The organism is Pedobacter hiemivivus, from assembly GCF_004331685.1.
Classification (GTDB): Bacteria; Bacteroidota; Bacteroidia; order Sphingobacteriales; family Sphingobacteriaceae; genus Pedobacter; species Pedobacter hiemivivus.
Genome location: NZ_SJSM01000008.1, coordinates 1 through 57,671 on the forward strand (window position 1 = coordinate 1; position 57,671 = coordinate 57,671).

Annotated in this window: 35 protein-coding genes and 1 tRNA gene (1 of these 36 running past the window's edge); 27 read left to right on the plus strand and 9 right to left on the minus strand. The window is 40.5% G+C overall.

Features of this window, described 5'->3' with window-relative positions; genetic code table 11:
• The 8 genes from EZ444_RS27415 to EZ444_RS14030 form a co-directional block, all read left to right on the plus strand.
• The coding region (locus EZ444_RS27415) for an integrase core domain-containing protein (RefSeq protein WP_394365954.1) at positions 1–249 on the plus strand (249 nt) is incomplete at its 5' end.
• 227 nt (positions 250–476) lie between these two features.
• Positions 477–1,046, plus strand: a complete 570-nt coding sequence (locus tag EZ444_RS14000) for an RNA polymerase sigma factor (protein ID WP_131609804.1) — start codon at positions 477–479, stop codon at positions 1,044–1,046.
• Positions 1,047–1,155: 109 nt separating this feature from the next.
• The gene (locus tag EZ444_RS14005; RefSeq protein WP_165503615.1) at positions 1,156–2,289 is read left to right on the plus strand and encodes a FecR family protein; all 1,134 of its coding nucleotides are present in this window, start codon (positions 1,156–1,158) and stop codon (positions 2,287–2,289) included.
• A 193-nt stretch (positions 2,290–2,482) separates the two neighbouring features.
• Positions 2,483–5,809 (plus strand): SusC/RagA family TonB-linked outer membrane protein, encoded by a 3,327-nt coding sequence (locus EZ444_RS14010; RefSeq protein WP_165503616.1) that lies wholly within the window; start codon positions 2,483–2,485, stop codon positions 5,807–5,809.
• An 11-nt stretch (positions 5,810–5,820) separates the two neighbouring features.
• Positions 5,821–7,680 (plus strand): RagB/SusD family nutrient uptake outer membrane protein, encoded by a 1,860-nt coding sequence (locus tag EZ444_RS14015; protein WP_225874735.1) that lies wholly within the window; start codon positions 5,821–5,823, stop codon positions 7,678–7,680.
• A gap of 41 nt (positions 7,681–7,721) precedes the next feature.
• Positions 7,722–8,252: a hypothetical protein gene (locus tag EZ444_RS14020; protein ID WP_131609808.1), complete on the plus strand. Its 531-nt coding sequence runs from the start codon at positions 7,722–7,724 to the stop codon at positions 8,250–8,252.
• A gap of 6 nt (positions 8,253–8,258) precedes the next feature.
• Positions 8,259–9,383, plus strand: coding sequence for a SusE domain-containing protein (locus tag EZ444_RS14025; protein ID WP_131609809.1), 1,125 nt, complete (start codon positions 8,259–8,261; stop codon positions 9,381–9,383).
• A 7-nt stretch (positions 9,384–9,390) separates the two neighbouring features.
• A complete protein-coding gene (locus EZ444_RS14030) occupies positions 9,391–10,542 on the plus strand; it encodes a glycoside hydrolase family 76 protein (protein ID WP_131609810.1) in 1,152 nt (383 codons plus the stop codon).
• 72 nt (positions 10,543–10,614) lie between these two features.
• Here the strand turns inward: EZ444_RS14030 and EZ444_RS14035 are convergent, their stop codons facing one another.
• Together EZ444_RS14035 and EZ444_RS14040 are read right to left on the minus strand one after the other, a co-directional pair.
• The gene (locus tag EZ444_RS14035) at positions 10,615–11,628 is read right to left on the minus strand and encodes a LacI family DNA-binding transcriptional regulator (RefSeq protein ID WP_131609811.1); all 1,014 of its coding nucleotides are present in this window, start codon (positions 11,626–11,628) and stop codon (positions 10,615–10,617) included.
• A gap of 8 nt (positions 11,629–11,636) precedes the next feature.
• Complete coding sequence (locus EZ444_RS14040; RefSeq protein ID WP_131609812.1) at positions 11,637–12,869, minus strand: sugar MFS transporter; 1,233 nt, start codon at positions 12,867–12,869, stop codon at positions 11,637–11,639.
• A 176-nt stretch (positions 12,870–13,045) separates the two neighbouring features.
• On the opposite strand from EZ444_RS14040, the gene EZ444_RS14045 reads away from it, so the two are divergent.
• The 9 genes from EZ444_RS14045 to EZ444_RS14085 all read left to right on the plus strand — a co-directional run bounded on the left by EZ444_RS14045 (position 13,046) and on the right by EZ444_RS14085 (position 27,314).
• Positions 13,046–13,618 carry an RNA polymerase sigma-70 factor gene (locus tag EZ444_RS14045; RefSeq protein ID WP_131609813.1) on the plus strand — a complete coding sequence of 191 codons (573 nt, stop codon included), beginning with the start codon at positions 13,046–13,048 and terminating at the stop codon, positions 13,616–13,618.
• Between the two features lie 104 nt (positions 13,619–13,722).
• Positions 13,723–14,862, plus strand: a complete 1,140-nt coding sequence (locus EZ444_RS14050; protein WP_131609814.1) for a FecR family protein — start codon at positions 13,723–13,725, stop codon at positions 14,860–14,862.
• Between the two features lie 132 nt (positions 14,863–14,994).
• Positions 14,995–18,396 carry a TonB-dependent receptor gene (locus tag EZ444_RS14055; RefSeq protein WP_131609815.1) on the plus strand — a complete coding sequence of 1,134 codons (3,402 nt, stop codon included), beginning with the start codon at positions 14,995–14,997 and terminating at the stop codon, positions 18,394–18,396.
• Between the two features lie 12 nt (positions 18,397–18,408).
• Positions 18,409–20,100: a RagB/SusD family nutrient uptake outer membrane protein gene (locus EZ444_RS14060; protein WP_131609816.1), complete on the plus strand. Its 1,692-nt coding sequence runs from the start codon at positions 18,409–18,411 to the stop codon at positions 20,098–20,100.
• Between the two features lie 16 nt (positions 20,101–20,116).
• Positions 20,117–21,715, plus strand: a complete 1,599-nt coding sequence (locus EZ444_RS14065; protein WP_165503617.1) for a glycoside hydrolase family 28 protein — start codon at positions 20,117–20,119, stop codon at positions 21,713–21,715.
• A gap of 16 nt (positions 21,716–21,731) precedes the next feature.
• The gene (locus EZ444_RS14070; RefSeq protein WP_131609818.1) at positions 21,732–23,672 is read left to right on the plus strand and encodes a glycoside hydrolase family 97 protein; all 1,941 of its coding nucleotides are present in this window, start codon (positions 21,732–21,734) and stop codon (positions 23,670–23,672) included.
• Between the two features lie 20 nt (positions 23,673–23,692).
• On the plus strand, positions 23,693–24,802 hold the full coding sequence (locus EZ444_RS14075) for a glycoside hydrolase family 88/105 protein (RefSeq protein ID WP_131609819.1): 1,110 nt from the start codon (positions 23,693–23,695) through the stop codon (positions 24,800–24,802).
• A 14-nt stretch (positions 24,803–24,816) separates the two neighbouring features.
• The gene (locus EZ444_RS14080; protein WP_131609820.1) at positions 24,817–26,232 is read left to right on the plus strand and encodes a glycoside hydrolase family 125 protein; all 1,416 of its coding nucleotides are present in this window, start codon (positions 24,817–24,819) and stop codon (positions 26,230–26,232) included.
• Positions 26,232–27,314 carry a glycoside hydrolase family 76 protein gene (locus EZ444_RS14085; protein ID WP_225874736.1) on the plus strand — a complete coding sequence of 361 codons (1,083 nt, stop codon included), beginning with the start codon at positions 26,232–26,234 and terminating at the stop codon, positions 27,312–27,314. Before EZ444_RS14080 ends, EZ444_RS14085 begins: the two co-directional genes overlap by 1 nt.
• On the opposite strand, the gene EZ444_RS14090 is transcribed toward EZ444_RS14085, so the two are convergent.
• From EZ444_RS14090 to EZ444_RS14120, 7 genes are read right to left on the minus strand one after another with little or no spacing between them, the layout of a single operon-like run.
• On the minus strand, positions 27,295–28,731 hold the full coding sequence (locus EZ444_RS14090) for a phytoene desaturase family protein (RefSeq protein ID WP_131609821.1): 1,437 nt from the start codon (positions 28,729–28,731) through the stop codon (positions 27,295–27,297). The two genes, EZ444_RS14085 and EZ444_RS14090, sit on opposite strands and share 20 nt — an antisense overlap.
• 6 nt (positions 28,732–28,737) lie before the next feature.
• Positions 28,738–30,171 (minus strand): MBL fold metallo-hydrolase, encoded by a 1,434-nt coding sequence (locus tag EZ444_RS14095; RefSeq protein WP_131609822.1) that lies wholly within the window; start codon positions 30,169–30,171, stop codon positions 28,738–28,740.
• Between the two features lie 17 nt (positions 30,172–30,188).
• The gene (locus EZ444_RS14100) at positions 30,189–30,938 is read right to left on the minus strand and encodes a hypothetical protein (RefSeq protein WP_131609937.1); all 750 of its coding nucleotides are present in this window, start codon (positions 30,936–30,938) and stop codon (positions 30,189–30,191) included.
• A gap of 19 nt (positions 30,939–30,957) precedes the next feature.
• Positions 30,958–32,430: a hypothetical protein gene (locus tag EZ444_RS14105; protein ID WP_131609823.1), complete on the minus strand. Its 1,473-nt coding sequence runs from the start codon at positions 32,428–32,430 to the stop codon at positions 30,958–30,960.
• 14 nt (positions 32,431–32,444) lie between these two features.
• Positions 32,445–33,779, minus strand: a complete 1,335-nt coding sequence (locus EZ444_RS14110; RefSeq protein WP_131609824.1) for a beta-carotene 15,15'-monooxygenase — start codon at positions 33,777–33,779, stop codon at positions 32,445–32,447.
• A 10-nt stretch (positions 33,780–33,789) separates the two neighbouring features.
• Positions 33,790–35,157, minus strand: a complete 1,368-nt coding sequence (locus EZ444_RS14115) for a RagB/SusD family nutrient uptake outer membrane protein (RefSeq protein ID WP_131609825.1) — start codon at positions 35,155–35,157, stop codon at positions 33,790–33,792.
• 19 nt (positions 35,158–35,176) lie between these two features.
• Positions 35,177–38,272, minus strand: a complete 3,096-nt coding sequence (locus EZ444_RS14120) for a SusC/RagA family TonB-linked outer membrane protein (protein WP_131609826.1) — start codon at positions 38,270–38,272, stop codon at positions 35,177–35,179.
• A 419-nt stretch (positions 38,273–38,691) separates the two neighbouring features.
• Here EZ444_RS14120 and EZ444_RS14125 point away from each other — a divergent pair.
• The 10 genes from EZ444_RS14125 to EZ444_RS14170 all read left to right on the plus strand — a co-directional run.
• Positions 38,692–38,764, plus strand: a tRNA-Phe gene (locus EZ444_RS14125).
• A gap of 250 nt (positions 38,765–39,014) precedes the next feature.
• Complete coding sequence (locus EZ444_RS14130) at positions 39,015–43,070, plus strand: hybrid sensor histidine kinase/response regulator transcription factor (protein ID WP_131609827.1); 4,056 nt, start codon at positions 39,015–39,017, stop codon at positions 43,068–43,070.
• A 93-nt stretch (positions 43,071–43,163) separates the two neighbouring features.
• Positions 43,164–46,226 (plus strand): chondroitinase family polysaccharide lyase, encoded by a 3,063-nt coding sequence (locus EZ444_RS14135; protein WP_131609828.1) that lies wholly within the window; start codon positions 43,164–43,166, stop codon positions 46,224–46,226.
• 1 nt (position 46,227) lies between these two features.
• Positions 46,228–47,652 (plus strand): sulfatase, encoded by a 1,425-nt coding sequence (locus EZ444_RS14140; RefSeq protein ID WP_131609829.1) that lies wholly within the window; start codon positions 46,228–46,230, stop codon positions 47,650–47,652.
• Positions 47,653–47,681: 29 nt separating this feature from the next.
• Positions 47,682–49,790 (plus strand): chondroitinase-AC, encoded by a 2,109-nt coding sequence (gene cslA / locus EZ444_RS14145; protein ID WP_131609830.1) that lies wholly within the window; start codon positions 47,682–47,684, stop codon positions 49,788–49,790.
• 162 nt (positions 49,791–49,952) lie between these two features.
• On the plus strand, positions 49,953–53,129 hold the full coding sequence (locus EZ444_RS14150; RefSeq protein WP_131609831.1) for a SusC/RagA family TonB-linked outer membrane protein: 3,177 nt from the start codon (positions 49,953–49,955) through the stop codon (positions 53,127–53,129).
• An 18-nt stretch (positions 53,130–53,147) separates the two neighbouring features.
• Positions 53,148–55,151: a RagB/SusD family nutrient uptake outer membrane protein gene (locus EZ444_RS14155; protein ID WP_131609832.1), complete on the plus strand. Its 2,004-nt coding sequence runs from the start codon at positions 53,148–53,150 to the stop codon at positions 55,149–55,151.
• Between the two features lie 55 nt (positions 55,152–55,206).
• Complete coding sequence (locus tag EZ444_RS14160; RefSeq protein WP_205945269.1) at positions 55,207–56,190, plus strand: DUF5017 domain-containing protein; 984 nt, start codon at positions 55,207–55,209, stop codon at positions 56,188–56,190.
• A 20-nt stretch (positions 56,191–56,210) separates the two neighbouring features.
• The gene (locus EZ444_RS14165; RefSeq protein ID WP_131609834.1) at positions 56,211–57,602 is read left to right on the plus strand and encodes an alpha-L-fucosidase; all 1,392 of its coding nucleotides are present in this window, start codon (positions 56,211–56,213) and stop codon (positions 57,600–57,602) included.
• Positions 57,602–57,671: the beginning of a glycosyl hydrolase family 95 catalytic domain-containing protein gene (locus tag EZ444_RS14170; protein WP_131609835.1), read on the plus strand. The gene runs 2,207 nt beyond the window's last position; 70 of the gene's 2,277 nt are visible here — the first part of the coding sequence; its start codon is at positions 57,602–57,604; its stop codon lies off the right edge, out of view. Before EZ444_RS14165 ends, EZ444_RS14170 begins: the two co-directional genes overlap by 1 nt.

The window sequence follows — 57,671 nt, forward strand, 5'->3', positions numbered from 1 at the left end:
GGGATCTTAAAAGCAGAGTTTGACCTGTATGGAGCCCAAACTGGCTTAAGGGAAACGACAAGAAAGATCAGGGACAATATACAAACCTATAATCAGATAAGGCCGCATGCCAGTTGTGATTATCTGACCCCGGAACAAGCGAATCTTAAACATGGTGAACTGAAAAAAAGATGGAAACCAAAAAAATATAAATCAGAGCAAAATTCAACTTGTATAACCGAATCAGGAATTACAAATTTGCATGTATAGTCAATTCAAAATTAATTCAACAACCTGTATAGCTATATACGGATAAGACACCTAGGGCTCTGGTAGGACCGTAGGTCCTTTTAAACTCCTTTCGGATTCCTTTCAAACTCCTTGTTGTGTACCAGCCTACTCGAAGGACTCTCGAAGGGTACTTTAGATCTGTTAAATCCCAAATCTGATTGGAGTTTTGTAAAATTTATAATATATTCGTTTAACCTAAACCAAATATGCCGGTATATCAATCTCTTACAGATGCTGAATTGTTCTCATTGCTATGCAATAGTGATCATAAAGCTTATACCGAGATTTATGACCGTTACAGTGGTTTATTATATGTTCATGCTTATAAAAGAATTAGAAATAGGGAAGAAGCACGGGATTTGATTCATGAATTATTCTCTGTTTTGTGGAGCAAGCGAGATCAAATTATTTTAAAAACAGAACTTTCCGCCTACTTATATAGAGCTGTCAGGAATCGTGTGATAGACCTGGTAAACCATAGTAAACTTCAAAGCAGCTACATCAGTTCCTTTGATGGCTTTTTAAATAACGGGACCAATATAACAGATCATGTTATCCGGCAAAAGGAGTTGAGTCTGCTGATTGAGAAAGAAATAGATTCGTTACCGGAAAAGATGAAACAAGTGTTTAACCTCAGCAGAAATGAGTATCGCAGTCACAAGGAAATCTCAGAAACGCTTGAAATTTCTGAACTTACAGTGCGTAAACAGATTAATAATGCTTTGAAAGTTTTAAGGCCTAAACTTAGTAAACTCCTAACTTTCTTTTTTTTATAGCAATATGCTAAATTGATTTAGTGTAGATGATTGGTTGATTTGAAAATATTTTCATTTTTATCTACTCCATACCCCAAGGTTATTCGTCAATATGTTAAATAAGACAAAAATGTCTTTTGCGTATATGCATAAACCAGATATAAAAGATTTATTAGAGCGGTATAAAAACGGCGATTGTACCAAAGAAGAACGTTCACTTGTAGAGAGCTGGTATTTGAACTGGGACACTTCATCGTTTGATCTTTCTGATCAGGAACTCCTGGCGGACCTGGCGCTGATAAAAAGCGAATTGCCAGGTAAAAAAGGGCGAATGTTTTTTTATTACCGAATTGTTGCAGCTGCGGTTGTATTGCTCACATTGGCTACAGCGTTTTATTTCTTTAATTATCCTCTTACATCAGATAAAAATCAGGTAGCATTGGCTAATTCAGACAAAGTAGTGCCAGGTAGCAATAAAGCAACATTGACTCTGGCTGATGGTTCAACTGTTACATTAGATGCTGCTACCCCCTTGGATGAAATTAATCAGTTTGGTGTTAAAATTAGTAAATCAGGCGAAGGTAGACTGGTATATATGGGTGATAAAAATGTTGAAGTTACGAATGCCTATAATACAATACGTACGCCTAAAGGTGGACAATACGAGGTCACGCTACCTGATGGAACCAAAGTCTGGTTAAATGCAGCATCTAAGCTTCGCTTTCCCGTTGCATTTGCGGCTAATGAACGAAATGTTGAGTTGAGTGGGGAAGCTTATTTTGAAGTGACAAAGGATAAAAAAAGACCATTTAGAGTAAAGTCTGCACAGCAGGAAATTACGGTTCTAGGCACCCATTTTAATGTAAATGCTTATAACGATGATGTTTTTGCCAAAACTACCTTGCTTGAGGGTAGCGTAAGGGTAAATAAAGGTTCATCACAAGCATTACTTACACCCGGGCAACAAGCAGTCAGTAATACCGGATCTGCGGTAATCAGTGTGCGTAAAGACGTTGATGTAAATGAATCTGTAGCCTGGAAAAACGGGCTTTTCATGTTTGAACAGGAGGACATTTTTTCTATCATGAACAAAATCTCAAGATGGTATGATATAGAAGTAGAATACCGGGGAGATCTGAAAGGAAAAAAATACAGTGGCAATATTTCAAAGTTTGAAGATGTAACTGAAGTTTTAAAAACGATGCAGTTTACCGGTACCATTCAGTTTAGAGTTGAAGGAAGGAGGATTGTTGTTATGCCTTAAACTCTACATACAATAGCAAAAAAGACCCGGGAGCGTTTGCACCGCCCCGGATCAGTTAAGGTTTGGAAAACCTTGGCAAGAGAACCAAACCGTTTCAAAAGTTTTAATTTCACTTACTAACCAAATGTACAAAATTTTTAACGACCTACCATGCTGGGCATCACCCCGCATGGGATCAATATTTCTACTCCGAATGAAATTTACGATCATCATATTGCTTACAACGATTATCCAGGTTAATGCGTCAACGTATGCGCAAACGATCAACCTGAAGGTTAAAAACGCCAATATAGAAAAGGTGTTTAAATCGCTTAGAGAACAGAGCAAGTATAATTTTTACTATGAAAATGACATGATCAGCAAGGCTAAGCCAATTACCTTATCCGCTGTGAACGAGCCGTTTTTAGCTGTCTTGGAAAAATGCTTTGCAAACCAGCCATTTACTTATTTAATTAACAACAATACGGTTGTGGTAAGGAAAAGAGCAGAACAAGCAACTCCAGTTCTGAAAAAGGCCGACATAACTGTTACGGGAAGGATAGTAGATGAAAATCATTCACCTGTACCCGGAGTTTCAGTTAAACTGAAAGGAACAACTAAAGTGGTTTCTACGGATAATAAAGGAGAGTTTAACATCAGTGTTCCTGGAGATGGTACACTTGTGTTTTCTTATGTCGGATATCAGTCTCAGGAAGTTCCGGTTAATAACAGGAAAAACATTCAAATAAATCTTGTTCCTGTTCAAAATGAACTCAATGATGTGGTAATCACAGCTTTTGGGGGGACGCAAAAAAAGATAGAAACGCTGGGTGCGCAGTCTAGTCTTAACGTAAAAGAGCTAAAACAACCCGTTGCTAATTTATCAACCGTATTGGCTGGAAGGGTTTCAGGATTAGTTGGAGTGCAGAGAAGTGCGGAACCTGGACTTGACAATGCTGATATCTTTATTAGAGGACTAAATACTACAAGTTCAAATAGTCCATTAATATTGGTGGACGGAGTAGAGCGGTCCTTTTCTAATCTTGATCCTAATGATATAGATGGCTTTACCATATTGAAAGATGCTTCTTCTACTTCAGTATACGGAGTGCGAGGTGCAAATGGAGTAATACTTGTCACCACTAAACAAGGAGTAGCGGGCAAAACCAGTATCAATTTTGATTACTATAAAGGCTACACAGAGTTCACACGTGTTCCAGAAACCGCCGACGGTGTTACCTATCTTCAAATGGCTAATGAAGCAAATGTAACAAGAGGAGGTGTGCCAGAATATAGTGCGGAGAAAATACGTAAAACATTAACGCAGGAAGATCCATTGTTACATCCTAATATCAATTGGATGGATCAACTATTCAATGATTTCGGAAACAATACCAAAGTCAATATGAATATCAGTGGTGGATCTGATAAGATGACTTATTTTGTGTCAGCTGGTGTTTACGATGAAAACGGGCTCTTCAAAACGGATGATTTAAAGAGCTATGATTCAAAAATCAGTTTTAATAGGTATAATTTTTCGTCCAGACTGAACATCAAAGCAACAAAAACCACTTCCCTGGATCTTGGGATTAAAGGCTTTATTTCTAATGGAAATTATCCAGGTACTGGTACACAGGATATTTTTAAGGCTGCTTTTAATGTGTATCCTACGTTATATCCAATGGGTTATTACCCTGATGGGAGTGAACCTTTCGTTTCTACAGGTTTCGGTTTAAATAGTCCGTATGGCCTGCTGACCAACCGTGGGTACGTTTCCACATATAACAATCAGATCTATTCAGATATCCGGGTAAACCAGGATTTAAGTTTTCTGGTAAAAGGATTGTCTGCAAGGGCTTTGTACGCTTTTGATGCACAGAACAATAACCGGATTGCGCGTACGAAATCTCCTTATACAAATTATGTCCGAAGTAGGGATCAGAATGGTAATCCCATTTATGACAATACCAATCCGACAATAGGGAATGATTTTCTGAACTTTTCAAAAGAAAATGGTGGGAACAGGCAGTTTTATCTGGAAGGTGCGCTGAATTATGACAATACTTTCGGTAAGCACCACGTTGGTGGTTTGTTATTGTACAACCAGACAGATAAGGTAATATCTTCGGCCACAACATTAATCCTTTCTTTGCCTTATCGCAATTTGGGGATGGTGGCGAGGGCAACCTATGCTTATGATGAACGGTACTTAGCCGAATTTAGTTTCGGATATAATGGGGCGGAGAATTTCTCTCCTGATAAACGTTTCGGCTTTTTCCCTGCCGGTGCAATAGGTTGGGTTTTATCTAACGAAAAATTTTTTGAAGGTGCGAAAGACATATTTCAGTTGTTAAAGATCAGGGCCTCTTATGGTGTGGTGGGAAACAGTAAGATTAATGTATTTAACTCTAGTGGTCTGGATGAAAAAGACCGCTTTCTTTTTGAAGGACAAGTGTCGGGAGGCGGAAGTTATGCTTTTGGAAGAGATCCTAATTCCATGGTGGTTAACGGCCTGGCTATTTCTAGGTACGCTGCGGATGTAACCTGGGAAACAGAGAAAGATATCAACCTTGGATTAGAGTTCAAAACTTTTAATAATGCGCTTTCCATGCAGATTGATTTATTCAACAGAAGAAGAGAAAATATTTTTATCAGAAGGGGCGCTTCAATACCATCTTTTATGGGAGTAGGTGGAGATCTTGTTGGAAATCTTGGAGAGAATAACAGTAAAGGGATAGATGTTACTGCCGAATATTCGAAAAATATTGGAGCAGTTGGATTGCAATTCAGGGGAACCTTTACCTATAATAAAAATGAAGTCATTGAAAATGACATGCCAGAACAGTTATATCCATGGTTGGAAAGGCGTGGCCACCCTATAGGACAACGGTTTGGCTATATTGCGGAAGGCTATTACACACAGGCAGAGATCAATAATCCTGAAGTGGCCAGAACAACAGGTACGGTACAGGCTGGAGATATCAAGTTTAAAGATTTAAACGGAGATAAAATAGTAGATGCCATGGACCAAACCGCGATCGGACAAACTGATCTTCCGAAAATTGTTTACGGATTTGGAACGAACATATCCTACAAAGGATTCTCTTTAGGTGCCTTTTTCCAGGGCGTAGGAGATGTAGACTTGTATTTGGCAAGCGAATTTATGCCTTTTAGAAATGGTAGCGGAAGAGGTAGTTTATATAGCAATATCACCGATCGGTGGACTGTGGAAAACCCTAATCAGAATGCCTTTTATCCCCGTCTTTCCTATAGTGACTTGAACCAGAACTATACAGCAGCTAGTAGTCATTGGCTCAGTAATGGAAAATTCCTAAGATTGAAAACGCTGGATTTCGGCTATACGTTTTCGAAAACGACATTCAGGAAACTGGGTGTCCAGAATCTGAGATTATATTTTCTTGGGTATAACCTGTTTACCATAAGTCCTTATAAGCTTTTTGATCCAGAGATGGGCAATGGTACTGGAACACGTTATCCCAATATCAAAACATACAGTTTAGGTTTAAATGTGTCATTTTAAATAAGATGAAGATGAAAATAAATGTTAAGGCTTTAAGTTGTTTTTTGCTGATCAGCTTCAGCACCTTAATTTCCTGCAAGAAAGACTTTTTAGGACAAATACCCGATGATAATTTAACGATTGATGATGTTTTTAAAAGACAGGTATACACGGAACGTTTTCTTGCGAATGTATATAGTTATATCAGAAGTGAGGTAGACAACAATACGGAAAACACACCTTGGGAGGGACTCTCGGATGAGATGGACGTAACTTATGATGATTATCCGACTTATGCTATGAATACTGGAAATTGGGATAGAAACAGAGGTAGTTATAACTATTGGGCACATTACTATCGCGGGATAAGAAATGCCTCCTTCTTTTTGCAAAACGCAATTCCAGGAAGAAGTGCGGATATGCCTGATCAGCTATTGAAAAAGTACAGGGCGGAGGCCAGGTTCTTAAGGGCGTACTTTTACTTTATGATGCTCAGACAATATGGGCCAGTAGTGATTTTACCTGAAGAACCATTGCCGATAGACGCGACAATTGATGAATTCAGCCTTCCAAGGAGCTCTTTCGACGAGTCTGTCGATTATATTGTAAGCCAGATCGATATGGCCCTTCCTGATTTGCAGGAGCCGGTGTCCGATATCAATAATATAAATGATTACTCGAGAATGAACAAAGGAATGGCCCTCGCTGTGAAGTCGAGATTGCTGTTGTACGCCGCTAGTCCTTTATACAATGGCAATACAGATTACGCCGCTTTTAAAAATCTTGACGGTAAACAATTGATAAGCCAGCAATATGATGCCACTAAATGGGCAAAAGCTGCTGCAGCTGCTAAAGCTTTAATTGATGGTTATCCTCGATACACTTTAAATAAAGTGTATACTAATGGAGTTTTAGATCCTTACGCATCGGTAAAAAATGTATTTCTTGAAATCTGGAATCCAGAGGTAATTATGGCCAAGAGTTCTGATATGTTCTCGGCTGATATCAGTGGCTCTCCACGTCTTGGCGCCGTAGCTAATTCTCCGGGAGTAGGCGGCTGGCATGCATGGGGGCCGACCCAATCTGCTGTTGATGCTTATTTTATGGCAAATGGACAATCGCCGATAACGGGTTATAACCCTGATGGAAGTCCGATTGTCAATCCATCTTCAGGCTATACCGAGACGGGGAACGCAGCTGCCGCGACAAAGTATTATGATGCAGGTGCTTCGAATATGTATGTAAACAGGGAGCCTCGTTTTTATGTGGCGATCACTTTTGATCAAAGTAAATGGCTTAATGGTGCGGGTGGTGCAAGTATAACGAATCCTATGACCATATCTATGCTAAATGGAGGTAATGGTGGAAGATATACCGGAAGGAACTGGTCTAGAACAGGCTATGTAACCAGGAAGCTGGTACATCCGGGGACTATTCTGACTACCAGTGGTGGTACTGTGCAGCGACTGGAAGTTAAAATACGTTTAGCCGAAATTTATCTGAACTACATTGAAGCGTTGAATGAATATGATCCCACTAATCCGGATATCTTAAAATACTTGAACATGATCCGTGAACGAGCCGGGATTCCGCAGTATGGTAATGGTGGACTACCTGTACCAACTGACATGCGTGCGGCTATTTGGAAGGAAAGAAGAGTAGAACTTGCCTTTGAGAACTTTAGGTTTTTTGATACCAGAAGATGGAAAATTGCGGAGCAAACAGATGGCGGTGCATTTTATGGGATGAATACGCTGGCTACAACCAGAACGGATTTCTTGAAAAGGACAGTTTTTGAAACCAGGGTTTTCCAGAAAAAAAACTATCTGTGGAACATTGTTCAGACCGAATTAAACGCAGACAAAAACCTGGTGGAAAATCCAGGATGGTAGCCATTTTTTTTATTAATTTTTACGATTAAATCAACGAAAACATGAGAACTTTAAATAATATCAAGATCTATAGTACGCTAATCATATTTGTATTTTTGTTTAGCAGTTTTAGGAGTACCGGATACCTTAGTCCTAACTTGATTAGCTTTGACGATCACTACCGTGGCGTGCCAAATGTTGAAGCAACGGTAGAATTGACAACGAGTGAATTGAGCGGTAACCTGATCTGGACGCCCAATGCTTTGACTGATTATAAATTATATATATGTGTTACAGCTATTAATGGTAGTTTTAGTGAGCGTTACACAGAATATCATGAAGTGTATTATAATGTAGGACAGTTTAATTTTAGTCTTTCACGGTTCTATGCTTCAGGAAACGGCACAATTAGAATCGCAATTACCCCCTACAAAGTAGAGCCAGATCTTCCGCCAACAGGCACACCAATAGATGCTGTATTTCATATAGATGGTATGTGTTCGATGGCAAGTTTCGGGACACTCTACTGGAATGCCTATAACTATTATCCCTTTTCCGGTCCTGTTTTGGAATATTTTACATATCCTAATTAATCTGAGATGAAGAACATAATTTTTTTTTCAGGCTGTCTGGTATTACTTTCGGTGTTTTCTGCATGTAAGAAGGAATTGGTAGATGTTGTAAATACAACCATTACCGCTCCCGCGCTGCAAGCGCCCTCAAACAATACCTTAATTAATTTAAGCCCTTTAAGTAATGCTGTAGTCACATTTGAATGGGATGCTGCAAAAACTGGCAATTATACTATGTCTTTTTATGAGGTGGAGTTTGACAAAGAAAACGGAGATTTTTCTAATCCGGTTTATAAGGCAATAACCAATAGGTTGGGGGTGGAAAATAAGTTACTTCTGACCCATAGAATTTTGAATCGCGTTGCACATCTGGCTGGAATAGCTGAACTGACTAAAGGTAAAGTTAAATGGAGGGTAAAGGCAAATACGGGTGTGGTATCCGCTGTTTCACAATCTGGAACATTGGAATTGAATAGACCGGAAGGAACAACTGACATTCCTACTGAACTCTATTTGACCGGAACTGCTACTGAGGGAGGTACAGATCTGAGTAAGGCTGTTAAGTTTAAGAAAATCAGTGATGGTGTGTTTGAAATTTATGCAGCTTTAAATGCAGGTACCTATACACTAGTCAATAAGGTGAGCGGCGAACCATTAAGTTTTGTTTTGCGAAATGGCTTAATCAGCTCTGGTAAATTGGAAAACAGTCCAGTATCGACGAAGATCATATACCGCATTAATCTGGACTTTAATACAGCATCGGCCACGCTGACCGAAATTGTATCTGTCGGACTTTGGTTCTCAGGATACAATGCAATAAAAGCCAATCTACAATACGATGCAGGCGGTATTTGGAAAACAACCTTTAATAATGCTTGGAAAGTAGAGTCATGGGGTAAGGATGAACGCTATAAATTCAGAGTAGTTGAGAAGGATGCTGCGGGTACCTTAACCACTAAAAACTGGGGAAGTTCAAAAAAAGATAACAATCGGCCTACGGCTACTGAGGCTGCAAGCTATTATTTTCTTACTGCGGTAGACAATACCCAATATGACTATTCCTATAAGTTTGCCGCAGAGTCAGTCAATACTGAAGTGCAATTTAAAATGTATTCATCAGGTGATTATACACATACTGTAATCTTTAAATAAAACAGAAATGCGAACAACAACTTCAATATATAAAATACTGGGTACACTTACGCTGGGATTATTCCTATTCAGTTGTACCAAAGAGAAGATGAGTATAACCCCTCCTGAGGTGATTGAGGAAGTAGTGGTAGATTGGTCAAAAGCTGCAGGCCAGGCGCAAACAGCGCTGGATGTTCAGTTTTACAATACCCAGGCTAATTACTACAATCAGAATAATAATGGCCATATCGGGTTCAATTACTGGTGGAATGCGCATGCTTTGGATGTTCTTATAGATGCCTACAACCGGACCAAAGATGCAAAGTACATTACTAAAATGGATAATTTGCTTGCCGGATGTTACGTTAAGAATGGCAATACCTATTGGAATACTTTTTATGACGATATGGAATGGTGGGCGCTGGCCTGCTTGCGCGCTTATGATGCTACGAAAGATGAAAAGTATAAAACCATGGCAAGGCAATATTGGACATGGATAAAAGTAGGCTGGAGTGAGGTTAAAAATGGCGGTATTGCATGGGCTTCGGGTTCTAAAGATTCTAAAAATGCCTGCTCCAATGCTCCTGCGGTAATTATTGCTGCAAAGCTATATCAACTTGATAAAAATCCAGATGACCTGGTATGGGCAAAGAAGATTTACACCTGGTTAAAGACATACGTTGTTGAGCCGAAAAGAGGATTAGTTTATGATGCTTGGGGAAATCCGAAAGAATCAGATATGTATACCTATAACCAGGGTACCTGGATCGGATCTGGTCTTGAATTATTTCAGATTACCAAGCAGACAACTTATCTGGATGATGCCTTGCGTACAGCAAATTACCTTATGAATGATGAGGTAAGGTTTTCTCCTTCTGGAGTTTTGAAAGGTGAAAATACCGGTGACGGTGGTCTGTTCAAAGGGATTTTTATTCGTAATATGGCACAGTTGGTATTACAGGGAGTTTTAGATGATTACACGAAAGGCTTGTATATTAAGTACCTCGAGAAAAATGGTAAAAGCTTGTATGCGAAAGCAACCCTGTCGCCAGAAAATATCTTTGGGGCAGATTGGGCAAGCAGACCTAGCAGTAAAATAAGCGACAGCTCCGTTCAGCTGAGTGGTTTAATGTTATTTGAAGCGCTGGATGAATTAAAACGTGCGAACTTGTTAAAGTAAGCGCTCATTTGTTGAAAAATCTTGAAATATTAAATATTCCCGCCATAAAAGCGGGAATATTTTTTTGAGTAATTACTTTACCTTAATGGAAGAATTACGTACAATCAGGTTGGTAGAAAGGGTTATCTTTTCTATAGGTTTTTCATCAGATTCCATCTTTTGTAACAGGATGTCGATGAGTTTAAGAGAAATGTCTTTTACAGGCTGCCCAATAGCGCTGATAGAAGGATTGTAAATCCTGAAGAAGTCCTGGTCGTCAAAAGCCACAACAGCAAGGTCATCAGGGATTTTCAATTTCAGCTGACTGATCGCTTCAAGCCCCTTAAACGCCAGGTAATTGGTTGAAAAGAAAATGGCGTCCAATTCCTTGTTCTTTTTTAAATAAGTACTTATCGCTTTGATGTTTTCTTCAGCAGACTGATTAAAAGGGATCTTTAGTATTTTCGGCTTTTTCCCATTTTTAATAAGGGTTTTTTCATACCCGTTAAGCCGTTCTACCATCTGGGTTTGATCGGAGGAAGTCGTCACCAAAGCAATGTTTTCAAAACCGGAATCAAATAGATGCTGTACTGCTTTTTTTGAAGCATTGAAATTGTCAACAACAACATAATCTGTTTCTAAATCAACAAAATACCGGTCAAAAAGGACTACTGGTATTTTGTTGTTGATCATTAATTGAATTTCATCTTCCAATCCCTTCGGCGGGGTAATGATATAGCCGTCTAAGTTTTGTTCGATGAAAAGTTTAATCAGTTCTTTGGTCTTTTCAGTATTATCGTCTGTACTGCAATAAATTATTTTATACCCTCTTTTGTAAGCGTCTTCTTCAATAATCCTGGCTACGGCAGAAAAAAACACATTGGAAATATCTTCTATGATTAATCCGATGATATTTGTTTTCCCTGTTCTCATACCTCGTGCAAACTGGTTTTGCTTATAACCCGTATCCTCAATAGTTTTGAGGATCTTTTCTTTAAGGTCCCTGCTGATCCGTTTTTCGTCTGCTCTGCCATTCAGCACAAAGGAAACCGTTGTGATTGATGTATTACATCGTTGCGCGATATCCTTGATAGAGAGTTTAGCCATATGGTGTACTAGTGTTTTACTTTATAAAATTTGTAAGCGAATAGAAAGATCACAATATAGCAGATTATTGGGGCATAATAGGCATTTTCAATTCCACATTTGTCGGCTACGGCTCCCATGATAAAAGGAAAAAATGCACCACCCACTACACCCATAGATAAAAATGAGGCTGCCTGCTGCGTACGTGCACCAAGGTTTTTAAGGCCCAGACTAAATATGGTGGGGAACATAATACTAAAAAAGAAATTGATCATCAGTAAAGCGATGAAGGATACCAGTCCAAAGCTTTGTGCTACGATGATACACATGATGATATTACCCAAGGCAAATGTTGCCAGTAATTTGTTAGGTGCAATAACCCGCATCAAAAATGTTCCAATAAAGCGTCCGGCAAGCATCATCCCCATAAATAACACCATGTAGTTTCCAGCCTCAGCATCGCTAAAGCCCATTTTTTCGTGGGCATAATTGATGAAAAACGCCCAGGTACCTGCTTGTGCCGCTACATTAAAAAACTGCGCCGCAACTGCCCATACAAAATGCTTATGATCAAAAAGTTTTTTATCTGGGGCAACGTCTACGTTTACAGCAGCTTCATCAGTTTCAGAGACCGCATGAGGATCTGTTGTAGGCGGAACTTTTACGAAAGAAAAAGATATAGCCACAAGTAAAATAACAAGGCCAATTACGGCATATAGAACTTTAACAGAAGTTAAGTCTGTACTGCCCGCCACGTTATTGCGTAATAAAAAGTAACTGCCGATTGCCGGGCCGAGCATTGCGCCAACGGCATTGAAAGACTGAGCAAAATTGATACGCTGATCACTGGTCCGCTGATCACCTAATGAAGCCACGAATGGATGTGCTACAGTTTCTAATGTAGATAAACCACAGCCCACAATAAACAAGGCTATGCCAAAAAAAGCGAAAGAAGAGACATTGGCTGCGGGGATAAATAGAAAGGCCCCGATGGCAAATAACGATAAGCCTAGAAGTACGCCTTTTTTATAACCAAAGCGTTTCATAAACAATCCAGCAGGGATTCCCATCACTGCATAGGCACCGAAAACGGCGAACTGCACGAAGGCCGATTGTGATTTGGAAAGACTCATGGTATGTTGAAAGTGTTTGTTTAGTACATCAGCCATGGTAATGGCGATGCCCCAGAACATAAAAAGGGAAGTGACAAATACGAGGGTGACCAGGAATTTTTTGTCTGTAAAGGCGGCTTTTTGTTGCATAGTTTAGTGTTTAATTTGGTTAGTAAAGGTTTAATGAAATAGGAAAATTGTTTCCAAACATAGTTATACTAAAATGATTTAGCAACAAGAGTTATTTTCTTTTATATTTGATTATGCTTTTATGGAGAATTTTAATTTTAAACAATTATTTATATTCGCTTACAAAATAATCAACTATGTCCACACCTTCTTTTAAAATGGATGATCATCGTGAAAACGAACTCATTGCCGCTTTAATATTGGGGAGTGAATCTGCTTTTACGGAGATTTATGAGCATTATTGGTTAAAATTATTGGCGCTGGCTTACAGTCATACCAAAAATAAGCAAGCTGCAGAGGGAATTGTTCAGGATGTTTTTATCAGTGTCTGGAACCGAAGAGGTACGCTTAAAATTCATTCGCTTTCTAATTATTTTGCTATAGCAGTTAAGTTTTCAGTCTTTAAATACAAGCAAAGAGAACAGCGCAGAAGAGAAATTGAACTGGAGAACTGTAAATCTGAGGAGCTGATTCAGGATGACAAAATGATTGAAGCACGTTTCCTGGAAGAATATTTTAAGGGTGTAGTAGATCAGCTGCCCGATAAATGCAGAATGGTTTTTAATTACAGTAGGGTAAAGGGATTAAGTAACCCTGAAATAGCCAAAGAGATGAATATCTCAGGAAAAACCGTCGAGGCTCATTTAACAAAAGCCATTAAGGTATTACGGGTTTCTATGAAAGACGCCGGGTTTTTATACTTCTTATAGGCAAAAGACTAAATCGTTAAAATTATATTTTAGTTTTTTTTTATTTCCACTAAGGGTATGGTATGCACTTATGGTACTTCTTATTATAAGCCCAAATATAAACCATGACGAACGACAGAATTAATGCGCTGATCGCAAAGTATTTTGATGGAACACTAACCGAAGCAGAGCGTGTAGAACTCAATCAGTCTTATGACCTTCAGTCTGATCAGGACATAGAGTGGATGGCTGACAGTTTAGGCGAGGCTGGACAGGTTAAACAAAGAATGCTTTCAAATATCGGGCAGGAGATCTTTTCGAAAAAAGTACGCAAAATAGACCGCAGTCACTACCGGTTTATATACGCCGCAGCAGTACTTTTATTGGTCGTTATGGCATGGTTATTTTTCAAACCTTTCTCAAAGCCGGTAATTGATACGAAGCAGGCGCAACTCACAAAAATTAAGCCGGGCAGTAACAAAGCCATACTAACACTTGGCACAGGGGGCCAAATTGTGCTTGACCATATCGCGCCCGGTAAGGTCGTTGAACTGGATGGCGTAAGGGTACTGAAAACCAAAGAAGGGCAAGTGGTTTTTACAGTTGTTGCAGGGGCAGGCGTAGCAGCTCAGCTAGGTAGCATTAGTACCCCTAAGGGCGGACAATATGAAGTCGTTTTACCCGATGGTACTAAAGTATGGCTAAACTCAGCTTCTTCTATCCAGTTTCCTACAGCATTTACCGGAACTGAAAGAAAGGTAAGCCTTGAAGGTGAAGCTTATTTTGAAGTGGCAAAAAACAAAGCTATGCCCTTTAAAGTAAAAACCAATTTACAGGAGATCGAAGTTCTGGGTACCCATTTTAACATTATGGCTTATGATAATGAAAATAGCATTAAAACAACCCTTGTAGAAGGATCTGTTAAGGTTTCCTCTAAAGGCGGACGTGCATTGTTAAAGCCAGGACAACAAGCCGAATTAAATAAAATCAATAACCATCTTTCGATACAAGAAGTCTATACCAGGGACGCAATTGCCTGGAAGAGCGGCATATTTATGTTTGCACATGAAGACATTCGTTCCATTTTAAATAAAATTTCGAGATGGTATGATGTAGAAGTTATTTACAAAAATACTGCCTCAGCCAATCGGTATAGCGGTAGCATTTCCAGGTTTGAGGATGTTACTGAAGTGCTAAAAACAATGGAAATGACAGGCACGGTTCATTTTGAGATCAAGGGAAGGAGGATATACGTTATGGATTAAACCATACCTGATCACAATGTGCTAAAAAAAAGACCCGAAGATTGAGCCCTCCGGATCTTTTACGGCTTTTGAAAGCCTTTAGCAAGATTATCAACTTATTCTTCAAACAAGTACTAAAAACTTACTAACCAAATGTATAAATTATTTCACACAACCGTATGGGGTGCTACTGGTCCCCTGCGTTTTAAATTTCTACTGACCATGAAATTTATCTGTCTGTTTTTGCTGGTGATCATATTCCAGGGGAAGGCTGCATCATTCGCGCAGCGTGTAACGTTGAATGTAAAAAATGCTTCGATGCAGAAGGTTTTTGAATCTTTAAATAAGCAAACCAATTACAACTTTTACTATAATGATGAGCTGATCAGGAAGGCGCAAAACATAAGCCTTTCGGTGACTGATGCTCCATTGATGGAGGTGCTAAAGCAATGCTTTGAAGGGCAGCCTTTTACTTACTCTGTTAATAAAAACATGATTGTATTGCGCGCTTATACTGCGGCAGAGCAATTGCAGCAACAAGAGATTGTTGTTTCTGGAAAGGTAACAGATGATAAAGGGGTAGGGATTCCAGGAGCAAGTATAAAAGTTAAAGGAACAAATCAGGCTGCCACTACAAATGCCGAAGGTGTTTTTTCGATCAAGACTAATGAAAATGCGGTATTGGTGATCTCTTACGTAGGTTTTATCAATCAGGAAGTGGCTGTGCAAGGCAGATCTACGATAAATATTTCGTTAAAACAGAGCGAACAGGAATTGGCGGAACTGGTTGTTGTTGGTTATGGTACCCGCAAAAAATCAGATTTAACCGGTTCCATATCCACTGTAGATGAAAAGAGGATTAAGGAAATTCCATCAGGAAATGTAGCCGCTGCATTACAAGGCAGCGCCCCAGGTTTGTCTGTTCTGAAATCTGGGGGTAACAGTCATCCCGGAGCACCTCCCTCTATCAGGATAAGGGGCGAAAGATCTTTAGGCGCTGGAAATGATCCTTTGATCATTTTGGACGGGATACCTTTTAATGGAAACCTGAACGACATCAGTCAGGATGACGTGGTTGGGGCAACCATCTTAAAAGATGCTTCCGCCACCGCAATTTACGGATCAAGGGGTGCCAATGGCGTGATCCTGATTAGTACAAGAAGAGGGAAAAATGGCAAACCCGTAATAAGCTATAGTGGTTATGCAGGTTTTAACAAGACTTTAGGTGATTATGATGTAATGGATGCAGAACAATTCTTGTCGTTCAGGAAATGGGCAAGGATCAATGGTTCAGCTCCCAACACTTATACCGGAATTAACGATCCCGCTTTAATATCAGATGAACCTACAAAAACAATTTTTTCGGATAAAACAGAATATAATTTATATAAGGCCGGCACCAATACAAACTGGCAGGACCTATTATACAAAACTGCATTGTTAACCAATCACCAGGTAGGTATTTCGGGAGGTACAGAGGTAACACAATATGATGTATCTATAGGCTATTATACCTCAGGTGGGATTTATCCGGGACAGGGAATGGATCGTTACAGTGTTAAACTGAGCATAGATCATAAACTTGGGAAATACATTAAGGTAGGACTCAGCTCTTTGAATAGCTATAATCTGACTAAAGGGATTAATTTTAACCCCGTGAGCCAGTTTTTACAGGCCAGTCCATTTTCTACTCCTTATCTCCCTGATGGCACCTTGTCTACCTTTTTGCCCGGAAGTAACATGAATGTATGGAACCCGCTTGCTGATTTTAAACCCGGCAATGTGTTAGACGATGTGAAGCGTTTAAATACTTTCACTACTGCCTATCTAGAGGCCGACCTTACACATGGTTTTAAATACAAGTTAAATACGGGTATAGAACTTAGCCCAGAAACACAGGGTAAATTTTATGGAAGTAATACGACCAAGCAGTTGGGAACCCCGAATTATGGTTACAATAGATCTGCTACTGGTTATAATTACACCATAGAGAATATTCTTACCTATGATAAAACAATTGCTGAAGATCATGCCCTGAATTTTACAGGCTTATTCAGTTTGCAGAAAACGCGTACTGAGGCGAACGATGTGAGCTATCGTGATGTACTGGCTGATTATATTCAGTATTACAATCCAAAGTATGCTTCTAGTGTAACCAGTAGTGGGGACTTTAACAAGGCTTCCATATTGTCTTACATGGGGCGTTTAAATTATACCTATAAAAATAAGTACCTTTTAACGGCAACGCTACGTGCCGATGGTTCTTCGCGACTTGCAGCCGGTAACAAATGGCATTCTTTTCCTTCAGCTGCTGTAGGATGGAACATTAAAAATGAGCAGTTCCTGGAAAACAATAAAACCATATCAGCATTTAAACTGCGTGGTAGCTACGGAAGGATAGGTAACCAGTCGATTGGCGCCTATGAAACTATTGGTGGTTTAACAGGTATCTATTATAACTATGGGGGGACCAATGTACAGGGGACTTATCCGAACCCAGATGCGCCCGCAAATATCACGCTTGGCTGGGAATATACCAGTACACTGAATTTCGGTCTGGATTATGGTCTTTTTAACAATAGGATCACGGGTTCAGTGGAGTATTATCAGCAGAAAACCAGCGATATCTTACTTTATCAGACTTTGCCAAGAACATCTGGCTACAGTAAGATCAGGAACAATATCGGAAATACCGAAAATAGTGGTATGGAGTTTAACCTGAGTACAATTAATTTCGAAGGAGCCGATCAAAACAGCTTTAAGTGGACTACAGATCTTAATGTGTTCTTTAATAGAAATAAAATCACAAAACTGGCTTCAGGAGTAACAAAGGACCTGGCCAATTCTTGGTTTGTAGGTTCGCCGAGTGGTGTGTATTTTGATTACAAGCGTGTAGGTTTATGGCAAAACTCACCTGAGGATATTGCACTGGCCATCAAGTATGGTATTGTGGCTAATCAGACTGCTTATCTTACCGGTCCAAACTCACTGGTGGGAACGGTAAAGGTGGCGGATATAAATGGGGATAATAAGATTACTGCTGACGATCGGGAGATTTTAGGTTCCAGACAACCAAAACTGGAAGGTGGGATGACGAACAGGTTCACTTATAAGAATTTCGATTTCTCTTTTGTCGCCTATTTCAAATACGGAGGGAAATTAAAATCAGGTATCCACGGTGGCTGGGCAAATACTTTTCAGGCTGGTTATAACAATCTGGATGTTGATTACTGGACGCCGGATAATCCTGTTAATTACTGGCCTAAACCTAATTCCACTTTGCAAAACCCAGTCTACAAATCAACGCTGGATCTATTTGATGCATCGTATTTAAAAATTAGGACAGTAACATTGGGCTATACCCTACCTGCGAAAGTATTGAAATCTGTTGGTGCCAGATCGGCAAGAATTTATACAACGGCATCTAATCCATTTACATTTTTCTCTCCTTATATGAGGGATGCGAAAGGACTGGATCCGGAAACCAATTCCGGAATAAACGAGATTACACCATCCCTGTGGTCAATGTTGTTTGGTCTTAATGTTTCATTTTAATAAAGATTAATCATGAAAAAGACAATATACACGCTATCAGTTCTGTTAATAGCCGTAATAATTCTTGCGGGCTGCAAAAAGGAACTGATCGAAGAAAATCATTCCAAATTAACCGAGGATTTTTTCTCCACTCCACAAGGAATTGAAAGTGGACTTAATGCTGCTTATGGCGGTTTGCGTACCTTGTATGGTCCTGAGCAAGGACTGGAAGCTTTTACCAACATCGGTACCGATGAATTTAGAATCGCCAATGGAAACCGAACCACCAATGTGGCCGATTATAACACTTCTTACAATTCAGGGAATGAGTTTTCTGCTAACACCTGGGACAATTGCTATAAATGGATCAATACCTGCAATGGGCTCGTTGATTTTGGCGCAAATTTAACTGGAGTTACGGAGACTGTAAAAAAGCAGAAAATTGCTGAAGCGAAGTTTTTACGCGCCTTTTACTACTTTACTTTGGTACAATTATTTGGTGATGTAACTTTAAATAAGAACTTTTCCAATAGTCCGCAAACAGCTGCTACCAGGGACAGTAAAGTTGATGTATACAATTTTATCATCTCAGATCTTAATACTTGTATTACAGATCTTTCACCTAGTCCACAGTTAAACGCTTTACAAAGCGGACGGGCTTCTGTTGCGGCGGCGAAACATCTATTGGCTAAGGTTTACTTAACTCGAGGATATTCGAACGCAGCGGTACCAACCGACTTTAAGGATGCGTTTGATATGGCAAAAGGACTGATCGATCAGAAAGCGGCCTTAGCTATAGGCTTAATGCCCGATTTTGCGGATGTGTTTAAACCTGGGAATGAGAATAAACAGGAAGTGTTGTTTAATGTTCAGTATTCCCGCGATCTGACTTTTGGTGGTGCCCATACCTGGAACCATTTGTATGTTGCTCCGTATGATGCTTACCTGGGCGAACGTAATCTAAATGACGGAAGATCTTTTGCCTGGTTCAGGGCAACGAAATGGGTATATGAGACTGCATTTGCAGATAAAATTAACGATAGCCGCTATTACAAGACATTTCAGTCGGTATGGAAAGCAACTAAAGCGCTCAATCAAACAGGCTCGGGAACGTATGCTGTAAAAGTAAATGGAACCACCTATAACGTGAACCTTCCTAAGGTTAATGTTGGGGATACCGCAATGGTATATCCAGGGTATAACATGACCATTGAAGAAATCAGGGCCAAGAAGTACTATGTGTTTACTCCTGAAAACTATACGAACAACAGGATATTCCCAACTATGACCAAATACTTGGATCCCAATCGTTTAGTGCCTAATGAAGATTCGCACCGACCGATCATCGTTTTCCGTTTAGCCGAAACTTATCTGATTGCTGCCGAAGCTGCATTTAAGCTGCAACAGCCAGATGTAGCGGTGGGTTATATAAACGATGTGCGCAGAAGAGCTGCCGCAGTGGGTAAACAAGCACAGATGGAAATTACCTCGGCGGTAGTGAATATTGATTTTATTCTTGACGAGCGGACAAGGGAGCTATGTGCCGAAAATACCCGGTGGTTTGACCTGGTAAGAACCGGTAAACTGGTAGAAAGGGTAAAGGCTTACGACGACTATGAAGCGAATAAAAATATCCAGAGTTTTCATGTGTTAAGGCCGATCCCGCTTTCTCAGATCAATGCAGTGACAACCGGAACGCCTTATCCTCAAAATGACAAGTGGTAGTAAAAAAGACAGGATTATGAATTTTAATATACTCAGGGGAATTTTTACGGTATTACTTACCCTGATGACCTCTTTTCAAATCTTCGCTATACCTCCGGGTACAGCGAAGATTTTCAGCTATCCCTTGCCTTCAATTTACAAAGCCTCCTCTTTTTTTGAGTTGCAGGTGAACGGAGTAACCATACCTGTTGTTGGTTACAACGATAAGTATGACTACGCCCAGCTTTCCATGAGTAAAGGAAAAGCAGAGTTTACGATTAGTCTAAAAAATGGAGATAAGGTATCTGCATACAACATTAGTCCTAAAAAATTATCCATCGCAGGTATACAAACCGGTAATACGCTTAAGTTTACACTTCATAATGACGAATATCTTATCGTTAAAATCAATCAGTTCAGGGAACTGGTTATTGCGGCGGATGGGGAGGAAACTGATAAACCATCTTCTTTTGGAAAAGGGATTTTTAACATTAGCACGCAGCCTTATGCTGCAGTTAGCTCGCATACAGAACTGGCAACTGGGGCTATTCAAAAGGCTATCGATGACGCTGCGGCTTATAAAGGCGGGAAAGGCATTGTTTATGTCCCGGCGGGGGTTTACCCGGTAAGAAACTTAAAACTGAAAAGTAATATGAGTCTTTATCTGGAAGGTGGGGCGGTGTTATTATTCAGCGGAGAGGAGAAGGACTTTAAGATCAGCGCCCGTAAGGCTTCACAAAACAGAAACCTTACCTGGTGGATTGCAACAGACAGTGGCGCACATGACATCAAGATCTATGGACGCGGAACACTGGATGGGAATGGAAAGTACTCAACGGAAAAAAACAACCTTGGAGCGCATATCCTGGCCATTATGCATACCGAAAAATTTGAACTTAATGGGCCGGTAATCAGGGAATCCGGAGCCTGGGCTATCATTCCCACCCGCTCTAAAAATCTGGTGTTTCAAAACTTTAAGCTATTCAACCGTTTTGATATGGGCGAGAATGACGGTATTGATGTCATAGAGTCACAAAATGTATTGGTAAAACATGCCATTGGCATTGCGCTCGATGATCCTTTCTCGACAAAGACCTGGACGCAGAATACAGATTTATGTCGCAATTGGCCTGGAAAACCTATGGTTCAGGACGGAGTACGATTTGAAGATTGTATTTCCTGGACTTACTGCTACGGTTACAAAATCGGGCAGGGAGTAATGCAGGACCAGCGGAATATTGTGTTTAAGGATTGCGTAGTTTATGATGCCGCAGTAGGCATCGGCATCCACCATAAATGGGGAACAGCAGCCGTAAGAAATGTATTGTTTGATGGGATAGACATAGAACGATTGTCCTATCAGAACGATGACCATCGCACCTGGGCCATCTTCTTTATGCAGAATGGCGATAAAAAAGGAAGCGGGCCAATCGATAATGTCCTTGTTAAAAATGTATTGGTTAGAGACGAGGGTAAATCGCCTGGTAAGATTAAAGGCGTAAGTGCTGCAATCCCGGTTTCAAATCTGAAGTTTAAAAATATTGTAATGCCGGGGACAGCAGGGGCCGCAAGTACTTTACAGCAAATAAAAATGACCGATACTAGCTATACCAACCAGATTCAAATCAAAAAATAAAACTCAACACACACACATGAAATTTATTAAAATACTTATTCTCGCACTACTGTTCTCGTATGCTACAGGCATACAGGCACAGCAAAAACATGTTCTTTATTCGCCAGACCATAAAATTGAAGTCACACTTTCTATAGCTGATAGTGTGTATTACACGGTAAAAGTAGATCAGAAAGAACTCATTTCAGCTTCTGCCATCTCCCTAGATGTGGAGGGCAAAAACAAATGGAAAGTTGCGAAAACCAGCAATGCTAAGCACAATGATGTATTACATCCGGTAGTTTGGCAAAAGAGCAAGGATGTAGCGGATGTTTATAACCAGTTGCGCCTTGATTTTAACAACGGACTTGCCCTGGAGTGGAAAGCCTTTGACAATGGGGTATCCTGGAGATGGCTGAGTAAACTCAAAGGAGATTTTTTAGTGAAATCTGAAACCGCAAAGTTTAATTTTAAAGGTTCCGGCAAGGCCTGGTATCCGCAGGAAGAGCAGTTCTTTTCACACAATGAACGTGAATATAAAAATTATAGCCTGAATCAGCTGGACGATAAGAAACTGGCCAGTTTGCCGGCTTTGTTCCAGGTAGGGGATGTAAAGCTACTGCTTACCGAATCAGACTTGTTTAACTATGCTGGGATGTGGTTAAGGGGAACAGGAAAAGGTGGTGTACGTGGTGTGTTCCCAGCTTATCCTAAAGTAAAAGCGATCACTAGCGATCGTGATGAACAGGTGAAGCAGCGGGAAGATTATCTGGCCAAAGCTAATGGCGAGCAGAACTTTCCCTGGAGAGTGATCATGGTGGCAAGAGAAGATAAAGACATTCTCGTAAATCAAATGCCTTATCTGTTAGGCAGACCTTCTACAGGTGATTTTAGCTGGGTAAAACCAGGTAAAGTACAGTGGGACTGGTGGCATTATAACAATGTTTATGAAGTAGATTTTAAAGCGGGAATCAATAATGATACCTATAAATATTATATCGACGTAGCTTCAAAATACGGAATTGAGTACGTTTTGCTAGATGAGGGCTGGTGCGATACTCGTGACCTGATGAAACAAGCGCCTGGTATCGATGTAGCTGAGCTTGCAGTATACGCAAAAAGTAAAAACGTAGACCTGTTGTTATGGTCTAGCTGGCTGGTGTTGGACAAACAACTGGATATGGCGCTTGACCAATTTCAGAAATGGGGCATCAAGGGGATCAAAGTAGATTTCATGCAGCGCGATGACCAGGAAATGGTAAACTATTATGAGAAAGTTGCAATCGCAGCCGCAAAGAGAAAACTGTTGGTCGACTTTCATGGTGCCTATAAGCCGACAGGCTGGCTGCGTACTTATCCTAACATCATGACTTCCGAAGGAGTGTTAGGCAATGAGATCAGCAAGTTTGCCGGATCTATAACGCCAAGTCATACGGCTACACTTCCTTTTACACGGATGGCAGCGGGGCCAATGGACTTTACTCCAGGTGGGATGCGTAATGTTCATAAAAAAGAATGGGCAGCCGCGCCCGCAGAACCAATGACCCTAGGTACCCGCTGCAACCAGATGGCCATGTATGTGATATACGAGAGTCCTTTACAGATGTTGTGCGACATTCCTACTCACTACCTTAAAGAGCCTCAGTCTATGGAATTCATCAAAGCGGTTCCAGCTGTATGGGCGAAAACAGTAGCGCTGAACGGAAAGGTAGGGGAATACGTGACGATGGCCAGGCAGGCGGCAAATGGCGACTGGTATTTAGGCGCTATGACCGACTGGACAGGAAGAGATTTTGAGCTGTCGCTTTCTTTTTTATCGGAAGGGGAGTATGAAATGCAGGTGTGGAAAGATGGAATCAATGCCGATAAAAATGCCAAAGATTTTAAAATGGAAACACTTAAAGTTAATCGGAATACGCCATTGCGGATCAAGTTGGCTTCGGGCGGGGGCTATGTGGCCAGATTAATTAAACGTTAATACATAAACAGTTTGATCAGATGAAAAGATATCTTATATTGTTTGCCATGCTCGGTTTTATAAGTGCAACGGCGCAAATAAAGGAATTCAAAAATTGGCCTAAGGGCAGCGATCCCAAAGAGATTGGGAACCTGCTGGCTTGGCATTTTCTTGAAACACCACATACCAATTTCGGCATGCCTGGCCCTCCCGGTTCTATTACTTATGCAGAGGTATGCACCTGGTACGGAGCTTTAAAATTTGCTGCAATAACTAAAAATCCAGACTTGCTGAACAAACTGGACTTAAGGTTCAGGCCTTTGTTGTATGAAAAGAAAAATCTGCAGCCGAAACCGGATCATGTGGATCCTAATATATTTGGGTCATTGCCGCTGGAACTGTTTATGCAGACTAAAAATCCGCTTTATCTGGATATGGGTAAGTGGTTTGCCGATCAGCAATGGACCATGCCTAAAAATGCAAAACCTGAATATCAAGCTTTACTAGATAAGGGACTAACCTGGCAAACCAGAATGTGGATTGATGATATGTATATGATCAACAATATTCAGGCTCAGGCATACAGGGCTACTGGCGATAGAAAGTACATAGACAGAGCCGCCGCTGAAATGGTGGTTTATCTGGATGCTATCCAGCGTCCTAATGGATTGTTTTTTCACGCGGCAGATGTACCCTTTTTCTGGGGAAGGGGAAATGGATGGATGGCTGCGGGAATGACCGAGCTGCTGATCTCCTTACCTGCGGACAATAAAGACCGCTCTAGAATTTTAAAAGCTTATCAAACCATGATGAGCAGTTTAAAACAGTATCAAACAAAAGAAGGAATGTGGCTGCAATTGGTGGATGATGCAGGTTCCTGGCCAGAAACGTCGGGCACAGGTATGTTTACATTCGCCATGATTACGGGAGTAAAAAAGGGATGGTTAGATGCAAAGGAATATGCCCCCGTAGCCCGAAAAGGATGGATCGCCCTCACAAAATACATAGAAGCGAATGGCGATGTGAGAGAAGTTTGCCAAGGTACCAATAAAGAAAACAGCAGGCAGTTTTACCTGGATAGAAAGAGAATTACCGGAGATATGCATGGGCAGGCACCCGTATTGTGGAGTGTTTTTGCCTTGCTTCAATAAAATTATAACCAAATATGAAAAGAAGAATTTTTTTACAGAATACCGGCCTTTTGGCCGCAGGGTTAATGGCTGATAAAGTGTCATTTGCCGCTGCACCTGAATTTCCAGTTGTTAGAATTGCTGAATCAAAAAGAAACTTTAAAAGTAAAGCTGTTGAAAGTGCGATAACAGAATTCCAGAAGAATGTAAAGAACAAGGAGCTAGGCTGGCTGTTTGAAAACTGTTTCCCAAATACCTTAGATACTACAGTAACCTATACTGAAACTAATGGCAGACCTGATACGTATGTGATTACGGGGGACATCGATGCCATGTGGCTTCGCGATAGTACGGCCCAGGTCACACCATACTTGCCATTGGTAAAAACAGATAAAAAACTTCATGATCTTATTGCCGGTGTAATCAATCACCAAGTGAAATGTATCCTTAAAGATCCTTACGCAAATGCCTTTTATGGAGATCCTAATAAGGTAGGAGAGTGGAAAACAGATCATACGGATATGAAGCCGGGGATACACGAACGTAAATGGGAAATAGACTCTTTATGTTACCCAATCCGCTTGAGTTATCATTACTGGAAGCTGACTGGTGATACCTCACCTTTTGATGCTACCTGGAAAGCTGCCATCGCTTTGATCGTGAAAACATTTAAGGAACAGCAAAGAAAGAATGGGCAAGGGCCTTATAGCTTCCAACGTGAAACTATGTTTGCTACAGATACTACCCCGCTAAGCGGTTACGGCTACCCTGTAAAACCAGTTGGTTTAATCTGCTCAGCATTCAGACCAAGTGATGATGCGACCATTTATAACTTTTTGATCCCTTCAAATTTCTTTGCGGTTGTAAGTTTAAAACAGGCTGCTGAAATTTTACAGGTGGTACAAAAGGATACAGCTCTGGCTGCTGAATGTAAGGCGCTGGCTGCAGAAGTAGATGCTGCTCTGCAAAAATATGCTGTGGTAACTCATCCTCAATTTGGTAAAGTATATGCTTTTGAAGTGAACGGATATGGTAGTTTTAACCTGATGGATGATGCAAATGTGCCGAGTTTACTGGCATTACCTTATCTGGGTGCCGTAAAACCTAATGATCCTATATATCTTAATACCCGTAAATTGATCCTTTCTGCCGAGAACCCATTTTACTTTCAGGGCAAGGCCGCAAAAGGGGTAGGTAGTCCACACACAGGTATAGACAAAATATGGCCGATTGCCCTCGTGATCCAGGGACTGACCAGTACGAATGATGCGGAGATTAAATCTTGTATTCAGATGCTGCAAAAAAGCCATGCAGGTACAGGCTTTATGCATGAGTCATTCGGTATGGACGATCCTTCTAAATTCAGTAGATCCTGGTTTGCTTGGGCGAATACTATCTTCGGCGAATTTTTATGGAAAACGTATAAGGAAAAACCTCATTTACTGGTATAATGACGAAAGTATTTTACAGCACTTGCTGCGGTTTTTTAATGATGATGTTCATTGGTTTAAACCTGCATGCTCAATCTATTCCTTACGGAGAACGGATCAAAACGTTGAACAGGAATATAGATCTTTATTTGAAAGACAACAAAACAGGTTTGTATTTTGAAACCACCGATAGTGTTCGGAAGGAAAATAAGTATTCCTGGTTATGGCCCTTGTGTGCCTTAATCCAGGCTGCGAATGAACAGGAAACACTGGAGCCGGGTAAAAAACATATGGCACCTGTTGTGAAGGCGATAGATCAGTATTACAATTCAAAACAGCCACCAGCTTATCAGGATTATGTGACCTCGGAGCGATTGAGCGGAAAGTTTTACGATGATAATCAATGGATTGCCATTGCCTATCTGGATGCTTATAAACGGACAAAAAATCCGAAATATCTTCAGGATTCCAAAATGATCTATCAATTTATGATGAAGGGCTTGGATACAGCAGCTGGTGGTGGTTTATACTGGAAAGAAGGAGACCCGACTACAAAGAATACCTGCTCAAATGGTCCCGGGATTTTAGTAGCGCTTGAATTGTATAAAGTAACTAAAGATCAACAATATCTAACCGCGGCGCTGGATATTTACAATTGGACATACCGCAAACTGGAATCTCCGGAGGGTTTGTTCTATGACGCGATAAAAATACCTTCTGGTAAGATTGATAAGGCCTTTTATACTTATAATGTAGGCACCATGTTACAGTCTAATGTACTGTTGTATTCCATTACCGCGGAGCAGCAATATCTTTTAAAAGCGCAGCGGTTAGCTGCTGCGAGTAGGGCTCATTTTTATAAAAATGAGCGTTTGCCAGGGCATTACTGGTTTAATGCGGTGATGTTAAGAGGATATCTTGCCTTATATGCTATAGATAAGAATAGCGCATGGATAGATTTTTTCATTAAGGATGCCGAGCGGGTTTGGCGGGATGAACGCGATGGAAAGGATATGCTTGGTAAACATAAATCATTGATCGATCAGGCGGCGATGATAGAAATTTACGCGAGGCTTGCGCTACTTAGGTCACCTCTATTTTAAATATATCTTTAAGTGCTGTTTTTGCTGCATGAAAGCCACACATACCATGTACACCAGGCCCGGGGGGAGTAGATGACGAGCAGATATAAATACTTTTAGAAGAAGTTCTATATGGAGATACCCGCAATGCAGGGCGGGTATACAATTGTGTAATGTCCATAATCCCACCATTAATGTCGCCACCGATATAGTTGGGATTATGGGCTTCCATTTGTCTGGTATTCATCGTGTTTTTGGCGAGTATAAGTGTTTTAAAACCGGGTGCAAATCGTTCTACCTGATTTTCTATGGCAGCAGTCATATCTTTCTCAGAGCCATTTGGTACATGGCAATAAGCCCAGGCGGTGTGTTTTCCCAGTGGCGCCCTTGTGTCATCAAAAACACTTGGCTGTGCAAATAATACAAAAGGTTTGTCGGGATGCCCGCCCACCGAAGTTCGTTGCTCGGAATCTGCGATTTCTGCATAGGTATTGCCCAGGTGTACAGTTGCCGCCTTGCTGCAGGCCGCTGCGGTAAAAGGTGCAGGTCCATTCAGTGCCCAGTCTACCTTAAAAACCCCCATACCTTGTTTGTATCTGCTCAATTGCCATTTGTAAAATGCAGATAATTCGTCCCCAGCTATTTGTAAAAGTTGTTTCGGTGTCAGGTCAAATAATACCACTTTATGGGAGGGCAGCTCTTTTACAGATTTTACCATTCGTCCTGTTTCTATTTTTCCGCCGAGATCACCAAAATAGGCAGCCAGGGCATTGGCGATAGACTGAGACCCACCTTTAGGGATTGGCCAGCCATACTTATGTCCCACGGCGGACAATACCAGGCCAATCGCTGCCGAAGTCCAGTTGCTTAGCGGTTGTATCGCATGTGCAGACATGCCAGCCCATAAACCTTTGGCTTCTTTTGTAATAAATTTTGCTGCAATTGCGTCTGCGGATCTTACTGCATTTAGTCCAAATTGTGCTAGCAAAAGGGGCTGAGCAGGAATGCCTAGTGGGCCCATGGTATCCGCTGCAATTTCTTTCCAGTTGTTTACCACTGGCCTGATCAGTTTTAAATAAGTATCCTTGTCCAGACCTAAAGCTGAGGCTGTTTCTTCCATTGATCCCGATAAAAAAGCAGCGCTGCCATCATCAAAAGGATGGGCAGCAGACAAGGGAGCCTGTATAAAGGTTAATCCGTATTTATCCAAAGGTAAATCTGCAAAAAAAGGCGATGCCATAGCCATTGGGTGAATGGCCGAACAGACGTCGTGTTTGAAGCCCGGAAGGGTTAGCTCCTGGGTTCTCATTCCACCGCCAATGGTTTCTTTTCCCTCTATCAATAATACGGAGAGACCAGCGCGCTGCATGGTAATGGCAGCGGCAAGACCATTAGGGCCAGAACCAACTACAATTGCATCATAATCCTTTTTAGTCATACCTTCTTATTTATAGGTTTGTATTTCTTCGCCCAAATCTAAAATTAATACCCCTTCCAGGTTATAACGCAACAGGCTGCTTGCTATTGCAGATCTGTATCCGGAAGCACAATGTACAACTACCGGTTTATTATTGGGTATTTCTTTCCATCTGTTTGATAATTCTGATAAAGGTATGTTTACAGATTCTTCAAATATTTTATGGGCTTTAAATTCTTTGGCTTCCCTAACATCTAAAATATAGTAATCATTTTTATGCTCATCAAACTTCTCTTTATCAACTATTGTTGGTGCTTGTTTCCTTTTATCGAATACGAAGCCTCCCTTTATGGAACCCTCGTATCCAATTTTAGCAGCCTTATAAATCAAAGCATTTAATTGCTGGCTGTTTTCAGCAACGAGGTAGAATTTTTGTGATGGTGGAATAATCGTTCCCAACCATGTTTCAAACTTTAAACCGTCGGGAATGTGAATGGCTTTTTCAAGGAATGAAGTTTTAAATAGGGTAGTAGATCTGCCATCGACAATTATCGCATCGGTTTCGGTCTCGAAGTTTTCAGGAAGCAACTGGATTCCTAGTAGACTACGCTGCAAATCAGCAGCGCCCTTTTTGTTTAACTCCACATCATAAGGGAAATATTTGGGTATAAAAGGCAAGTCTTTTAGTAAAAGTGCCACAAATTCGGATTCCGAGTAATTTTTGAAGGCATAGTTGTGCTGTCTTTCATAACCAATCGTACTGGAACTTACGTCTCTGATGTTGCTCCCACATAAAGAACCTGCTCCATGTGCAGGGTAAAGGACGACCTGGTCATCCAGTTTGGCAAATTTATGATGTACGGTATGGTACATGGCTTTTGCCAGGGCAATGCGCTCTGTCTCTTTACCTGCTTTATATTCCCGTAAATCTGGCCTGCCTACATCTCCAAATAATAACGCATCACCAGAAAAAACCAAAAGGTCTTTACCTTTGTCGACTAAAACGAGTGAAATACTATCTGGCGAATGTCCAGGAGTATCCAATACTTTTAGATAAAGATCCTGATTTAATGGAATGCGATCATTTGCATCCAAAGGATGATGTTTAAATGTAGCGCCTACCTTTCGACTAAGATATATTGGAACACCTTTGTTTCGTTGGATTTCTGCGTGCGAGCTTACAAAATCAGCATGAGGGTGTGTTTCTATTACGCCAACAATTTCTGCATGGTTCTTCTTCGCATATTCGTAAAATGGTGTTGCATCCCTTGCCGGGTCTATCAGCAGTATTTTGTTATCAAATAATATAGCATAAGAAAACTGTGCTAAACCCTTATCTGCAAATTGCTCTACGTGCCAGCCCGCAGGCTCAGAAGGACGATTTCCTAACAATTGCTGAGGTACAACAAAGCCTAAAGCTAAGGCTTTGGCACTCTTAAAAATGAAACTTCTTCTTTTCATGGTCAGTTCTAGTCAACTTATTGGATCACAAAACCTATTTTATCAACTCCCGCGTTTCCATCTTTGGGATTGAAAGCGTAAATCACCAATTCGTAACTGCCTGTTTCTTTAATTTTTAATTCTCCGGAAAATAGATTGTTTTCATGTAGCTTTTTCAAACTATACGTTCCTGTTTCTATTCCATCTTTTTTCAGAATTGCTTTTACTTCAAATTCATCCGAATTCCATACTCCACCTTTAGTAATTGCACATCCACACAACATGGTAAGGCTAATTTTAAATTCCAGGACATCCTGTTTTAAGGAGGATAGTTGTATAGCCTGGTGGCTGGTAGGACTTAATATGTCCAGTATTAATCCTGGTAAATCAATAATAATGCCTTCGCCAAGTATATCTTTTCCCGGAATTAGCCAGACCTGGGTACTGCCTTTTATGGCAGCACCCCTTCTGCTCAAAGGGGCAATCACCTCAATGTCTACAAGGGTTGGTTCATTAATGTCTATAATCGCTTCGTATTTAGCTGTTTTTTCATCCGTTAATCTTTGACCGCGAACTAAGGAGCTTTGCAGGATCAGTTTTGTGTCGCCAGAGCTACCTGTTGTTATACCATTTGCCAGTAACTGACCGGTCAAGTTATTTTTGATGAGGACAGATGCACCGCCTATTCCTGTACCAATAAATTTGGCGTCTTTAGCTTTTACCCTTACCGTCACCTTGGTAGGAGCAGCCATTAAACCATTTACAAGCAGGACAGCAATCGCTGTCATTGAAATTTTCTTAATCCTATTAATTGTTGACATAAGTGTATAAGTTATTTTTGGTGTACCATCCTTGACCTATAGGATAGTCTTTTTTGAATTTGTTTAGAACGATATGGACAGAATCCTTTTTGTTGATTAAACCAGCTATGATGATTTCGCCAGTCACCGGCCTTTTATAATCCCATTTAAGAATGCCAATACTATCACGTATGGCTGTTTCATAAAGCTTTTTTAAACCTACAGCGACATCTTTTTGTCCTTTGAACAGTTTTTTGCTGAATTCCTGGTTTTTATCTACCAGGTAAATCTGATGATTTGCTGAATCAATCTCGTAGTACAAGTAGCGCCATCCACCAGCCCTGCCAGTCAGCTCATATTTCCTCAGTATATCCTGAGGTTGAGGTACACCATTCGATATGTCAATTTTAAAAGCTTTGTGCACTTTGTAAGCTAGAGTGGAATAACGTTCAAAAATGGCGCTATGCCATCTTACGGAGTCTTGAGGAGTATAAGGGATGGTATCACCATTCAAAGCAAAAGAACTCACCTCATAATTTCCTTCTGCATTGGGTAGTCCGGGTATAACAGGTTCCTTTAACCGGGCACTGTTGTAATGCAGATCATATCTGTAATAACCGTATACAAATACAAAAAGAAAAATGAAAAGGTATTTTGAACCGTAAAATGCCAGTTTTTGCCCGGTGCTTTTTAATTTGGGATAATAATAGTTAGGCTTTACATTTTCCTTCTTGATAAAAAGTTTCCAGATGGCTGGGGCATAATAAACGAGTAAAAAGGCCGAAAGTAGTACGAAATATCCACTATATACATGCACCCCGCCATCGTAAGCAATGTTGGCATGTGCAATGTTGTATAGTACCCCCGCATTAAGAATGGCACCCAATGCTGTGGTTGCCCTAAAGAACATGAGTACGCCAGCTCCTATTTCCAGTAAGCCCAGAAATATCTGGTACCATAGCGATACGCCTACAGCCTGCCAGTACAATTTAAATTGCGCATAATCCCCTAGTTCGGTATTCAGATTGGTAATCGATGGAAAAGGCATTTGCATAGGGTAAAGTTTTAAATACCCGAAAGCGATAATGCCAATTGCAACGCGGTAGCGGGTAATTACCCTTAACCAGTAATACAGTACGTTGTAATTCGCAATTTTTTTGTTCCGTACCAGAATCGTCCATACCGCGGCACCTACTAGACCGATTAAAGCTGCAACGCCCCAGGTAGAGAATGAAGCAAGTCCCCATTTTCCGCTCTCAGACGCCACCTCGATAAAGCTGGGTCTGTATCCGGCTATTTTTGAAAGGATGTCGTACAAGGATTTTATTGGAAATAATTCTTTATACCAGCTTAATTTGACTGGAATAACCAATAAGGCGATAAAAATAAATGCGAATCTGAAACTTATTTTTTCAAAAGAGCTCCAGTTCGAAACCTCGTCCTGCACTATATTTTCTTCTGATTTTTTAATAGTACCCATATTTTTATGTGTTATTAGTAAATTTTAATTGGTTTACGGCGGCCTTCCTTCAGTAAATAAGTTTTTGCTACGCGTGTTAATACCACCGATAAAGAATCCCCGGTTTTATTGAAGCCTTTTAAGGTTATTTCCTGATCACCCTGTCTTGTTAAAGCGAAGGTATATCCATCCGTTACATCCGTTTTGTTCTCCAGAATGATTTGGTTGCTGTCTGCTGCTGTCTGATAGCTATAAAAATGACGGCCACCGTTACCCAGCTCTTCAAAATTCCGCTCTTTACTGGCCTGATAAGTTATTTCAGGTCTTAAGCTGTCTATCTTCACCGGTTTATTGTCTCGGATACTTATGGTGTTCCATTTTTCAAATACTACATTTTGCCATCGGTTTGGACTGGTTAAGGAGTAGGGGATGGTATCATTGTTTAAAACAAACTTGGATACATCGTAAATCCCCTCGGTGTTTGCTAGGCCCTTATTTTCAGGGTAAGGATATTTTGTGCTGGTCCAGGAGAAGTAAGTTGCCAGACCAAAAACAAAGAGAATAAGTAGAAAAGTCAGCTGTAAATACTTCCTGTATTTTTTAATAAGGGGATGATAATTAGGGACAAAATTATCCGCCAAACTTTGTACCTCTAAAAAAAACAGGTTGAATATTCTGCGTAAATCATAGGAAAGAATAAATAGGGCTATTAACAGCAAAAATGAGCTGTACACCTGATTTCCTATGCCATAAGCAAAATTTACAAGAACAATATTTAACAAGAGTGCAGTAGCCAGACCAGCGCCTATGGCTACTGTACGATGGTATATCAATAAGAGGCCAGCTGCAATTTCTAGTAGCCCCAAAGAGACCACATAATATGCCGATGAGACTGATGTGCTCAAAAAGTATACTTTCCAAGGTAAAAAATCACCATATGCCGTATGGAGGTCACTCAAAGTTGGCAAAGGTAGCTGGATGGGGAATAATTTAACAATGCCAGTAGCAATGATAGCCAGTGCTAAACGGTAACGTAGGAATACACGCAGCCAATAATAAAGCTGTGGATATGCCTTTTTGGAAGGCGATAATTTTTGCCATATCAATGTTGCGATCAGTGCTATTATTAAGGCAATGAGCCAATTGTAGTAGCCCGATAAATTAATGCCTGCAACAGGGTTTTCTGGGATAAATGAAGTTTGGAAAGTCGCTAGTTGGTAGAAACTTTGAAAACTCCATACTTTGGTGCCAATATGATGAAAGACCAGCTTATTGAAGGGGATAGAAAGAACAATAAAAAATACAAATGACAGCCGGAATAAAAATATTTCGGTCTTTGTCCAGGTGATGTTTTCTTTTAGCGAACTCATAAAAAATCTTTTAATTAGATGAATAACCAGGGTTCGGAGCTAGATTGGGATCTATTAAAGTCTGTGAGTAAGGAATAGGTAGCCTCAATTTATTGGCGTCTGCTATTCCTAGTACATCTTTTGCCCTGTTTGTTCTGATGAGGTCATACCAGCGATGGTTTTCCAGTGCAAATTCTAGTCTGTTTTCGTTTTCAATGGCTAAGAGTACCTGCTCTTTCGTACCAGTGGTCAGTATACCCACATTTGATCTTTTTCTGATTTCGTTTAAGTCATCCCGGGCACCATCCGGATTTTCCTGCTGTGCTCTTGCTTCGGCCCTGATCAGGTACAATTCTGCCAGTCTGATTAAAAATGCAGGGTCAGTTCCGTTGGTGCGGTAGTATAGATTTCCAAACCAGTTGTCGGCACCGTTAATTACCTGTTTTTCTACCAATGCTTTTCTGTCTCCACCAATGGCTGGGTCGCTTAATAATTCGGCTATTTTATCTGTAGGCCTTATCCATCCCACGCCACCTTTGGCCGAAGGCTGCCAATTATAGGCTTGTGTATTGGTTACGTTGATGTTGTAATAAAGCTCTAATACCGATTCAGAAGTGGCAGAGGCATTGTTGGCAAAGAAAGATTTGTAAGGGTTTAACAGGGTGTAATTTGTCTTGTCATCAATAATTTTGCCTGCATACTTCTCTGCTTCCGGCCAGTTGTTTTGATAAAGATAAAACCTGGCTTTTAGTGCCCAAACGGTTTTTTTTGTGGCCCTTATTCTATTGGTGGTTTCTGGCAGGAGATCCTCGGCTGCGATCAGGTCTTTCAATACCTGTGCATACGTTTCTGCAACGCTACTCCTTTGGATGCTTGGACGGTCATTGGGCGAAGTTGTTGGGGTAAGGATAAGCTGAACGCCACCCCAGGTTCTTGTCAAGTCAAAATAAGCTAGTGCCCTTATAAAATAGGCTTCACCTATCAATTGATTTTTGATGGCTGGAGTAAAAGTTGCAGTAGTAGCCAGCTGTGGGACTTTCGCAATCACATTGTTTGCCCTGTTTATGGTGTTATATATGGCTGTCCAGGAGGTGGCTAAAACAGCCAGATCGGATTTTACATTATGGTTGGTTAACTGGTTATTGACGGTTTGTGAGCCGGTATATCGGATATTATCTCCGGAGAAGAAACCCAGGATCTGGAAGCTATATCCATAATATCCATCGGATTGCAATTGGTTGTATATCCCCCTTACAGCTGTTTTGGCAGAGTTTTCATCTACTATAGTAACTTCGTCGGAAGTCGATTTTTTTGGTTCAACATCTAAAAATTTACCGCATGATACAAAGAGTAACGAAAGGGCGGTTAGTGATGTGAATAGAAATATGTTATTTTTCATGTTGCTAGTTGATCTGTTCTTACAATTTTACATTAAGCCCAAACTGAAATCCTTTGGGCTGCGGCGGCGTGCCAAAACCACCCAGTCCCTGAGCATTGGGATTTGACGTGATGCCCGATTCTGGATCTCCGGTATATTTGGTCCACAGGAATAGATTTGACCCCACAAAGTATACTCTTACGTCAGATAGCCCTAATTTTGAAAATGTTGATTTAGGTAAATTGTAACCTAAAGTGACTTGTTTCAATCTTAAAAAGGATGCATCTTCCAGATATCGGCTGCTCTGGTCAATGGTGTAATTACTGCCTACAGAGGTAAGTCGAGGGATGTCTGTAATGTCCCCTTTCTTCTGCCATCTGTTTAAGACATTGGTTGTCACACTGCCTGCTGATGCATTTCTTTCCTTAAAGTACCTTTGGAGATTTAAAGTGTAATTTCCATATTGGAAGCTAAAGGCTACGCCGAGATCAAAGTTTTTGTATTTGAAATTGTTGGTAAGGCCACCATAGAACTTTGGATATGCACTGTGTATTATTTTTCGGTCTTCAGCCGTTACATTTCCATTTGCGTCCTGACCTTCAAATACTGGTGCGCCTGTATTTGGATCTACATACAATTGATTGTAAAGCCAAAAAGAGTTCATTGAATAACCTTCTTTCAAAATCACCCAGTCCCTGGTGTATTGGGTAATCGGGCTTGGCAATTTTTCAATTTTGTTTTTATTACCAGAGATGTTGAAATCTGTGCTCCATGTAAAATGTCTGGTTCTGAGATTGGTCGAGTTTATTGTCAGTTCATAGCCTTTGTTGCTGATTTCGCCAACATTGGCCCAATAAACAGAAAAACCAGTAGATGATGGAATAGGCTGTTGCAGCAAGAGGTCAGAAGTATATTTATGGTATAGGTCCAAAGTTACCGCCAGTCGGTTATTAAAAAAGGAAGCGTCTAAACCTATATCGGTTTGCTTGGTTTTCTCCCAACGTAAATCGTCATTACCCAACTGCTCTGGTCCAATACCAGGTAAGGGCGAACCCACTAGATCGGCATAACTGCTACCGCCAGACCATAAGCCTCTGGAAGCAAAGTTGTCTATACCCGATTGATTCCCGGTTATCCCATAAGAAGCTCTTAGTTTTAAATCGCTAAGCCAGTCTACGTTTGTAAGGTAGCTTTCTTCTTTAAGCCTCCATCCCAAGGAGAATGCAGGGAAATACCCCCATTGATTATTGGTCCCAAATTTTGAAGATCCATCCGCACGTAAAGTCGCTTCAGCAAAATATTTACTTAAATAATTGTACCCTGCACGTCCGAAGAAGGAGGACAGATTATATCCCGTCCAGCCTTCAGATGCGGTACGAATAGATGCAGATGAGATTAACTTGTAATTGTCGTTGGCAAAACCGGTTCCAACTCCAGAATTTACAGAGAGGGTATTGCTTTGGAATGAGTTTCCGGCAAGGAGTGTCAGCTTATGGTTCCCCAATTGCTTTTGATAAGTTAAGGTTTGCTCATTTATCCAGGTATTATTTTGGGTAATATCTGAATTGGCTTGTCCACCTACTGCTTTTCCAATGCTTGTATTGGTGTTCCAATAGGCCGATTCCTTGTAATTGTTATAATCCAGGCTAAAACTGGTTTTAAACTTTAGGCCTTTAGCCAGTTCAGCTTCAGCAAAGACGCTTCCCACATAGCGTAAACTCTGTGTTTTTACATCGTAATTATCTATGAGCGTATAGGTGTTATCAACTCCAGTAGCGAAACCATCTTCACCATATTTAGGTGTGAAAGTGGCGGTTGAGACAGCAGAGTTCCATAGACTTACCTGTGGACCATCTCCTGTACGGGCCTGATTTCGGTCGCTTTTTGAAAAGCTATTGGTTAGCCCAATACTTACTTTTTCTGAAAGCTTCTGGTCGAAATTGAATTTTAAACTTGCTCTTGAAAACTTGATTACCTTAATTAATGCTTCTTGATCAGTGTATCCAGCTCCTATGTAATATCTGGAGGAGTTTGATCCACCCTGTACGGCCAAACTATAGTCTTGTACACGTCCTTTTCTCAGCAAGTCGCCCAGCCTATCGTATGTAGGCTGTTCCTCTGGTAATCCGCGGCCACCTTCTGATACCGGTCGGAAGGGTCTGTTTTGAACGGTTTGATTTAAGCTTGGGTTGTCAACTCCAGAATTGATCCACCATTCATTAGCGAGCAATGCAGCCTCAGGTCCAGTAGTAAGACTAGGTACAGTATTTTTATCTGCCTGCACCCATCCATTTGCTATATTGAAACTAACGGTAGATTTGTTGTTGTAATTTCCTTTTTTTGTGGTGATTAATACGACGCCATTGGCTCCTCTTGAACCATAAATAGCCGTTGCCGATGCATCCTTTAATACTTCTATAGATTCGATATCGGCAGGATTGATATCCGCAAGAGGAGAGGTAACCCTACCACCCAGATTGGTGGCCTGCAAGCTTGAATTATTCAAAAATACACCATCCACAATATATAATGGATCGCTACTTGAATTGATTGATGTGGTTCCCCTAACTCTTAAAAATATGCCTTCTCCGGGAACACCAGAATTGGTGATGACCTGTACCCCAGCGGCTTTCCCCTGTAGCTGTGCGTCAAAACTGGCAACTGGTTGTTGTATCACTTCGGAAGCTTTTATTTTCGCAACAGAACCGGTAATTTCCTTTTTATTCTGGGTGCCATATCCCACTATGAGAATTTCGCTTAATTGTTTTTGGTTCTGATTCAGTTTAATTGTGATGGGGGTATTGGTCACCACAACGCTGGATTTGTCATAGCCCAGGTAACTGACAATCAGGGTGACAGGAAGTTTTTGTCCGGTTACAAAGCTGAACTTACCATCCCGGTCTGTTTGGACGCTATGTGTTACGCCTTCTAGCTGCACTAAAGCCCCCGGTAAAGGGTCGCTGGTACGGGAATCTATAACTTGTCCACTTATGGTTGCGTTTACCAGTGGCTTGGTAGGTGTTTGGGCAATAGTAAGGAGAGGGGATAGAAGGACGAGCGATAGGGATGTTAACTTTAGTTTTTGGACCAAAGCAAGGCCATTAAAAAAGCGCCTAGCTTTTTCAAAATTTTGCATATTTTTACATTACTTAATTTGAGTGATAAAACAGGGCCAACGCCAAATTGATATCCTGTTTTTTAGAATTAGTTATTAGGGGAATACATTGTATTTCCCTTTTATATTACTGAGTGTAACATCGCATCATTGGAAACCTCCTTGTCATTTAACTGGTGTTATAAATAAAGTCTACTAAACTTGTCGACAATATTAAGGTATTTTATTTATCCCTCAAAATAAAAACTACTAAATAAGTATACTTTTTGTGGCAGTTGTCTTTTTGCTTAGAGAATAGTAGTGTTTTTGAAAATTAAATATGTGAGAAAGAGCGATTAATAATTATTTCTCCATTTAGCATAGGGTAGTAACAGAAAAGATATTACATTTGCAATCCCGACCGAGGGGAATATGATTACGAAATCATGTTTAAATAAGATGGTACGGTAGCTCAGTCGGTAGAGCAATGGACTGAAAATCCATGTGTCGCCGGTTCGATCCCGGCCCATACCACTGCAAGAAGCTTCAGAGAAATCTGGAGCTTTTCTGTTTTATATGGTTTTTTATACATCCTGCTTGACCCAAAATATACCTTCTGCGTAAAGGCATAGGCGCTCTTTGCTCCCCTTCAGGAGCCTAAGAGATGCCAGCCTTCGAGCAGAATGGTTTATTTTGTATCTTTAAAGCGGAAATGACTAAACCTACTAACCTTCATAAAATAGCCACGCGAGTATTACTAATCGTAATATTCAACTGCTTTTTCATGCGCTCATTTGCTCAGTTATCCTTTGATCATTTATCAGTTACCAACGGCCTGTCTCAAAGTACCGTTTTATCTATATGCAAAGACAGCAGGGGATACATGTGGTTTGGTACGCGCGACTGTCTGAATCGCTATGATGGTAGAGGTGTTAAAATTTACCATACAAATCCTGATGATCCATCAACCATCAGTTCGGAAGATTACATCTATGCTTTGTTAGAGGATAAAAAGCAAAACCTATGGATTGGAACCCAAAACGGACTAAATAGGTATATTCCCGAAAAGGACGCTTTTGAACGGATCCCTTATGATCTTAAAAATCCGAATAGCATCAGCGATAAGATTGTACTTTCCATATTTTCCGATAGCAAAGGGAAGATCTGGTTCGGTACTAATCTGGGCTTAAGTATGCTGGAAAGCTCTACTTCCAGAAAGTTTAAAAGGTTTTTTCAAAAAGACGGGCTGGCAGGGAATTCTATATATGCAGTTTTTGAAGACAGTAAAGGCAATATTTGGGTAGGGACTACAGAGGGCTTGACCAGGATGACTTTAAAGAATGGCAAGTATATCTTTACTACCTTTCGCAATAATGCCACTGATCTGAAAAGTATTAGTGGGAATTTTATTAGAACCATTGCTGAGGATAAGCAAGGGAGAATATGGATAGGGACAGAAGCAGATGGTTTGAATTTGTTTATGCCTGAAAGTGCTTCCTTTATGAGGTTTAAGTATAATCCTGCTGATCCACAGGGATTGAGTAATAACATTGTCCGTAAAATAACAGTAAGTAAAAAAGGTGATTTATGGGTGGCGACCATGAACGGCTTGAATATTTTAAATCCACATACCCTACGTTTTACCGATTTTAAGCATGATTCGGATAACCGTAAGAGCTTAAGTGATAATTCTATTAAGGATATTTATGAGGATAATCAGGGCTCAGTTTGGGTGGGTACTAATTTTGGTGGTGTAAATGTTACCCACAGTAATACCATTCCCTTTACGGTTTATAAACACGATAAATACAGAAACAGCATCAGCAGCGACATCATCAGCGTTATTGAGGGCGATGAAAAGGGAAATCTTTGGATTGGTACTGAAGGGCATGGCCTTAATTATTTCGACACTAAAACTGGCGAATTTAAAAAGTATGTGAACGATGCCCGTGATCCGGGAAGTCTGGGTAATAATACCATTAAGGCCATATATCGAGATCGCAAGAACAGAATCTGGATAGGCTTGTTTCAAGGGGGGCTTGAGCTTTTTAACCCAAACACAGGTAAGTTTATGCACTACCAACCTGATCCTTTGAATCCCAGAGCCCTAACTTTTGGCTATGTAAGCAGTATTGCCGAAGATGATCGGGGAAGACTGCTTGTTGGTACTTCATCGAAAGGATTAAATGTGTTTGATCCAGAGCAGGAAAACTTCTCTGTAATTAGTGATGTTCCTACCTCATCTGGGCTAAGGCTGAGCAGCAGTTACATTCGTTTTGCTTATACGGATTCGAAGAAAAATCTCTGGGTGGGTACGCCAAGGGGACTCAATTTGTTAAAGTATCAATCCGGACAATTTAAGTTTTTCTTCAAAGGTAGTAGCAAAGATAGTCTTAAATCAGGTCAGGTCAATTGTATAAGGGAAGATCAGCAAGGTAACATCTGGGTAGGCTCCTTACGTGGGGGCTTAAGTCTTTACCATCCTAAAACCAATTCCTTTACTACTTATACTAAAGTAAATGGTATGGCTAGTGACAATATCATCGATATTTTGGAGGATAATGAGGGGAACTTGTGGTTGAGTACAGATCGTGGCCTCACCAAGTTTGATAAGCAGCGGAAATTCTTTAAAAACTATAACATTACAGATGGATTACCTGCCAACGAGTTCAACGTTAATTCGGCTTATAAGGATAAAAGTGGAAAGCTCTACTTTGGTAGTTACAATGGCCTGGTAAGTTTTACTCCCCGCGACATTAAGGTGAATACCCATGTTCCAAAAATTGTATTTTCTGGTTTAAAGCTATTCAACAAACCGGTAGCTATTAATGGGCCTGATCATTTGTTGAAAGAGGACATCAGTTTCACCAAAGAGATTACGTTTTTAGCAGGACAAAATATTTTTACAATTGATTTTTTGGCTTTAAGCTATATACAGCCGGGCCGTAATAAATATGCGTATAAGCTAGAGGGCTTTGAAAAGGATTGGAACTATGTTAGTATTCCATCCGCAACCTATACCAACCTACCATCTGGCAAGTATCGTTTTTTAGTAAAAGCAAGTAACAATGATGGCCTTTGGAACGAAAATCCAGCCAGTCTGGAGATTCGCATCCTCCCCCCAATATGGCGCACCTGGTGGGCTTACCTGCTCTATTTTATGGCGGGCTCTGCATTGCTTTATTTCGTGTTGCGTTTTAGTCGTAGACAGCAAAGGCTGGAGTCGGAGTTGTATTATGAGCACTTGAACAATGAGCGGCAACAAGAGCTTTACCAGATGAAGCTTGATTTCTTTACCCGGATATCACATGAGATCCGTACGCCACTAACTCTGATCTTTGCGCCACTTGAAAAGCTGATTAACCTGACTAAGGAAAATAATACCGTTAACCAGCAGTTGATGGGGATTAAGAGGAATACTGACAGGCTGTTAAGGTTGATAAGCGAGTTGCTAGACTTTAGAAAGATAGAAACGGGAAATGCTAAGCTACAGGTTTCGGAACATGACCTGGTTGCTTTTTGCCGCAGTATCTATGATGCTTACGAGAGTTTGGCTGAAATTAAAAATATAGATTATAGCTTTAGCAGTACTGAACCTCAAATTCAGGTGTATTTTGATACTAGCCAGATGGAGAAAGTATTTTATAACATCCTTTCCAATGCCTTTAAATATACGCCTGATGGTGGCAAAATAAGCTTCTCTATCCATTTGGAAAATGAGCAGATAAAAGTGGTTATTGCAGATACGGGTATTGGTATCCCTGAAGAGGCGCAAGACAAGATATTTACTAATTTCTATCAGGTAAAATCGGGGGCGGTTACTGCTGAAGGTTGGGGAATAGGTTTGGCGTTGGTTAAAAATATAGTAGATCTGCATAAAGGCGAAATCTCGGTTGCTAGTGTGCCGGCTATCGCTGGAAAGGATGGGGAAACTAGTCTTACCGTTGCCCTTTTATTGGGTAAAGCTCATTTTACGGAGGAAGAAATGCTGAGCCCGGATAGGATGATGAAAGCTATAGGGGATGTTGCTATATCAACGATAGCAGAAGTCGATGAGGAAAGAGCATCTGTACCTGGAGAGAAAAAATATACCATTCTGGTTGTAGAGGATAATGATGAATTGAGAGGGTTTATTGTACAGTCGCTGCAAAATACTTACCACATTCTGGAAGGTGTGAATGGACTGGAAGGCTGGGAGATGGCTATAGCACATGTTCCCGATGTCATTATTAGTGATGTGACCATGCCCGAAATGGATGGTTTGGAACTTTGTGCCAGATTAAAAAAAGAAGAAAGAACCAATCATATCCCTGTAATTATGCTTACTGCTATGGCATCGCAGCTACATCTGGTTAATGGTTTGGAAGCAGGAGCTAATATTTACATTACTAAACCTTTCAGCATTCAGGTTTTGGAACTCAGTGTTCGTAACCTTTTACAGGGGCGCGAGGAACTTAAGCAGAAATACATGCGTCAGGTGATGCTAACCCCGAGGAGGCTTGAAACAGAGTCGCCGGAGGATAAGTTTTTAAATCGATTGATGTTGGTGATTGAGGAGAGTATGGAAGATCCTGATTTTAATGTGGGGAGCCTTGTTGAAGATATTGGAATGAGTCAGACTGTGCTGTACAAAAAGATCAAGGCCATTACTGGTTTATCCATTACAGATTTTATCAAATCACAACGATTAAAAAGAGCCGCGCAGTTATTGACAGAGGATAAACTGAATATTTCTGAAGTCGCTTACTCTGTTGGTTTCAATGATCGGAAGTACTTTAGTAAAGAGTTTCGTAAGCAATTTGGTGTAGCCCCATCAGACTATGTTCAAAAAACAGATTAGACCCCCCTTTTGAACTGATTTGTCGCCTTTTTTAGGCAGATTAAAATGAATATTTGAATCTTGTATGAACCAAATTTCAGAAAAAGACCAAATATGAACCGTTTGCTTTTCGTTTTTTTATTTGTCTGTTGGCAGTCTGCCGGCAGTTACGCACAGATACAAACAGACATTTGCGAAAATAGCGTACCCAATAATTGGAACGCCATTAATGGCAGGTTATCCATGAACGCCGACCACTTTAAATTGGGTAAACAAGCCCTAAAGTGGGACTGGACAACTGCCGGGAAAAGTATATTGAAAGTTCAGAGCGATGCTTTCAAAGCTGTTGCTGCAAATCCAAGAAGTACTTTCGTAGTATGGATCTATAATGACACACCTATAAATGATAAGCTGGTGTTTAAATTCGGTACTCAAGATAAAACGGTTTCTAGTTTCGATTTTAACCTTAATTTTAAAGGTTGGCGAACAGCTTGGGTAATGTACCATAGAGATATGGTAGGCAAGCCTCAGGCAGATATGGATATCCTCACTGTACATGCACCTACAACTGTAAAAAAGGGAAGCTTGTTTATTGATCAGCTGATGTATGATGTAACCATCAATCCGCGTTCACCAATGCGGGATGAGCAATTACCTTTTGTAAATCCAGAAGGAGATAAGGCCGCCAATGCGCACTGGAACTCTTTATATGCATTTAATAGAACACCACATTACTTGCCCTTGCAAGTGAAATTGGAGTCGACTGATCGAACCGATATGGCACAAATCACTCAACGTTATAAAGAACAGATTCTGTCTTCAGCAAAAACTGTTGGAAAAAACGCAGTGCAAGATGTTGAAAAAGCCTTTAGCTATTGGAACATAGGAAGAGATGGGGGCCGAATAACCGGTAGACCAGTTTATTCTACAAATGATATAGAGTTGGTGTCTTTGTCGCCAACTGAAAGTGTGAAAGAAACCAATCGCTTATCTGGCATAAAACGTTATACCGAACTGATGCTACTGGTCGCTCAGCTTTATCAAACCTCGCCAGATGCAGTAGATAAACAAAAGCTAGAAGGTATTTTTATAGATCTGCTTGATCATCTTGAAGATCAGGGCTGGGCTTACGGTAGTGGTATGGGTGCATTGCATCATCACGGTTATAACCTGTCGGATTATTATCCGGCCTGTTTGCTCATGAAAGATGTGATCAAAAAACACAATAAGTTAGACCGCACATTTAAAAGTATGGCTTGGTTTAGTGGTCTAGGACGTACTTTGCAGCTTCCTGATCAATTGCCATCGTCTAATATTGATGTTTTCAATACCCTGCTGGGGAGTATGCTCTCGTCTATTTTAATAATGGATGATGCTCCCGAAAAATTCAGGTATATGCATAGCTTTTCGAATTGGCTATCTAAAAATATAGAACCAGACCATACCATTGAGGGAGCTTTTAAGCCCGATGGGGCAGTTTTTCATCATGGTAATCTTTATCCAGCTTATGGTATTGGCGGTTATAGTGGTATTACCCCAATTATATACGCACTTAGTGGGACCTCGTTTAGCGTAAGGCAACAAGCACATGAAAGTTTACGGAATAGTTTACTGATGATGCACTATTATACCAATCCTTATAAGTGGCCGATTAGTGTGTCTGGCCGTCATCCGACAGGAAACTGGCGTATTCCAGATGTGCCTTATGCTTATATGGCTATGGCTGGGATGCCCGATGGTAGCTTAAAAACGGATACGCTTATGGCCTCGATATACCTGAAGCTAAACGGAAAGAAGCAAAATAAATGGGCTACTGCTTTTAAAAGTAGCCAGATCAAGCCGGTAGGCTATACCAGGGGTCACTGGAACCTTAATTATGGTTTGTTTGATATACATCGCCGTCAGGATTGGTTGCTTACGGTACGCGGTCACAATCGGTATTTTATTAGCCACGAGTCCTATCCCGGTGCAAATATGTATGGCCGTTATTTTGCCTATGGACAGTTGGAAGTTTTGTTTCCAGCAACCAAAGCTGATGATGGGAGCAATTTTAAAGATGAGGGTTGGGACTGGAACAACATTCCGGGGACAACAACCTTACATCTGCCCTTAGATAAGCTGCGTGCTAACATTATCAATGCTGATGACTATAGTGGAATAGAAGAAATGTTGATCTCGGATGAGCGTTTTGCAGGGGGTACAACATTTAAGAACCAAGGTATGTTTGCCATGAAACTGCATGGTCATGATAAATATGATATGGGGAGTTTTAGGGCCACCAAATCATGGTTTATGTTTGATAACCTGGTCATCAATTTGGGCTCGGGGATTCAAAATACCATAGCAGCCTATCCAACAGAAACGACGCTGTTCCAAAATTACCTGAAAGATTCGACAGATGTGCTCAACATAAATGGTACAGCAATAAATTCATTCCCCTACACAAAAAAGGGGGAAGCTGGAAAGCCTTTAACGATTGTTGACAACCGAAATATCGGCTATTATATTCCTGACGCGGGAGATATCGTGTTAACAAAAGCAACGCAGGTTTCACGTGATCAAAAAGATAGCCGTAAAACCATAGGCAACTTTGCTAAGTTAATTATTCAACATGGAAATGCGCCTGTAGATGCTGGATACCAGTATGCAATGTTGATAAAAACGAATAAGCAGGCATTAGAAAGCTTAGCTTTGTTGCAAGGAAGTACTAAACCTTTGTATAAAGTATTGCAAAAGGACAATGCGGCGCATATTGTATGGTATGCTCCACAACAGATTACTGCAGTCGCTGTTTTTGGAACTAATAACAAACTCTCGGATTCTTTACTGATGGGCAATAATAGGCCATGTTTGCTGATGTATCAGCAAAAGGGGGAACAATTGTCTATGTCAGTTACCGATCCTGATCTTGCTTTTTATGAAGGGCCGGATGATAGTCCCTTAACGGCAGATGGTAAAAGAAAAGAAGTGAGTATTTACTCACGCAATTGGTACCGTTCGCCAGCTAAACCATCAGTTATGCAACTGTTGGTTAAAGGTAGTTGGGTTGTAAAGGCAGGCACAAATGGCTTGCAGGCGAGTTTGCAGCCTGATGGGAACACGTTGGTTAGTGTAAAATGTACAGACGGGATAGCCTCAAAAATTGAATTGTTTAAAGAAAATAAAAGGAGAATATAAAATGAAGAATACAATCATTTGTGCTTTGCTGGCTACATTTTCAGTGAGCACTGCTATAGCACAAAATAAGTCTTCAAATCAGCCCAATGTAATTGTCATTGTTAGTGATGATGCGGGATATGTAGACTTTGGATGTTATGGAGGCAAACAGATTCCAACACCAAATATTGATGGAATTGCCCGTCGGGGTACCCGTTTTACGGATGCTTATGTTTCGGCCTCTGTATGTGCACCTTCAAGAGCTGGTATTTTAACAGGTCGTTATCAGCAACGTTTTGGTTTTGAACACAACACCTCTAATTTGGTTGCTCCCGGGTATAAAATTACCGATGTAGGTATGGATCCATCCGAGCAAACGATTGGAAATGAGATGCAGGCCAATGGTTATAAAACCATCGCCATAGGTAAATGGCATCAGGGCGATGAGCCAAAACATTTCCCACTAAAACGTGGCTTTGATGAGTTTTATGGTTTTACAGGTGGCCACAGGGACTTCTTTGCCTATAAAGGTGCAAGGACTAACGAACATGCTTTGTATAACAACAATGAGATTGTTCCGGAAAGTAAGATCACTTACCTAACAGACATGTTTACCGATAAGGCAACCAGCTTTATCGCAGAAAATAAGGATAAACCCTTCTTTATGTACCTTTCTTATAATGCGGTTCATACTCCTATGAATGCTAAGAAAGATTTGATGGAGCGCTACGCCAGTATCCAGGATACGGGTAGAAGAGCTTATGCTGCGATGATGACTTCTTTGGATGATGGGGTTGGACGTGTAATGGCGATGCTGAAACAGCAAAACCTGGATAAGAACACCATCATTGTTTTTATCAATGATAATGGTGGAGCTACGGTAAATTCATCCGACAACGGGCCCTTGCGTGGTATGAAAGGTTCAAAATGGGAAGGGGGTATCCGTGTAGCGATGATGATGAAATGGCCCGGACATATTGCAGCAAATAAAACTTATAGCAAGCCAGTTATTTCATTAGATATATTGCCGACTGCTATTGCGGCGGGGAATGGAAAACGTAAAGGCACAAAGAAACTGGATGGGGTAAACCTCTTGCCATATATCACCGGAAGCAACAAAAAGACTCCTCACGAAGCGCTTTACTGGCGAAGAGGGGTAGCTGCAGCCATGAGAGAAAATAATTGGAAGCTGATACGCGTGAAAGGACGTTTAGAAAATAAAGAGGTAGAGAATGTGTTGCTGTTTGATCTGGAAAAAGATATTTCTGAAACCACCAATCTTGCCCTGAAATACCCTGCACAGGTAAATAAGATGCTTGGTAAGCTTGCAGAATGGGAAAAGGGATTGGATAAGCCACACTGGGGTAGTTCATATGGCGGCAAAAACCAAATCATGAAACACCGCATGGAAACGACAGGTCGTGACATGGAAAGAATGTATCCTTAATAAAATAAACCAACTAAATTTGTAGCTCAATGAAGAGAGTATTATTGTTAAGTGTATTGGCTTTGAGTATGCTAATATCGCGATTAGCCAAGGCACAGTCTGGTGATGCAGCCAGTCTAATTATGCAAAGAATTGTATTGGACCTTAGAAAGCCAGTACGGTCTGTGGATAAAGCAGCAGAAAAGAACCTGGCTACGCTGCAGCCTAATGGAAGCTGGAAGGGGATAGATTACAAGGATAGAACCATTACCAACTGGCAACCAAACGATCATTTAGTAAAGTTAGAAAGCCTTGTTCAGGGGTATATAACAAAAGATAGCCGTTATTTTAGCGATGATCAGACACTAGACGCAATAACTCGTGCCATTAAGTATTGGTACGATCAGGACCCGAAAAGTAGCAACTGGTGGCACAATGAAATTGGTACTCCTCAGGCTTTGGGTGAAATTTTGATCATGCTGCGCAATGGCGAAAGTAGAATACCGACAGATTTAGAGGCACTGCTGATTGAAAGAATGAACCGCGGAGTTATTGAAAAACAAACAGGAGCTAATAAAACAGATGTCGCTCTGCATTATTTCTATAGAGCTTTGCTTACTAATAATCAAGCTTTACTAGCTAGTTCGGCTGCGGAGTTGTTTGAGCCGATTAAGCTTATGCATTATGACGAGGGCTTGCAGTATGATTATTCCTATTTGCAGCATGGCGCACAGTTACAAATATCAAGTTATGGTGCGGTATATATTTCCGGGATATTGAAAATGATTAACTACGTGCAGGGAACGCCGTATGCGATCAGTAATGAGAAATTGCAAATGTTCTTTAGGTACTACCGCGAAACTTATTTAAAAGCGATTAGAGGTAGTTATATGGACTTCAACGCAGAAGGTCGTGGTGTAAGTAGACCTAATATTTTAAGAAAGAATACAGAGAAAAGCAGGTTAATTACTGCAACTATGATTGATCCATTACATGCGGATGAGTGGAGAAGTGCAATTGCAAGAACCGATAGTACAGCGGCACCAGATTATAAGATTGAACCATTGCATAAGCAGTTTTGGATTGGAGATTATGTAATGCACCTTAGACCTGGTTATTCTTTTAATGTGAGGATGGTGAGTAATCGGACTAAACGTAGCGAGTCTGGAAACAAGGAGAATTTATTTGGTAGGTACTTATCTGATGGTGCGACCAATATTCAGGTTCGTGGACCGGAGTACTACAACATTATGCCGGTTTGGGAATGGGATAAGATTCCGGGAACAACAACCAGAGATTATGCGGAAGATCGTTTGACTACCAAGTTCTGGGGCGAAGATGGAAGCAACGCTTTTGCTGGTGGTGTTTCTGATGGCATGTATGGTGCAAGCACTTATGCGTTGGACTATGATAGCCTCTCTGCAAAAAAAGCCTGGTTCTTTTTTGATCAGGAGATTGTATGTCTGGGCGCAGATATCCGTAGCAATACGCCAGAGTCGATTGTGACTACTGTTAACCAAAGCTGGTTAAATGGCGACGTATTAGGTTCTGGCATAAAAGGCAAGCTTGGGAAAGGGAAAATGGAAGTGTTTAAAGGTGATCACCAAAGTTGGATCTTACACGATGGGATTGGCTATGTATTCCCTGAATCCGTAGATTTAAGTTTGAGTACCAATACCCAAAAGGGGAGCTGGTACAAGATCAACAATGCACATCCAAAGGGAGCGCTTTCTGGTAGTGTTTTTAAACTATGGATCAACCATGGTGTAAAACCAGAAGGTGCAAAATATGTGTATGTAGTATTGCCGGGCATTAAGAATGCCACACCTCTAAGTAATTTTGCTAAGTCTGGTATTAAAATTCTAGCTAACACCGGACAACTACAGGCGGTAAGCAATGAGCAATTAAATATGTTGCAGGCGATCTTTTACGAGCCGGGTGTATTAAAAACGTCGGCCTATACCATCAAGTCGGACAAGGCTTGTGCGTTATTAATTAAAGCGCTGAATGGTAAGGTGGTAATCTCTGTGGCAGACCCTTTGCAAAAAGAAACAAATGCTGTGATTAGCATCACAAATAATAAGGATGGAAAGACAATGGATTATCCGGTAAGTTTCCCTCAGCAAGCATTTGCCGGCTCTACGGTAACGCTTAAATAAATTGAGATTGAGGGTAATAAGGTATTGAAACAGCCGTTTTGACTGATTATTACCCTCTTTTAAATTAATTAGTGCCCCTTTTTTAATCGGATTGATGCTCAAATTTGATTGTAGTAATCGCAAGGTTGCAGTAGTGTATACCAAATTTAAACTTATTGATGTATGAGAAAAATTTACATGATTTTTATGTGCCTGTTTTTTGCCATTACAGCATTTGCCCAACAGACAAGGAAGGTAGATGGTAAGGTAACAGAACAAGGAAGCGGAACTCCGTTGATTGGCGTAAGTGTGCAGGTTAAAGGGACCAAGGTTGGCGCAACAACAGGCAGCGATGGGAAGTTCTCCATTATGATTCCTAAGGAAGGAAATGCCATACTAGTTTTTACTTATATCGGTTATTTACAGAAAGAAATTATTGTTGGTGATAGGTCATCTGTTAACGTGATTCTGGCCGAGGACAATAAAACGCTGAATGACGTAGTAGTGATTGGATACGGTACATCTAAGAAAGCCGATTTAGTGAGTTCGGTAGCTCAGGTGAACATGAAGGATATGCTAAATGCTCCGGTTCGTTCATTTGACGAGGCGCTAGCAGGAAGAGTTGCCGGTGTACAGGTTACGTCCTCAGATGGTCAACCTGGATCGCAAGTAAGTATTGTAGTAAGGGGGGCCAATTCTATTACTCAGGATAATTCACCGTTGTATGTTATAGATGGATTTCCAGTTGAAGGGGCTAATAATAATGTGATCAATCCACAGGATATAGAATCTATTGATGTATTAAAGGACGCTGCAGCAACTGCTATATATGGAGCTCGTGGTGCTAATGGGGTAATTATGATCACCACAAAAAAGGGTAAAATAGGTGATCCAGTGATTACGCTTAGTACAACTCAGAGTTATACAACTAATAACAAAAGAATGGATCTGATGAGTAGCTACGATTATGTAAAATCTCAGTTAGAACGTGATCCAGCCATTGGAACTCCGGCAAATCCTACACCAACTTATTATTTGTTAACCAGACCAGGTAAAACACTCGAAGATTACAGAAATGAATCGGCTACAGATTGGCAGTCGCCATTTTTTCAAACCGGAAGTTTACAGGATTATAACCTGGCTGTAAGAGGCGGTACTAAACAAACATTGTATTCAATTTCAGGTTCTGCAAATCAACAGGATGGTACCATTATTAATACGAGTTACAAACGTTACCAGGGAAGAATTACACTTGATCAAACTATAGGCAAATACCTTAAGCTTGGTGTTAATGCCAATTACTCCTTTCTTAAACAATCGGGTAATAGTGTAGGGGCATCTACGAATAGCGGTACAACTAATATTTTATATAGTGTATGGGGTTCTAGTCCTACTTCGCCGCTTTCGGAAACAGTGCCTGTAGATGAAACCACTAATAGTACTAATGATTATAAATATAATCCACTCATCAATCAGAAGAATTTAATCAGGGATAACATAACGAGGAACATTAGCGCGAATACTTATGCTGAGGTTACATTTTCTCCTACTTTGAAATTTCGTGCAACGGGTGTTTTAACTGATAATACGGCAATTGCCGAATCATTTAATAACTCTTTATCTTACTATGGTAATCCCAGAACGAATCCTGGAATGACCAATGGAGTAAACGGTAGCATACTGACCACTAAGGCGTTTAACTGGGCAAATGAGAATACATTGACCTGGAATAAAACCTATAATAAAATACATAATCTGAATGTTTTAGCTGGTTTTACCCAACAGGGAAATACATCCAGTGCTAATGGTTTTGGCGCTAATTTTTTGCCGAATGAATCTTTGGGCTTAAGTGGATTGGATGAAGGGATATTAAATCCTGCTAGTACCAGAGCCCTGAGTTCTTTGTGGACGGCAGCATCATTTTTGGGACGTGTAAAATATAATTATAAGTCTAAATATTACGCAGAAGTCTCTTATCGTGCAGATGGATCATCTAAGTTTAGTGAGGAGAATCACTGGTCTTATTTTCCAGCAGCATCATTTGCATGGAGATTTAAACAGGAGGACTGGGCACAAAAGATTTCTGTCATTTCTGATGGCAAGTTGAGATTAAGTTATGGTCAAACCGGAAACAACCGGGTAGGCGATTTTTCTTACCTGTCTACCTCAGCATTGCCGGTAACATTATCTTATTCGTTTAATGATGTTTATGTCTCATCTGTTATACCAGGTTACAATATTAACGATACCAGGTATTACTTTATCGGTAATAAGGATCTGAAATGGGAAACAACCGACCAATATAATGCTGGTTTAGACATCTCATTTTTTAAGAACCGTATAAATCTTACCATTGATGCTTATCGGAAAATTACAAAAGATCTTTTGTTAGCGGCTGATATTCCAACATCTTCGGGTTACAATAGAGCATTTAAAAATATAGGAAAAGTACAAAATCAAGGACTGGAGTTTGCGTTTAACACCGTTAATATTGATAAAAAAGATTTTAAATGGACAAGTAGTTTTAATATCTCATTTAACGGGAATAAAGTTTTGGCGCTTGCAGAAAATCAGGAGGCCATCACTACTGCTGTAAGATGGGATAATGGTTATCAGAACACTCCAGCTTATATAGCGAAAATAGGAAGACCGTTGGGAGATATGTATGGTTTTATATGGGATGGTAACTACCAATACAGTGACTTTACTGTTACCAGTGGGGGAGCTTATCTTTTGAAAGATAATGTTCCTACAAACGGAAATACGCGTGCACTGATACAACCAGGCGATATCAAGTATAAAGATCTGAACAATGATGGTATTGTAAATGCTTCAGATTACACAATAATAGGAAATGGCCTGCCTGTACATATTGGCGGTTTTGGGAATAACTTTACCTATAAAAACTTTGACTTGAATGTGTTCTTACAGTGGTCTTACGGTAATGATATACAAAACACAAACAGGCTGGTGTTTGAAGGAAATGGGTTAAATAAAACCTACTTGCAACAGTTTGCCAGTTATAGTGACAGGTGGACACCTGATACTCAGAATGCATCCAATTACCGGGTAAATGGATTTTTTGGTGGAGGTTATTCTTCTCGCACCGTAGAGGATGGTTCCTATCTAAGGATAAAAACAGTGTCCTTTGGGTATAATATACCAGCTAATTTGTTGAAAAAAGCTAAGGTTCAGTCTTTGAGAGTTTATGTGTCAGGTCAGAACTTATACACCTTCACAAAATATACTGGTCTTGATCCAGAAGTAAATAGTTATGCTTCGGCATTAACCGCAGGATTTGATTATAGTGCTTATCCTCGTGGCAGGACAATTGCTTTCGGCGCTAACCTGAGTTTTTAATTTTAAAAAAAGAAGTTTATGAAACACATATTCATAATAGCAATATTGATCAGTCTGGGATTTAGCTCGTGTAAAAAGTTTTTAAATACGGAACCAACTGATTCATTAACAGAGAAGGAATATTACAATACGGAAGCTAAATTGATAAGTGCACTTGCGGGTGTATACCAACCTTTAGGGACCGCTGGAATATATGGTGACAATATGTTCGACCAATTAGGCGCGGCAACAGACGAGGGATTTTATGCTAGGAGTGGACAGTCGACCGGTGTTATGGTTTATAATTTCGATTACACAAATGCGGAATTGAATAGTTTCTGGTCTCAGCTCTATCAAGGTATTGAAAGAGCAAATATTCTCATCAAAAACATCAATGTAGCTTCAATAGATGAAACAAAACGTAATGCAATATTAGGTGAAGCTTATTTTATGCGCGGGTATTATCACTTCTTGTTGGTGAGTAATTTTGGAGACGTGCCATTAAAAACAGAACCTACGCCGTCAGTTACTGACGTATTTGTAACCAGGACACCTGTAAAGCAAGTGTATGCACAAATACTTGCAGATATGGAGTTAGCTGAAGGTAAGGTATTCAGTTCTGATCAGCTTGGGTTTAGTGGAAGAGTATCAAAAACAGTCGTTGAGGGCATTTTAGCCAGAGTTTGTTTAACAATGGCTGGTTTTCCTTTACAAGATCAAAGTAAATATGCTGCAGCACTGAAATGGGCTACACTGGTAAAAGAATCAGGATCACATAGTTTGAACTCCAGTTACAGCCAGGTATTTATTAATGCACATCAAGACCGTTACGATGTGAAAGAGAGTATGTGGGAGGTTGAAAATAAGGGGAATGGATCTGATGGCTATGGTAATGCAAATCGTTTGGGAAATACAAATGGTATTGTGGCTACAGCTGACAATATTGTAGCTACAATAGGCTACAGCTATGGATTTATTAATACTACAGCTAAGTTATATAATTATTATTCTGCTGGTGATTTAAGAAGAGATTGGGCCATTGGTGCTTATACCTATGGATTCAATACAGCCACAAATACGGTTTATAAGAACTATTTCACAGCGACAAATCTGTATGGTCGTAATGCCGGCAAATGGAGAAGGGAATATGAAACTACTGCGGTTAAAGGAAAAAATATTACACCTATAAATTTCCCTATTTTAAGGTATTCTGACGTGTTGCTCATGTTAGCAGAAGCAGAATTCCATGTTAATGGTGCTACTCCGATTGCTTATGATGCGTTAAACCAGGTTAGAAGACGCGGTTTTGGTTTGAATCCTCAAACGCCCGTTACCTCGATATCTGTAGTAAGTGGTTTAACCTTAGCTACTGCCGGTAATACTGGTTATCTTACAGCGGGTGTTAATAATATCCCAGTGACCATTACTGGTGGTGGTGGTGTAGATGCAGCAGGGGAGGCATTGGTTGTTTATTCAGCTACTGCTGCGACAGCGAAGGTGACTGCATTAGCTTTAACTAAACCTGGAAAAGGTTATACAAGTGCCCCAACAGTTACCATTGGTTCGGCCTGGACGGCTAATACTGCGTACATGGTAGGAACACAAGTATTTAATGGCAATAATTTGTACACAATTACAACAGCAGGTACTTCAACAACTACCGGACCTACACAAGCAAGTGGAGCTTCATCTGCAGCTGTAACAGGGGCGGTCTTTACTTATGCAGGAGCAAGAGCAACGGCTACAGCCACAATTGCAACTTCTGTGGTAGATCTGGCTGGACTTACAGACTTTCAACAGGCAATAGAAGATGAGCGCGCAAGGGAGCTTTGTTACGAGACTTTGAGAAGACCGGATTTGATTCGTTGGGGGAAATGGGTGAAAACAATGAATGATTTAGGTTTAGATATGAAAGCTAATGCTGGTGGAAATTCTTATGGTGGATTAGCAGGATCAAGTATCACTGATCGAAATGTGCTATTTCCAATTCCTTCATCGGAAATATCTGTAAATAAAAACATGACACAAAATCCGGGCTGGTAACTGGATAAGAACCATTAACCAATAAAAGAACTTATTTATGATTAATAGATATATAATGGTTACAGCAATAGCATTCACTTTTGCAAGCTGTAGTAAAGAAATAGAAGTAAAATCGCTTAATTTTGATGTTGCCGTATCTAAAACTAACGGTGCTGTTAGTAATACTTATACGACTTCAGATTCTTTGAATTTTGTTTTCAAGGGCAACCCTGACGTGATTACATTCTATTCGGGAGAAATTAATCGACAGTATATTAATAAAGATAGAACAGCTGCGGATGGGACTCCTATTTTGCAATTTACTTCTTTAAGAGCTACCGGAACACAGGCAAATTCTCTGGCATTAATGGTCTCTTCTGATTTTAAGGGGATCGCATCAAAACCTGGTTCAACAATTAGAGATACTGCTACTACAAATGCTAACATTGCAACTGCACAATGGTCAGATATTACTGCCCAGGCAGCTTTGTCCACCGGAGCAGCAACCGCATCAGGAGATATTAATCTTTCTTCTTTTGCGAACTCAGGTAAGCCAGTATACATCGCATTTAAGTATGTAGCTGCTGCAGGATCCATACAAAACAAATGGACCATTACCCTATTAACGCTTACAAATAAACTAGCGGATGGGTCCATTTATACGATAGGGAATTTGGGCGCGCCAAATACAGAGATTAAAAATTACGGTGTGATTACCTATAGTCCTGGCTGGTGGGTTTCTTATGATGAAGCAAAAAATGCTAATAAATATCCATGGGTATTTACTGCAGGTACCAGCTTAGTCATTACTGGTGCGGCAACTGTAGGAGCAGCAACAGCTCCAGCAGAAGCATGGGCAATCATGGGACCGATTAACCTAAAGAAAGTTAGTCCGGATGTTGGGGTAGGCCTTAAATCTATCTCCGCTAAATTCGAAAATTATCCATATAAATACTCATCGGTAACGCTGTCCGAACCAACTTTTGTAGCTTCAAATAATGTCGTTAATAGTTCTGCTACTGTAGTGAAACCACTGTCAATAAAAGTAACCAAGCCTTAATTTAAAATATAAACCTATAAATGAAGAAGGCACTAAAAGGTATTTTAATATCGATTTTCTTAGGCGGTTCCTTAACTGCTCAAGAGGTTAACACACCAGCTACAGCTATGCAGTGGTGGAAGGATGCTAAATTTGGCATGTTTGTACATTGGGGACTTTACTCTGTTACCGCTGGCCAATGGAAAGGAAAGCCATCAAAAGGGAATGAGCATTTTATGTTATATGAACGTATTCCTGTTAAGGAGTATGCTAAAATAGCTGATGATTTTAATCCTGTTAAATTTAATGCCGATGCCTGGGTTAAGGGCGCAAAAGAGGCTGGAATGAAGTACGTGGTGTTTACCAGTAAACATCATGATGGATATGCGATGTACGACTCTAAAGTTAGCGACTACAACATTGTAAAAACAACAAAATGGCATAGAGATCCCGTAAAGGAGCTTGCTGCGGCATGTAAAAAATACGGTTTGAAGCTAGGTTTATACTATTCACTAGGGCGTGATTGGGAGGATCCAGATGTCCCGACAAACTGGCCTGAGAAAGCTGGAAGAAGTAATACTTGGGATTTTCCGAATGAAGATGAAAAAGTGTTTGCTAAGTATTTTGAACGCAAAGTAAAGCCACAGATTAAAGAACTTTTAAGCAATTATGGCCCTATCAGTATCATTTGGTTTGATACGCCTGAACTGATTAGTAAACCTGAAAGTTTGGAGCTGGAACAGTTTATTCATAAGCTTCAACCAAATTGTATCATCAACAGCCGCATTGGGAATGGATTGGGTGATTACCTTGTTTCGGAGCAGCAAATATCAGCGACAAAAATGACTAAACCCTGGGAAGCTTGTATTACCATGAGCGGTAAGTGGAGTTATAATCGCTATGATAAAGCCTGGAAATCTCCAGAATTATTGATTCGCCAATTGGTAGAGATCGTCTGCAAAGGCGGAAACTTCCTGCTGAATGTAAATCCAGATGGTCAAGGTGCACTTCCTCAGCAAAGTGTGGATAACCTTAAAGAAATAGGAGCCTGGATGAAAGTCAATGAGGAGGCCATTTATGGGGTTCAACCTTGGGCCGTTACAAATGAAAGCCTTCCTGTTGACGCGAGTGTTGGCGCTAAAGCTGTGACAGGGATTGTGGATACAGACAATGACAATACAGTTAAAGGGATTACTCCGGATATTTATTTTGCTCAAAAGAATCGGGTAATTTATGTGTACGCAAGAAGCTGGAGTGCCGGAGATATGTTGATTAAGAGTATGGGAAGGACTAATTCTTCTGTTCAAACCGTATCGCTTTTGGGGTCAAAAGAAAAGGTAGAGTGGAAGCAGGATAGTCGTAGTTTATCTGTAAAACTTCCTGCAAAACTACCGACAGGCATTCCTGTATATGTATTTAAAGTAACCATTTAATGAAAAAGGCAATACTCCCTAGGATTCTATTGATACTTCTTTTTGCCATGCCTTGTTTGCAGGCTGCTA

Bases quoted from the DNA above. Each gene is read 5' to 3' on its own strand.
- EZ444_RS14000 (WP_131609804.1), top strand. From the start codon at position 477: ATGCCGGTATATCAATCTCTTACAGATGCTGAATTGTTCTCATTGCTA.
- EZ444_RS14005 (WP_165503615.1), top strand. From the start codon at position 1,156: ATGTCTTTTGCGTATATGCATAAACCAGATATAAAAGATTTATTAGAG.
- EZ444_RS14010 (WP_165503616.1), top strand. From the start codon at position 2,483: ATGAAATTTACGATCATCATATTGCTTACAACGATTATCCAGGTTAAT.
- EZ444_RS14015 (WP_225874735.1), top strand. From the start codon at position 5,821: ATGAAAATAAATGTTAAGGCTTTAAGTTGTTTTTTGCTGATCAGCTTC.
- EZ444_RS14020 (WP_131609808.1), top strand. From the start codon at position 7,722: ATGAGAACTTTAAATAATATCAAGATCTATAGTACGCTAATCATATTT.
- EZ444_RS14025 (WP_131609809.1), top strand. From the start codon at position 8,259: ATGAAGAACATAATTTTTTTTTCAGGCTGTCTGGTATTACTTTCGGTG.
- EZ444_RS14030 (WP_131609810.1), top strand. From the start codon at position 9,391: ATGCGAACAACAACTTCAATATATAAAATACTGGGTACACTTACGCTG.
- EZ444_RS14035 (WP_131609811.1), bottom strand. From the start codon at position 11,628: ATGGCTAAACTCTCTATCAAGGATATCGCGCAACGATGTAATACATCA.
- EZ444_RS14040 (WP_131609812.1), bottom strand. From the start codon at position 12,869: ATGCAACAAAAAGCCGCCTTTACAGACAAAAAATTCCTGGTCACCCTC.
- EZ444_RS14045 (WP_131609813.1), top strand. From the start codon at position 13,046: ATGTCCACACCTTCTTTTAAAATGGATGATCATCGTGAAAACGAACTC.
- EZ444_RS14050 (WP_131609814.1), top strand. From the start codon at position 13,723: ATGACGAACGACAGAATTAATGCGCTGATCGCAAAGTATTTTGATGGA.
- EZ444_RS14055 (WP_131609815.1), top strand. From the start codon at position 14,995: ATGTATAAATTATTTCACACAACCGTATGGGGTGCTACTGGTCCCCTG.
- EZ444_RS14060 (WP_131609816.1), top strand. From the start codon at position 18,409: ATGAAAAAGACAATATACACGCTATCAGTTCTGTTAATAGCCGTAATA.
- EZ444_RS14065 (WP_165503617.1), top strand. From the start codon at position 20,117: ATGAATTTTAATATACTCAGGGGAATTTTTACGGTATTACTTACCCTG.
- EZ444_RS14070 (WP_131609818.1), top strand. From the start codon at position 21,732: ATGAAATTTATTAAAATACTTATTCTCGCACTACTGTTCTCGTATGCT.
- EZ444_RS14075 (WP_131609819.1), top strand. From the start codon at position 23,693: ATGAAAAGATATCTTATATTGTTTGCCATGCTCGGTTTTATAAGTGCA.
- EZ444_RS14080 (WP_131609820.1), top strand. From the start codon at position 24,817: ATGAAAAGAAGAATTTTTTTACAGAATACCGGCCTTTTGGCCGCAGGG.
- EZ444_RS14085 (WP_225874736.1), top strand. From the start codon at position 26,232: ATGACGAAAGTATTTTACAGCACTTGCTGCGGTTTTTTAATGATGATG.
- EZ444_RS14090 (WP_131609821.1), bottom strand. From the start codon at position 28,731: ATGACTAAAAAGGATTATGATGCAATTGTAGTTGGTTCTGGCCCTAAT.
- EZ444_RS14095 (WP_131609822.1), bottom strand. From the start codon at position 30,171: ATGAAAAGAAGAAGTTTCATTTTTAAGAGTGCCAAAGCCTTAGCTTTA.
- EZ444_RS14100 (WP_131609937.1), bottom strand. From the start codon at position 30,938: ATGACAGCGATTGCTGTCCTGCTTGTAAATGGTTTAATGGCTGCTCCT.
- EZ444_RS14105 (WP_131609823.1), bottom strand. From the start codon at position 32,430: ATGGGTACTATTAAAAAATCAGAAGAAAATATAGTGCAGGACGAGGTT.
- EZ444_RS14110 (WP_131609824.1), bottom strand. From the start codon at position 33,779: ATGAGTTCGCTAAAAGAAAACATCACCTGGACAAAGACCGAAATATTT.
- EZ444_RS14115 (WP_131609825.1), bottom strand. From the start codon at position 35,157: ATGAAAAATAACATATTTCTATTCACATCACTAACCGCCCTTTCGTTA.
- EZ444_RS14120 (WP_131609826.1), bottom strand. From the start codon at position 38,272: ATGCAAAATTTTGAAAAAGCTAGGCGCTTTTTTAATGGCCTTGCTTTG.
- EZ444_RS14130 (WP_131609827.1), top strand. From the start codon at position 39,015: ATGCGCTCATTTGCTCAGTTATCCTTTGATCATTTATCAGTTACCAAC.
- EZ444_RS14135 (WP_131609828.1), top strand. From the start codon at position 43,164: ATGAACCGTTTGCTTTTCGTTTTTTTATTTGTCTGTTGGCAGTCTGCC.
- EZ444_RS14140 (WP_131609829.1), top strand. From the start codon at position 46,228: ATGAAGAATACAATCATTTGTGCTTTGCTGGCTACATTTTCAGTGAGC.
- cslA (WP_131609830.1), top strand. From the start codon at position 47,682: ATGAAGAGAGTATTATTGTTAAGTGTATTGGCTTTGAGTATGCTAATA.
- EZ444_RS14150 (WP_131609831.1), top strand. From the start codon at position 49,953: ATGAGAAAAATTTACATGATTTTTATGTGCCTGTTTTTTGCCATTACA.
- EZ444_RS14155 (WP_131609832.1), top strand. From the start codon at position 53,148: ATGAAACACATATTCATAATAGCAATATTGATCAGTCTGGGATTTAGC.
- EZ444_RS14160 (WP_205945269.1), top strand. From the start codon at position 55,207: ATGGTTACAGCAATAGCATTCACTTTTGCAAGCTGTAGTAAAGAAATA.
- EZ444_RS14165 (WP_131609834.1), top strand. From the start codon at position 56,211: ATGAAGAAGGCACTAAAAGGTATTTTAATATCGATTTTCTTAGGCGGT.